Source organism: Paraburkholderia sp. (assembly GCF_036488505.1).
Taxonomy (GTDB): domain Bacteria; phylum Pseudomonadota; class Gammaproteobacteria; order Burkholderiales; family Burkholderiaceae; genus Paraburkholderia.
Window position 1 is genome coordinate 1 of record NZ_DASXHN010000279.1, and the last position, 50,339, is coordinate 50,339.

A 50,339-nucleotide genomic window follows, 5' to 3' on the forward strand; every position below is an offset into this window, starting at 1 on the left:
GAAGCCGTTACCCATCACCATCGTGAACAGCGCCATGCCGATGCAGTACACGGCCACCGCGACGAAGCGGTAATCGAGGCTGATATACGACGTGGTCACGTGCGCGACCGCCTTGCCGACACCCGCGTCGGAGGACACGAGCCCGAGCATGCCGAGCATCTGTGGCAACACCGCCGCCCACGACAGCGCATCGACGAGGCGGCGAGCTTCCTTCATCGACTGCCCGACCGTGTCGCGCGTGATCACGCAGGCGACCGCCAACGCGATCACGCAGCCGATACCGAAGCCGATCAGCGTGACGTTGGCCTTCTCGATCAGCGGCACGCCGCCGAACACGAGGTGGCTCGCCGTGAGCGTGATGATCACGGTGACGACGGGAATCGTCAGCGCGGGCACGAACAGCTTGTTGCGCAGACGCACGGCGCTCGCCTTGCGCGCCTCGAGCGATAGCGTCCTCGCCTTGCCCGCGGTCACGCCGCCGAAGCCCGCGATCACCGCCATCACGATCACCGCGACGCCGACCACCGCGGGCGGCAGACGGTCGCCGATCAGAAAGATCAACGCGTAGAGGATCCAGAAACCGCCCGCGGTCAGCCGGCGCGGATGCTCGCGATCGGTGACGATCATCCCGCCGACGATCAGCAGCACCACGCCGAGCAGCCAGAACAGATAGTTGATCGTGAAAGTCATGCTTCGTCTCCGGTGGCGCGTCGCGCTTGCGGCTGATCGGGCGATGACGCCGGCGTCGGCGTCGGCGACTGCGTCCGCGCCGTGGCATTGCCGCGCAGTTCGCGTTCGAGCTTGCGATCGAGCAGCCAGAGCCGGAAGCCATGCACGATGAACGCGCTGACCGCGGTCGGAATGCCCCACACCGCAACGTGAATCGGTTCGACCACGATGCCGGCTTCTTTCAGGAAGGTCGTCATCAGCACGATCGCGCCGAACGCGACGAACACGTCCTCGCCGAAGAACAGGCCGACGTTGTCGGTCGCCGCCGCAAACGCGCGCAGCCGGAAGCGCACGGCGTCGCTGAGCTTGCCGAAGCGGTTTTCGGCCGCGCCCTCGGTCATCGGCGCGATCAGCGGACGCACCATCTGCGGATGGCCACCGAGCCCGGTCAGACCGACCGCGGCGGTCAGTTCGCGCACCAGCAGATAGACGATCAGCAGACGCCCGGCGGTGGCCGCCTTGATGCTGCTGATCCATGCCTGCGCGCGCTCGCGCAGGCCGTGCCGCTCCAGCAGGCCGATCACGGCGAGCGGCAGCAGAATGATCAGCGGGATATTGCGCGTCTTGATGAAGCCGGTGCCGATCAGCGCGAGGATCTTTTCAGGCGGGAAATGCGCGGCGACTCCGGTGATGATCGCGGCGACGGCCACGATCAGCATCGGATTGAACCGCAATAGAAAGCCGGCGATGATGACGGCCACACCGATGAGTGGCCATAAACTGACGGTGGTCTGCATCAGGACTCTCCAAACGGGGCTTGTTAGCCTCAGGTTTTAACTTCGCCGCGAATGGCGGCTGACGTGAACCGGCGCGCGGTTGGCGCGCCGGCTTGTTATCACGGCTCTGCGGCCGCGTTGGCTGATACTGCTTTTATCCGCACCTTTAAAGCGCGGGTTCTCGGGATGCCGCGAGAGATTTCAAGCCCGTGCGGAACTCGCCGCGTGCACGTCGATGCCGGCCGCTTCGAGCGCACCGCGAATGCGTCGCGCGAACGCGAGCGCATGCGGGCCGTCGCCATGCAGGCAGATGGTCTGCGCGTTCAGCGGCACCCACTGGCCATCGATCGCGCGCACGCGTTGCTCGCGGATCATCGCGAGCGTGCGTTCGAGTACTTCGTCTTCGTCGTCGAGCAGCGCGCCTGGCTGGCTGCGCGGCACGAGCGAGCCGTCGGCGCGATAACCGCGATCGGCGAATACTTCCTCGATCGCGGTCAGGCCCGCGTTGCGCGCGGCGCTCACGAGCCCGCTGCCGGCGAGCGCGAACACGACGACCGACGGATCGAAGTCGTGCACCGCCGACACGATCGCGTCCGCAATCGTGCTGTCGCGCGCGGCCTGGTTGTACAGCGCGCCATGCGGCTTGACGTGCGCGATGCGGCCGCCCTCGGCCTGCGCGATCGCCGACAGCGCGCCGAGCTGGTAGAGCACGCCCGCGTAGATTTCGCCGGCCGGCAAATCCATTTCCTTACGGCCGAAATTGTCGGGATCGTTAAAGCTCGGATGCGCGCCGATCGCGACGCCTTTGCGCACCGCCCAGCGCACGCAGTCGCGCATCACGTTGGCGCCGCCCGCGTGCCAGCCGCACGCGATATTGGCGGAACTGACGAGGTCGAGCAGCGCTTCGTCGGAACCACAGCCTTCGCCGAGGTCGGCGTTCAGATCGATTTCCATGGAGATTCCTCTACTTGGTGTTAGAGCGTCACGAGCGTCGACTGACGCGCGCAGCGCTCCTCATGCATTGCGATCGCGGCATCGATCTGCCGCAGATACACACGTTCTTCCAGCAAAGCCTGGCGCGCCTCGTAGGGCGTCGCCGGGATGAAACGGACGGCCGCGTTCAGGCGCACCTGCGCGAGCTTCCATAGATCCGCCTGGATCACCGCGCCGATCTTCGGATAGCCGCCGGTGGTCTGCGCGTCGCTCATCAGCACGATCGGCTGGCCGTTCGGCGGCACCTGGATCGTGCCCGGCAATACCGCGTGCGACAGCAGATCGGCCTTGTGCGTGCGTTGAAGCTCCGTGCCGGCGAGGCGGTAGCCCATCCGGTTGCTGTTCGGCGTGACGAGCCACTCGTCGGACCAGAACGACTGCTGCGCGGCTTCGGTGAAGGTGTCGTATTCGGGCCCGCGCAGCACCCGGATCGGCACCGCCCACGGCACCCCCGCCGGATGACGGCCGCGCCGCAACGGCTCGTGCACCAGCACGAACTTGCACCAGGCGGGCGCCTTCACGCCGAATTCCGGCGCCTCGGGCGTGAAGCCGAGATGGCCGCGCTGCGGCGGCGCGCCGACCGGCAGGCGATCGCCGTCGACCAGCGCGCGGCCGCCGAGTCCGCCGAAATGGCCGGCGAGGTCCGTGCTGCGAGAGCCGAGCATCGGCAGCACGTCGATGCCGCCGGCGACGCACACGTAGCCGCGCATGCCGCGCTTCGCTGCATTCAGCACCAGTTCCTGGCCGGCTTGCACCGGCAGGCTCCACCATGAATAGACCGGCTTGCCGTCGAGTGTCGCGCCGAATTCGGTGCCGGTGATCGCGACGCGCGTCGCGCGCAGAAAGCGCAGCACGGTCGGACCAAAGGTGATTTCGAGACCGGCCGCGTCGGGCCGGTTGCCCACCAGCCGGTTGCCGACTTCGAGCGACAGGCGATCGAGCGCGCCGCCCATCGCGACGCCGAGATGCCGGTAGCCGTGCCGGCCGAGGTCCTGGATCGTAGTCAGAAGACCCGCGCGGATCACGTCGATCATGAGTGGATCCCCGCGATCGTGAAGCGCACCCGGTCGCCCGGTTGCAGTAGCGTGGGCGGCCGGCGCGCCGGATCGAACAGCGGCACCTCGGCGCGGCCGATCAGTTGCCAGCCACCCGGCGACACTGCCGGATAGATGCCGGTCTGCTCACCGCCGATGCCGACCGAACCGGCCGGCACCTCGAGCCGCGGCGACGCGCGGCGCGGCGTGTGCAACACGGCTTCCAGCCCGCCCATATACGCGAAGCCCGGCTGGAAGCCGAGGAAGAACACCACGTAGTCGCCGTTCGCATGACGCTCGACGACCTCGCGCGTAGTGAGGCCCGTGTGGTCGGCGACCGCCTGCAGATCGGGGCCGAACTCGCCGCCGTACTGCACGGGAATCTGCACCTCGCGGCTCGGAGCGTCGATGCTGGCCGCCGCGTTCCACACCGCGAGCAGTTGCGCGGCGAGCGCGTCGGCGTCGGCTTCGAGCGGATCGAGCACGAGCGTCAGATTGTTCATGCCGGGCACCACCTCGAGCACGTGCGGCCAGTCGCGCGCGGCTTGCGCCGCGGCCCACACGCGCCGCTGGCATTCCAGCGTGGCGGGCGGCGGCGCTTCGCAGACGAGCGCGGCATCGCCGAGCGGAAAAATGCGGGGTTGATTCATAGCTGGACGGCCCTGGTCGAGTCGGAAGGAGAGGCGGACAGCGCGACGTATTGGCCCACGGACGGTACCGGATCGGCAACGATAGAGAGCATGCATTATCAATAAAACGTCGACAATTTATCAATAAGAGTTTTACCTCAGCTCGCCGGGAAAAGCCGGTCGTCGTACACTTTCGACACTTTTCCACCTATTGCCGGAACCCCCCCGTATGGCGCGCCACCCCACCAAGATCGTCTCGTCGGAACATCTCGTCTCGCCGACCAGCGCGGAGCTGTCCGAGCTCGAATACGCGCTGATCATGGCGGGCAATGCGTTCAACCGCTGGATGGTACGCTGCATGTCGGCGGCCGGCGACAAGGACATGACGGCTATCGAGGTGTCGCTGCTGCATCACGTGAGCCACCGCGAGCGCCGCAAAAAGCTAGCCGATATCTGCTTCGTGCTGAACATCGAGGACACGCACGTGGCGACCTACGCGCTGAAGAAGCTGGTAGCTAGAGGGTATGTAAAAAGCGAAAAGACCGGCAAGGAAGTGTTCTTTTCCGCGACCGACGCGGGCCGCGAGCTGTGTCTTAAATACCGCGAGGTGCGCGAGAGCTGCCTGATTATGACGCTCAAGGAAAGCGGGCTCACCAATGAGCAGATCGGCGAGGCCGCGCAGTTGATGCGCAACGCGTCCGGGTTGTACGACACGGCGGCGCGCGCGGCCGCATCGTTGTGATCGTTGGGATTGTGATCAGCGTGATATCGGCGCGATCTCACGATGAATGGCCGGCGCGTGTGACACACGCCGCGCGCTTCACCTTCAGTCCGGCAGCGCCGGATGAAACCCCGCCTCGGTAACGATCAGATCCAACGGAATATCGTGCGCCTCGCGCTCCAGCGCCCGGATGCGGCATGCCTCATACGCGATGCCGACCGTAATCGGCTTTTTCGCCGCTGGCCACGCAGCCAGCGTGCGGTCGTAGTACCCGCCGCCGTAGCCCAGGCGATAGCCGTCATCGTCGAAACCGACGCAGGGCACCAACAGCAGTTCAGGCAGCACGACGCGCCCGGACGTCGGCTCGGCAATCTTGTGATGACCGGTCTTCATCGACGTTTCGGGTGTCCACGCGTGAAACTCCAGTGGTGTGCCGCGCTCCTTGATGATCGGCAAACTCGCCTCGTGACGCGCATCGGCCGCGAGCCAGATCGCGATCGCGCCGCGCGCGTCGTACTCGCCCGCGAGCGGCCAGTAGAACCCCACGCTAGCCATCGCGAAATGCTTGAGCGCATCGAGTACCCGACGCCCGAGCGCGGCATTGCTGGCCGGCTCAGAAGCCGCTTGCAGCCTCGCTTCCAGTAGTCTCTGGCGCAACGCCTTTTTAGTTATTGGGACAGGGTTGCATGCTATGCTTGGGTCCAATTCGCGCTCCAGAAACAACGATGTCAAAACGCCTTTTTCGAGTATATCGCGCGGTCGGTATGGCGCTGGCCGCAGCGGCGCTCGTCGCGTGCAGCACTGCCTCGGCCGTCAAGCCTCTTCCTCTCTCGCAACTCACCAACGACGATCAAATCTTCGTCCAGCTTCGCGAAGCCGCGCGTAGCAACGACGCCGCGCGCGCGGCACAGCTCGCGAGCATGATCCCGAACTATCCGGCGCCGTCGTATCTGGAGTACTTCCAGATCAAGCCGCAACTGTTCGATTCGGGCGGCCATGCGCGGGTCGACGCGCCCGACGCGCCGGTGCTCGCATTCCTGCAGAAGTACGACGGCCAGGCGATCGCCGATCGTCTGCGCAACGACTACCTGACCGTGCTCGGCACGCGTCATGACTGGCGCAACTTCGACCAGCAGTACGCCAAGTTCGTGCTCAACGACGACACCCAGGTCAAGTGCTATGCGCTCGAATCGCGCGCGTCGCGCGGCGAGAACGTCGCCGATGCAGCGCGCGCGCTGCTCGTCGAGCCGAGATGGTACGGCGACGGCTGCGTGGATCTGATCACCGTGCTCGGCGCGAACCGTCAGTTCAGCAGCGACGATATCTGGCAGCAGATCCGTCTCGCGTACGAACAGAACTACACGAGCACCGGCAGCAAGCTCGTCGACGCGCTTGGCGATCAGGCGCCCGATCCGGTGCTGTTCGGCCAGGCGGTGAATACGCCGCCGCTGCTGCTCGCACGCGGCGTCGGTGCCGATGCGCAATCGCATCAACTGGCGCTGCTGGCGATCACGCGGATGGCGCGCAACGATCCGGCGATGGCGGCGGCCACGTTCGCATCGGTCGCGCCGTCGCTGAATTCGCCCGAGCGCGCGATCGGCTGGGGCACGATCGGCTATCAGGCGGCGCTCAAGCAGGTGCCCGGCGCGGTCGACTGGTTCCGGCTGTCGGCGAACGCGCCGTTGTCGAACTCCGCGTATGAATGGCGCACTCGCAGCGCGCTGCTCGCCGGCGACTGGAACATGGTGCGCTGGTCGATCGAGCAGATGCCCGAAGCGCTGCGCAAGCAGCCGTCGTGGGTGTACTGGCATGGGCGCGCGCTGAAGCAGGCGGGCGACACCGCAATGGCCAGCCAGGAATTCGAATCGATTGCACAGAACTTCAATTTCTACGGCCAGCTCGCGGCGGAAGAACTCGGCCAGAAGATCACCGTGCCGCCCAAGACGACGGTCACCGACGCCGAAGTCCAGCAGGCCGCCAACACGCCCGGTTTCGAACTCGCGCAGCGCTTTTACGCGCTGAACCTGCGGCTCGAAGGAAATCGCGAATGGAACTGGCCGTTGCGCAGCATGACCGACCGGCAACTGCTCGCCGCCGCCGAATACGCGCGCCGCATCCAGTTGTACGACCGCACGGTCAACACCGCAGATCGCACGAAGACCGAGCACGATTTTTCGCTGCGCTATTTGTCGCCGTTCCGCGATATCGTCGAGCGCGACGCGCAGTCGAGCGGGCTCGACGTCGAATGGGCTTACGGGCTGATTCGCCAGGAGTCGCGTTTCATCATCAACGCACGCTCTGAAGTCGGCGCCGGTGGGTTGATGCAACTGATGCCGGCCACCGCGCAATTGGTCGCGAAAAAGATCGGCCTCGGGCCGGTATCGCGCGAGCAGATGAACGACATCAACACCAATATCCTGCTCGGCACCAACTACCTGGCGATGATCTACAATCAGTTCGATGCGTCCGCCGTGCTGGCCACCGCTGGCTATAACGCGGGCCCGGGCCGTCCGCGCAACTGGCGGCAGTCGCTGCAACACCCGGTCGAAGGCGCGATCTTCGCCGAGGCGATCCCGTTCCAGGAAACTCGCGACTACGTCAAGAATGTGTTGTCCAACACGGTCTACTACGCGGCATTGTTCGAAGGCCGTCCGCAATCGCTGAAGGCGCGTCTGGGTTACATCGCACCGTAAGCGCCGTGTCGCCGTGATCGCGGGATCTTGGTCCCGCGGCCACGGCGCGCCACGCCAGCTGTTGCCGCGGCTTCCATCAGGGAGTCGAAAATGCGACATCAAGCCATTGCGATCATCGGCGGCTCCGGCTTTATCGGCAGCTATCTCGTCAACGCGCTCGTCGAACTGGGCAAGGACGTGCGCATCGCCACCCGGCGCCGCTACAACGCGCGTCATCTCACGATGCTGCCGATCGATGTGGTCGAAACCGATGTGTTCGATCCGGTCCAGCTCGCGCGCTTCGTCGAAGACGCTGATTGCGTGATCAACCTAGTGGGCATCCTGAACGGCAAACGCGGCAAGCCGTATGGCGAGACGTACGCGCATGCGCATGTCGAACTGCCGACGCGCATCGTCGCCGCGTGCGAAGGCAAGGGCGTGCATCGGCTGATTCATCTGAGCGCGCTCGGCGCCGCGCCCAATGGTCCGAGTATGTACGCGCGGTCGAAGGGCGACGGCGAGAAGGCCGTGCATGCGGCGAGCCTCGCGTGGACGATCTTCCGCCCGTCCGTCGTATTCGGTCCGGCCGACGACTTCCTCAACAAGTTCGCGTTCCTGCAGCGCGTATTTCCGGCCATTCCGCTCGCGATGCCGGATGCGCAGTTCCAGCCGGTCTATGTCGGCGACGTCGCCAAGGCGATCGTCAACGTGCTCGACCTCGACGCCGCCAGCGGCCGCACCTATGAACTCGGCGGACCGACCGTCTACACGCTCGAAGACCTCGTCACGTATTGCGGCGATGTGATCGGCCGGCATGCGCGCATCATCCGTCTGCCGGAAGCGCTTGCGCGCCTGCAGGCACTCAGCTTCGAAATGGCGCCGGGCGAACCGGTGATCTCGCGCGACAATCTCGATTCGATGAAGGTGCCGAACGTGCTGAGCGGGCCGCTCGCGCCCGAACTCGGACTGGAGCCGACCAGCATCGAGGCGATCGCGCCGACCTATCTGACCGGCGCGTCCAGGGGTTCGCGGCTCGACACGTTCCGCGCGAGCGCCGGGCGCTGAAGCTTTTTTCTTCTTCCTTCTTTCTTAGAACGCATGAAGCTGCTTATTGGTGACAAGAACTACTCGTCATGGTCGATGCGCCCATGGTTGTTGCTTACGCATTTCGGCATCCCGTTCGAAGAGGTGTTGATCTGGCTGAACCAACCGGACACCAATGCATCGGTGCGCGCACTTGCGCCGCGCGGTCCGGGCAAGGTCCCCTGCCTGATCGATGACACCGGGCAGGCGATCTGGGATTCGCTCGCGATCGCCGAAACGCTCGCCGAGCGCTTTGCGCAGCACGCACTGTGGCCGCGCGACGCGGCGGCGCGTGCGCACGCGCGCTGCATCAGCGCGGAGATGCATTCGGGCTTCAGCGAGCTGCGCACGAACATGTGGATGAATATCCGCGCGTCATTCGCTGGCAAAAATGCGACGCCGGGTGTGCTCGCCGATATCGCGCGGATCGAGGCGATCTGGGCTGAGTGCCTCGCCGCCCACGGCGGCCCGTTCCTGTTCGGCGAATTCAGCATTGCCGACGCGATGTACGCGCCGGTCGCGATGCGCTTCAACACCTGGAAGCCGGCGTTGTCCGCAACTTCCGCCGCATACGTCGAGCGGCTTACCGCGTTACCCGCGGTCAATGCATGGATCGGCGCCGCGCGCGAGGAAACCCACGCGATCGCGTATCAAGACGAATGCCCATGAATATCTATGCAGTAGGCGGTGCGATCCGCGACGAATTGCTCGGCGTGCCAGTGCAGGACCGCGACTATGTGGTGGTCGGCGCCACGCCCGAGCAGATGGTTGCGCAGGGCTATCGGCCGGTGGGCAAAGATTTCCCGGTGTTCCTCCATCCGCAGACGCACGAGGAATACGCGCTCGCCCGCACCGAGCGCAAGACGGCGGCCGGCTATCACGGCTTTCAGTTTTTCTACGCGCCCGACGTGACGCTCGAGGAGGACCTCGCGCGCCGCGACCTGACCATCAACGCGATGGCGCGCGAACTGCGCCCGGATGGTGAGCTGACAGGCCCGGTGATCGATCCGTTCAACGGTCAGGCCGATCTGCAGGCGCGGCTCTTTCGCCATGTCAGCGATGCGTTTCTCGAAGACCCGGTGCGGATTCTGCGCATCGCGCGCTTTGCGGCGCGCTTCGTCGATTTCACGGTCGCGCCGGAGACGATGGCGCTGATGCGCAAGATGGTCGCGGCTGGCGAAGTCGACGCGCTGGTGGCGGAGCGCGTGTGGCAGGAGGTATCGCGCGGATTGATGGAAAAGAAGCCGTCGCGGATGTTCGAGGTGCTGCGCGACTGCGGCGCGCTCGCGCGGATTCTGCCGGAGATCGACGCGCTATTTGGCGTGCCGCAGCGGGCCGACTATCACCCGGAGGTCGACACGGGTGTCCACGTGATGATGGTGCTCGACCATGCGGCGCAGCAGGGCTACGCGCTGCCGGTGCGTTTCGCCGCGCTGACGCACGATCTCGGCAAGGCGACCACGCCCGAAGACATACTGCCGCGGCATCTCGGTCACGAGGGCCGCAGCGTCGATCTGCTCAAACCGCTGTGCGAGCGGCTACGCGTGCCGAACGAGTGCCGCGACCTCGCGGTGCTGGTCGCACGCGAGCACGGCAATATTCATCGTGTGATGGAGTTTGGGGCGGCCGCGCTGGTGCGGCTGCTCGAGCGCAGCGACGCGATCAGGAAGCCCGCGCGCTTCGCCGAGGCGTTGCAGGCGTGCGAGTCGGATGCGCGCGGGCGGCTGGGCTTCGAGGCACGCGCGTATCCGCAGGCGGAGCGGTTGAGGATTGCGCTGGTGGCCGCACGCGGTGTCGATGCGGGAGCGGTGGCGAAGCGCCTCGCCGATGCGCCGGCCGGTATCAAGGATGCCGTGCATGAAGAGCGGGTGCGCGCGGTGGAGGCGGCCCTCGGTTAGCGGCGCTGGCGGATGGCGCAGTGTTGCAAGCGGAGTTGCAGGTGGAGCGGCAAGTGGAGTCGCGCAGTGGAGTCGCGGGTGGCGCTGAAGTAGAGTTGCGGGCGGTTCGTCCGCCGTCGCGGCGCTAACACCCGCCGGTTACAACATCCGCGCCAGCAACGACAACACCATCGACAGCACCAGCGTCGACATGAACGGAAACGGATACTCGCGCCCGAACAGACGTAGCGTCACGTCGCCGGGCATCCGTCCGATGCCGATCTTCCTTAGCCACGGCCAGCAGGACGACAGCACCGCAACCGCAACGAAGGTGGTTAAAAGCCAGCGGATCATTGCGAGTTCCCGACCGGAAGCAAGTTAAAAGTCACAGCGTATGTGAGCGATCGCCGCTCGAAAACGCGCGCACCGTATCGTCGAGCCCGCGCGAAAACGCGATCACCTTGAAGAGTTCGCCCATCTCCGCCTCGGACAGCAGCTTCTGCACCGCGTTTGCCGCAGGCAGGAAGCGCGGGGTATCGGCGGGATCGATTTCGCCGAGCACATCGGTGATGCCCGCGTTCAGCAAGAAGCGCGCTTGCGACGTGAAGCCGAGCAGGTCCGCGCCGGTCTCGACGCCAGCCTCGGCAATGCCGGTGAATTCGACGTGCGCGGTAATGTCCTGCAATCCGGGGTACAGAAACGGATCGCCGTGCGCACGATGCCGGTAATGGCACATCAGCGTGCCTTGCGCGCGCTGCCCGTGGTAATACTCGCGAGCCGGAAAACCGTAGTCGATCAGGAAAATGGCGCCGCGCGCGAGCATCGTGCAGATGGTGCGCGTAAAGGCGCGCGCGGCTTCGTGCGTCTCGGTCACGTAGTCTTCGCCGGGGGTGTCGCGGGTCGCGTCGATTTCCGACAGCAGCGCGAGGTCGGTAGCGGCGGAGACCGGCCGATCGTCGAACGCGAATGCGCCGTCGCGATACACCACCCCGCGCTCGTACCAGGCGCCGCTGTGATGCGCGAACAGCCGCACCGGCATCGCATCGAGCACTTCATTGCCGATCACCACACCGTCGAAGCGCGCCGGCAGCGCGTCGAGCCAGCGCACTTTCGCAAGCAGCGCAGGCGCGGCAGCCGCAATGGTTTCGCGCTGACGCTCGCGCAGTTCGCCTGACAGATCGACGATCGAATAGCTGTCGAAGCCGGCGCCGAGCGCATCGAGCGCATCGATGACGCCCGCCGCGAGCTTGCCGGTGCCCGCGCCGAATTCCATCACGTCGCGGGTGCCGCTAGCCTGCAACGCTTCGGCGATTGGCCGCGCGAGCGTCGCGGCGAACAGCGGCGACAGTTCCGGCGCGGTGACGAAGTCGCTGCCGTCGTCGCCACGCAGCCCGAATTTGCGCGCACCGCCGCTGTAGTATCCGAGCCCCGGTGCGTACAGTGCGCGCTCCATATAGCGGTCGAACGGCAACCAGCCGCCGGCCGCATCCAGTTGCGCACGGATCTGCGCGATCAGCGCGTCGGACTGTTCGAGTGCGCTCGGGCCGGGAGCAGGTAAACTATCGGGTTGGTGAGCTTTCGGATTCATCCCCGCATTGTAAATGACCGTCTCCCCGGACACCGCTGCCCGCCCGGCCGAAGCGCCGCCTGACGCACGCCGCACCGTACTGGTTACCGGCGGCGCGCGCCGCATCGGGCGAGCGCTCTCGCTGGGCTTTGCCGCGCGCGGCTGGGACGTCGCGGTGCACTACGGCGAATCGCGCGAGCAAGCCGACGAGGTGGTCGCGCAAATCGCCGCAATGGGCCGTCGCGCGGTCGCGCTGCACGCCGAACTCGGCGACGAGGCGCAGGTCGAGCGGCTGCTGCCGGACTGCACCGCGGCGCTGGGCCGGCCGTCGTGCATCGTCAACAACGCGTCGCGCTTCGAGGAAGACACCGCGCGCGACGTCGGCTACGAACTGCTGCTGAAGCTCACCGCGATGAACCTCGGCGCACCGCTGGTGCTCGCGCGCATGCTGTTCGAAGCGACGCCGGACAGTGCGGTGAGCGACGAAAGCCAGCGCGGCGTCGTCATCAACCTGCTAGATCAGAAGCTGTACAACATGAACCCGGACTACTTGTCGTACACGCTGTCGAAGGCGGCGCTGGAGGCCGCGACGGTCGCGCTCGCTCAGGCGCTCGCGCCGAAGCTCCGGGTGGTCGGGCTCGCGCCCGGCCTGACGATGCAATCGGCCGACCAGACCCCGCACGGCTTCGAGGCCGCTCATCGTATGACGCCTCTGGGCCGTGCGTCGCGGCCCGAGGATATCGTCGCCGCCGCGCTGTATCTCGCGGATGCAGCCGGCGTGACCGGCACGACGCTGGTGGTCGACGGCGGGCAGCATCTGGTGCCGCTGCCGCGCGACGTGATGTTTCTGACGGGCGCCTGACGCGCGCGCGGTTTGTCGGGTTGCTTCTGCAGCTGATCGCCCGCGCGTGGAAAGCCCTTTGCGTGCCCCGCACGCCTTTTATCACTGGAACGAACATGTTTGCCGCTCTTTCGCATCCCCGGCTTGCCGATTGCCGCCGGCTCTTTCTGCGCAATTACGAGGTGCACATCAACATCGGCGTGCACGATTTCGAAAAGCGCGGCGAACAGCGCGTCGTGATCAACGTCGAACTGTTCGTGCCGCTCGCGATGTCCACGCCGCAACACGACAAACTGAACGAGGTCGTCGACTACGACTTCATGCGCTCGACGATCGCGCAACGCGTGTCGCAAGGCCATATCCATCTGCAGGAAACGCTGTGCGACGACCTCGTGCGCACGATGCTGCAGCACCCGCAGGTGCGCGCGGCCCGCGTGTCGACCGAGAAGCCGGACGTGTATCCGGATTGCGACGCGGTCGGTGTCGAGGTCTTCCGCATCAAGGAGGATTGAGCGATGCAAGCACCGAAAATGCTCAACGAACAGATGCACGACGCGGGCGCCGCCGCGACCGCTGAAGCCGCTGAAGCCGCCCAAACGGGGCAAGCCAATGCCGCCGGTGCCTCCCGCGCCGCAAAAACCCCGCTCACACGCCGCGAGCAGAAGGAAGCGTACGAGAACAACAAGCTGTTCAAGCGCCTCGCGCGCCAGGTCGGCGAGGCGATCGGCGACTACAACATGATCGAGGACGGCGACAAGGTGATGGTCTGCCTGTCGGGCGGCAAGGATAGCTACGCGATGCTCGACATCCTGATGCGGCTACGCGGGCGCGCGCCGATCAACTTCGAGATCGTCGCGGTGAACCTCGATCAGAAGCAGCCGGGCTTTCCCGAGCATGTGCTGCCTGAGTATCTGAAGCAGCTGGACATCCCGTTCCATATCGAGAACCAGGACACTTACAGCATCGTCAAGCGGCTCGTGCCGGAGGGCAAGACTACCTGCTCGCTGTGCTCGCGGCTGCGTCGCGGCATCCTGTATCGCGTCGCCGGCGAACTGGGCGCGACCAAAATCGCGCTCGGTCATCATCGCGACGACATCCTGCAAACGCTTCTTTTGAACCTGTTCTACGGTGGCAAGCTGAAGGGCATGCCGCCGAAGCTGCAATCGGATGACGGCAAGAACATCGTGATCCGCCCGCTCGCGTACGTGAAGGAGACCGATCTGGAGAAGTACGCGGAGCTGCGCGAGTTCCCGATCATTCCGTGCAACCTGTGCGGCAGCCAGCCGAACCTGAAGCGCGCGGAAATGAAGGCGCTGATCCGCGATTGGGAGAAGCGCTTCCCGGGCCGCATCGAGAACATGTTCAACGCGCTGTCGAACGTGGTGCCGTCGCATCTGATGGATCACCAGCTCTTTCCCTTCGCGCAGCTGCGTGCGAGCGGCGAGGCCGATCCGAACGGCGACATCGCATTCGACGAGCAACCGTGTTCCAGCGGCGCCGACGAAGGCGCGCCGCTCACGGGCTCGGTTGGCGGCACACTTCGCGGCGCGAAGACCATTTCGCTGGTCCAGTTCGACGACCTCTAACGAAAAGGACCCGTTTCGCGGGCATTGCGGCGGCTTCTCGCTCGCGCAACACGGAGATAAGGCCGCATTCGCGGCCTTTTTCGTTCGATGCCGCATGATAAAATCGCCGGCTCCGAACTCGTCTTATTGCCGACGCCATGAACATTGTGATTTTGGCGGCAGGTACCGGCAAGCGCATGCGGTCCGCGCTTCCCAAGGTGCTCCATCCCCTGGCCGGCCGGCCGCTCCTTGCTCATGTCATCGACACAGCTCGCGCGTTGAACCCCGCGCGTCTCGTCGTCGTGATCGGCCATGGCGCCGAAGCCGTGCGCGAAGCCGTCGCGGCCCCCGACATTCAATTCGCGGTGCAGGAGCAGCAGCTCGGCACCGGTCACGCGGTCCAGCAGACGCTGCCGCTGCTGGATCCCGCACTCCCCACGCTGGTGCTGTACGGCGACGTGCCGCTCACGCGCGCGGCCACGCTGCACGCGTTGGCCGAACGCGCGGGTCCGGACGGCTATGGCGTGCTGACCGTCACGCTCGACGATCCGGCCGGTTACGGCCGCATCGTGCGCGATCAGCAAGGCCGCGTGCAGCGCATCGTCGAACAGAAAGACGCGAGCCCCGAGCAACTGCGGATCGCCGAGATCAATACCGGCATCATCGTCGCGCCAACCGCGCGTCTCGCCGGCTGGCTCGCGGCGCTGAAAAACGACAACGCGCAGGGCGAGTTCTATCTGACCGATGCGGTCGAGATGGCGATCGAAGCCGGGCTCGAAGTCGTCACCACGCAGCCGGACGACGAGTGGGAAACGCTCGGCGTGAACAGCAAGCAGCAACTCGCCGAGCTGGAGCGGATCCATCAGCGCAATGTGGCCGACGCGCTGCTGGTGGCGGGCGTGACGCTCGCCGATCCCGCGCGCGTCGACGTGCGTGGCACGCTCGAATGCGGCCGCGACGTGTCGATCGACGTGAACTGCGTGTTCGAAGGCCGCGTAACGCTAGCGGACAACGTGAGCATCGGGCCCAACTGCGTGATCCGTAACGCGCGCATCGGCGCGGGTACGCGCGTCGACGCATTCACCCATATCGAAGGCGCGGAGGTCGGCGCGAACGTCGTGCTGGGGCCTTATGCGCGGCTGCGCCCGGGTGCGTCGCTGCACGATGAATCGCATGTCGGCAACTTCGTCGAAGTGAAAAACGCGGTGCTGGGCCATGGCTCGAAAGCGAATCACCTTACGTATATCGGCGACGCGGATATCGGCGCGCGCGTGAATATCGGCGCAGGTACCATCACCTGCAACTACGACGGCGCGAACAAATTCCGCACCGTGATCGAAGACGACGTGTTCGTCGGGTCCGACACGCAACTGGTCGCGCCGGTGCGCGTGCAGCGCGGCGCGACGATCGCGGCCGGCACGACGGTCTGGAAGGACGTCGACGCCAATACGCTGGTGCTGAACGACAAGACCCAGACGGGCAAGACCGGTTACGTGCGCCCGGTCAAGAAGAAAAGCTGATCGATACGGCGTGCGCACGACGCGCGCCCCCTGAATTCGGCACTGAAAAGGAATAAACCATGTGCGGTATTGTCGGCGCGGTTGCGCAACGTAACATCGTCTCGGTCCTGATCGAAGGACTGCGTCGCCTCGAATATCGCGGCTACGATTCGTGCGGCGTCGCGGTGCTCGGCGCGAACGGACCGAGCCGCGCGCGCAGCGTCGCGCGCGTCGCCGACCTCGAAGGTCAGGTGCGCGACGGCGAACTCGCAGGCGTGACGGGCATCGCGCATACGCGCTGGGCGACGCACGGCGCGCCGGTGACCGACAACGCGCATCCGATCTTCTCGCAAGACGTACTCGCGTTGGTACACAACGGCATAATCGAGAATTATGAAGTACTGCGCGAAGAGCTGCGGGGTAAGGGCTACAAGTTCTTCTCACAGACCGACACCGAGGTTATCGCGCACCTGATCCACAGTCTGTATCGCGGCGATCTGTTTGGGGCGGTGCGCGAGGCGATCGCGCAATTGCACGGTGCGTATGCGATCGCGGTGCTGCACAAGGACCAGCCGCACACGGTGGTCGGCGCGCGCCAGGGTTCGCCGCTCGTGGTCGGCCTCGGCGACGGCGAGAATTTCCTCGCGTCCGATGCGCTGGCGCTCGCGGGCAGCACCGAGCGCTTTATCTTCCTCGAGGAAGGCGACGTTTGCGAGCTATCGCTCGACGGCGTGCGCATCGCCGATCGCGACGGCAACGACGCGCAGCGCGAGGTGCGCCATGTGGCGGCTTACGGCGGCGCGGTCGAACTCGGCCCGTATCGGCACTTCATGCAGAAGGAGATTTTCGAGCAGCCGAGTGCGATTACCGACACCATTCCGCAAACCGATGCATTCGATCCGCGGATTTTCGGCGACGGCGCGGAAATGGCGTTCGCGGACGTCGACAGCCTGCTGATTCTCGCGTGCGGCACCAGCTACTACTCGGGGCTCACCGCGAAGTACTGGCTCGAATCGCTCGCGAAGATTCCGACCCAGGTGGAGATCGCTAGCGAGTACCGCTATCGCGAGTCGGTGCCGAATCCGAAGTCGCTGGTGGTGGTGATTTCACAGTCGGGAGAAACCGCGGATACGCTCGCCGCGCTCAAGCATGCGCAGGCGCTCGGCCATACGCACACGCTCGCGATCTGCAACGTCGCCACCAGCGCGATGGTGAGGCAGACCGAACTGGCGTTCCTCACGCACGCCGGCCGCGAAATCGGCGTCGCGTCGACGAAGGCATTCACCACGCAACTGGTCGCGCTGTTCACGCTGGCGGCAACACTCGCCAAGCTGCGCGGACGCCTGAACGACGAGCAGGAAGCGGGCTATCTGAAGCAGTTGCGCCATCTGCCGGCTGCGTTGAACAGCGTGCTGGCGCTGGAGCCGCAAATCATCGCGTGGTCGGAGGAGTTTTCGCGGAAGGAACATGCGCTGTTCCTCGGCCGCGGGATGCACTATCCGATCGCGCTCGAAGGCGCGCTGAAGCTCAAGGAGATTTCGTATATCCACGCGGAGGCATATCCGGCTGGCGAGTTGAAGCACGGGCCGCTCGCGCTCGTGACCGAAGCGATGCCGGTGGTGACGGTCGCGCCCAACGATGCGCTGCTGGAGAAGCTGAAGTCGAATATCCAGGAAGTTCGCGCGCGCGGCGGCCAGCTTTATGTGTTCGCCGATGCGGATACGAAGATCGTCAACGACGAAGGCCTGCATGTGATCCGGATGCCGGAGCACTACGGCGTGCTGTCGCCGATCCTGCATGTCGTGCCGTTGCAGTTGCTCGCGTATCACACCGCGTGTGCGCGCGGCACGGACGTGGACAAGCCGCGCAATCTCGCGAAGTCGGTCACGGTCGAGTGATCAGGCGGGTTGGGTGCTTGCATCTGGCAAGTTCTAATAGTTTTGCTTAAAACTCACTGCCGAAGTTCTCCTTAAGGCATTCGGACCGCCCGCAAACCTAGGCGGGACGGTGCCTAAGGGAAACTAATAGAACTAGGGCGCGGCACCCAAGAAACGTATCAAAGGCGGGAAAATCGTCCCCTCCGTTGGCCGCGGGCTTCGGTGCCGGGTCTTCCGCAGCCGCACCAGCTCCTCCCGCCGGTTCTGCCTCTCTGCCCTGCATCGCCGCCCCTGCCAGCTTCGCGCCCCCTGATCTGTACGCTCCCGTCGCGCCACGTTCCGCCTGGCAGCCGCGCGCGCAACGAAAGCGTCCCTCAATGTGCGAGCGCTCCTAAGTTAGCGCCGCCACCGCATTCAGAAGATCGTCGCGCGCCGCATCGAGATTGTTGGCGCTGGTCTTGATGGATAGGTTGGCCCGTGCTTTCTCGCCCAAGAAAATGCAACGCGCTCGGCGTTCGCCGTGCTCGGATGCGGGAGCCCATAGAGGGACCCGCTCCTTGCTCAATAGCCTTGCTCGATACAGCTCCGGACTGCCGGCCGCTCAGATGCATCAGCACGGGAGAGCGCGATGGGCAGCGGCTTCCGGTACATCAAGCTGTCCAGCCATTGACGTCAATGACTGCCTTTGCAAAGGCATCCGGAGCCTCTTGAGGAAGGTTATGTCCCACGCCAGACACCACACGATTCTCATAGCGACCAGTGAAGCGCTTCAACTCTGCAAGCCCTGCACCGACCTGTGTGACGCCGTCGGTATCGCCTTCAAGAGTAATTGTGGGCACGTCAATCGATGGCAAAGAGGCCAGACGGCGCTCCATCTCTTCGAACTCAGGGTCACCGGCGACCAGCCCGAACCGATGCCGGTACGAATGAATGACGACCTCCACAAAATCGGGGTTGTCGAACGCAGCTGCGGTCCTGGCATACGTTGCGTCATCGAAGTGCCAGGATGGCGACCACAGTGACCACAGCAGGCGGCATAACTCGCGGCGATTTTGTGTCAGCCCAGCTCTTCCCCGTTCACCGTGAAAATAAAATTGATACCAAAGGCGCCGCTCTTCCTCGGGGTCTGCGGGTTTCATAGCAGCGGCTATGTTCTGGATGGCATAACCATTCGCAGACACCAAGCCTACGGCTCGCTTCGGATAAAGCGCGGCGACGACACACGCTGCTCGTCCGCCCCAGTCGTATCCGGCAAGCAGGGCCCGGTCTATCGTCAGCGCGTCGAGCAAAGCCAGCAGGTCCGCTCCCATCGCCGCCTGCTGGCCGGAGCGCATGGTTGTCAGCGATTGAAAACGGGTCGCGCCGTAACCGCGTAGATAGGGCGTTATGACGCGAGCACCCGCAGCTACCAGGCGTTGACCGACTTGCTCGTAGGCGTGGATATCGTAGGGAAAGCCATGGAGCAATGCTACCGGCCATCCTGACGAGCTGCCTTGCTCGTCGTAAGCGATCGCAAGGTGTTTGGTCAGAACCGTTTTCAGCATGGAGCCTTCCTTAACACGTCGTTGCGGAACAAGCGCTGCCTCATTACCTCAGGATATCCATTGAATCACCAACGACCCAAGCTGAAAGGATGTCGACGATGCGGTCTGAGGTTTACAAGGGCTATGCGGTGCGGACACGCAGTTCCGCGGGATGGGCGCTACGAGGCCAGCGGAACTATCAGGTCCGGCGCGAAGCTGATTGGAGGCTCGGGCGCGCTCGCCACCTGTGAGACCGGGGACGAGGCACGCGCTGTCGGGCCATCTTGGCCCGTGCCTGGGTCGACACTCACGGCTAGCTGGATCCTAAAACGACGCAAGCGTGCTCCCGGGCTAAGGCTGCCAACCGGAACGCGAAAGCGGAAATTGAACGGCAGCGTTGACCGAAATCAACAGTGCTCCCGACCGGTCTGGGCATTGCGCCCCGTGAGAGAAGAACTCGCCGACCGAATCGTCGAGTTCTCCGTCGGCCGCGTTCCGAAAGAGCGGAACGGCTTTAGTCGATTAAACAAGCAGCGGGCCCCGGCGCTGTGACCAGCGGCGGCTGCCCTCTGCTACAACTCCGGCCGCGCCAGATCACTGGCGACGATATGTTCGCCGTACACCTGGGCGGCCGCGATCGCTTCAAGCCGTGTCGAGTGAGGGCCGAATTCCGGCGCGCCGTCGAATGGAAACAGCACGCGGCCGTCGGTCGTGCGCACGACCTTCAACACGCCGTAGAAACGGCGGTAGCCGGCCATTTTCGCGGTCGCTGACACATCAAAGTCGTCCTCCGACGTGCCGGGGATGCTGGGAATAAACGCAGTCTTGCTCATCGTTGAAAACATCGGCTGTTCATTGGACCGGCGAGCGCTCGAAAGAGGGCGTCGCTGCCGGTGCTCGCACAGCGCCATCGCGCGCGGGAAACGCGGATTGTCTCAAATCCACGCGCTATACGCGCGCACCGGTCGGTGAGATAGGACATGCGCTGGCGCACCTCGCGATACCGCCCGATTACCGTGACGCGAGGGCGAGAAGGATCTTTAATGGGGCAACTTCTGGTCATCCTTGATTTTAAAGACAAAAATGGCGACCTGGCGGAGCTTGCCGATGACGCGGGGCTATAATGCGCGAATCATCGCCACCCGACCTTCCGTCATGAGCCGGTTACTTTGCCTGATCGTGCTTTCGCTCGGACTCGCGCAAACCGCCGCGGCCGACGAAAGGACCGACCGAATATCTGCGTACTTGACGCAAAAGTTCGGTTTGGCGAAGGACAAAGCTCAAAAGATCTCCGACGCCGTGCAATCGGCCGCCGCCAAGTACTCTCTCCCCCCCGCGCTGTTGCTGTCCATCATCTCGATCGAATCCCGCTTCAAGGAAAAGGCCCACGGTCCCAACGGCGCGACAGGCCTGATGCAGGTCGTCCCGCAGGCGCATCGCGGGCTGCTGCGCAACGTCAAGGATCTGACCGAGCCGAGTGCGAATATCGAGGCTGGCTCGGCAATTCTTTACGGCTACATGCGCTCGGCCAACGGCGACGTGAACGCCGCGCTAAAGAGTTACGGCGGCTCTGTTGCCTATGCGCGCAAGGTGAGCCTGCGCGTCGAGGACTTCTCGGGGGTCGCCCCCGCGCCGGACGATGCGCAGCATGCGCAGGGGCAGGCGGCATCGTGCGAGGCAGATCGCTGCAGTGGTGCGAACCAGTGGGCCGACGCGTTTAGCGTGCCGGCGGCCGGTCCGCGCGCGGCGAGCGGGGCGGCTGCGTCTTCCGCGGCGGGATCGGCATCAAGCCCGGGGCCGAACCCGGCTTCGGTCACTGGCGCCGCGCGCACTGCATCGAATTGATCTGAGCGACCGCACGCGTATTTGCGTGACTGACGGACGGCTGGCGCGCCGCGCTGTCCGCCGGATTATTTCCGCGCGGTGCACGGTAACAGGTTGTCGCGCGGACGCTGCACGTTTTTTACGCACCTCACGCTGCCCGCACTACAATGCATTCCCGTTCGCGCTCATTCAGCGCTTCTTGCAAGCCATCATGCAGACCCCGTTTTTCCGAACCACCGCCGCGGCCGTCTTCGGCCTGCTGGCGCTCGCCGCATGCAGCAGCACGCCGCAACCCAAACTCACGCAGGAAATGTTCGAAACCGGCGCGAGCCCTTACGCGCGGAACTTCAATTCGAGCACCACCGATAGCTGCGAAGCCGCGCGCCGCGCGCTACTCAGCCAAGGCTATCTGACGACGATGGCGCGCCCCGATACCGTCGACGGCACCAAGAACTTCCAGCCGACTGGCGATACCCATGTGGTCGTCGAATTTCACGTCGTCTGTACGCCGGGTGAAGAGGCGGCCGATACCAGCATCGTCTATGTGAACGCGGTGCAGAACGGCTTCGCGCTGAAGAAAAGCGATACCTCGGCGAGCGTCGGGCTGAGCGTGCTCGGTTCGCTGTCGCTGCCGATCCGCTCGAACAGCGACGCGATGGTGAAGATATCGAGCGAGACGATTCCATCGGGCAAGTTCTACGACCGGTTCTTCGGGCTCGTCGATCATTACTTGCAGACGGTCGTGCGCACGCAGCCCGTCGCGACTAGCGCGATCGAGACGCGGATGCTGCCTGTGCCCGCGCCGACGCCCGCGCTGGTACCTGAACCGATGCCTGAACCGGTGCCGGCGACCGCGCCGGCTGCGTTTCAACAGATGCCGATGCCTGCAGCGGCGCCGTTGACTCTCACGATGTCAGCACCGATTCAGAGGCCGTCTGCTCCGGCTCCAGCGCCCGGTCAGCCAACGACGCCCGCGGCGGTGCAAATACCGACGCCGGCGCTCACACAGGCGCCGGTAGCGATGCCTGCGGCTGCAGTCCTGACGACGCCCACACCCGGCCAGATAACAAGCCCTGCCATGGTTGAGCCAACAACACCGCCGACGGTGGCGCAAGCCACAGCAGCGGCGCCAGTCAACATGACGGCGCCGGCCCCCGTGCAGGTCACCATGTCGACGGCGGCTCCCCGACTGTCCGGGCCAATCGGCCAGGCGGCAGCCATCGAACCCGCGAGCGGCCCCACCCTTGCCCCTTGATGCCTGCGCAGCTTCCGCGGGACTCGGGCTGATCGCAATCTGATCAGCCTTTAATTCAGGCGGTTTCAATTCGCCCGTCGTTATACGTAGCAATAGTTGATAACGGCCAACGCGCTCTGTAGATAAGCGGAAAGGCTCCGCCGCATCGATGTCACAGGAACTCGGAACCGTGCGGACCGTCGCGCTGTCCCGGTAATTCGCGCGATGCGAAGCGCGCGGTCGCGCACATACTCTGGCCCGCCGGACGCGCACATTGAAACCACGGGGCGGAGATTGCCCGTCTTCTTTTTGCAGACGCAACTGTTGCTATTTCGTCGAAACGGTTTTGGCCCAAGACCAAACAGGCATAAAGTTAAAGTGGTTTATAAGGTTCCTGGTGCAGTGCGGGGGAGTTATGAAACGCAGATCAGCACGACAGTTAGTCCGTCTTCTCTCGGACCTTCGGCATTCGGCCCATTGCAGCACGTTGCGCGCCGCCGCGACCAGTCGGGAAATAGCGCTGGCTGCCGCCGAGGCCGACGAGGACGCTAACGCAACCGAGGGCGACAGCCCAGAATCGACGCGCGACCCTTACCAGGACAAGTTGTTCCGGAGCCGCTCATGAGATCGGCGAGCGAACGGTCGTTGCGGTTTCTGGTTGAGAAATGGCTTTCGCCGGCGCCCTGCGAGCCGGTTCACGTGACGGAATTCAGCCGCACGCGCGTGCGCGGGCGGCGTTATGTGCGGGTCGAGACATCATCGGGACAAAGCGGCCGGGCTCTGTTCTTCTTTCGTCACGACGACGGTTGCTGGTGCGTGTTCCCGCCGACCGCCGATACGCCGAATCGGTCTGCGCCACCGCTGGCCGCGTAGCTCACGACGCCTGCCGCACACGCTGTTGCCGGCTGCGTTTCCGTCCGGGCGACGCCTGACACACGATCAAGCCCGCGAGCATCAGCGCGCAACCGAACAGCGCGCGGCCCGTCAGCGTCTCCGCTAGTACGAGCCAGCCCGCGAACGCCGCGAACACGCCTTCCATGCTGAAGATCACGCGCTGCGACTCAGCCGTCGTATCCCAATTCGGCGCGATTGCCGCGCACCGTGCAGCCGTTCCTTCACGCATATCGCGGTCGTGCAGGAGACCGCGCGGGTCGCGATCCTCGATGACCATGACGTCGTATATGACGTCGCAACGACGACTCGGTGTTGTCCCTGGTATGGGATGCCAGATGCGTGAAAGCGTCGCGAAAGCAAGCTGTCTCTCAGAAAATACATATCGGGTTTAGCGCATGACAAACCGCCTACGCTTGGGTAATACTCTCCCGCGGGGAGCGCAAGGTGCCTCGAAGTACTACCTGCTCTACCGAGTAGCGGTTTTCATCTCACATTGATCAGTCGTCAGGTTTGGGGAACAACACATGAAAAAAGTTATCGTCTCGCTCGCAGCTGCTTCTTTCGCGCTGGTTTCCGTTCAGGCTTTCGCACAAGCTTCCGACTCAACTGCGGCGGCAACCGCTGCTAGCGCACCGAAGAAGCATCATCACGTCAAGCAACTGAAGACCCACGGCAAGCGCGCTCCGGTTTCCTCGGCAGCTTCGGCAGCCGGCACCAACGACAAGGGCACAACGAACTAAGTTCGCGGCCGTTAGCCGGGCGCGGCGTACCGGCGTGTTTTATCGTGCCGCTAGCCGGCCGATCTGAACCGGTATGACGAATGGCGTTGCCAGCAAAAAGGCCAGAGCTCGCGCTCTGGCCTTTTTGCGTTGATGCGGGTTGCGCGCGTTTGTTGCGCGTCTTTGCGCAAACGATCAGCCCGCGAGCCCGCGCCGGATGACTTCGTCCAGCAACCCGTTCAGGCCATCCGGATGTGTGGCAGCGCGCGTCTTCAGTTGTTCCACCAGCTCGCCATTGAGCTTGCACGCGAAGGCGACGAGTCCCTGCGCCTGATCGAGTTTGCGCTGTTCGCGCCGGTCGATTTTCGGCTCGACTGCGGCACCCTTGCCGCCGCGGGGCACGGCGGCCTGCTTGAGCGCGTTGTTCAGTTTTAGCGCCTTGTTCTTTTCAAGGTCGGCTTTTTTCATCGTCATATCAAAGGTCTCTGCCAGGTAAACAAGTCCGCATTGTACGCAGCCCGCCGGACCCGCGAGCGCCTGTATTAGCCGCGGCTTTCCGGCGCACCGCCGGACACGCTGTCCATCAACGCACGCATCCGTTGCCAGTGCGTGCCCTCCCAGAAGACCCGCTGACATACATCGCAGGTGACGAAGCGGCTATGCCGTTGCAGTACGCCGTGCGGCACGCGCGGGACCGCGTCCTCGCGAGCGATGCGCCGCAGCGGCGCATTGCACATCAGACATAGACGGAATGGCCGAGCGCTGCCCGCCAGATCCAGCCGATCGAACACTTCGCGCAATTGCTCGCGCGGCCGCAGCGCGCGCACGTAGCAACCGTGCGTAATATTGCGGCGTTTCAGCAGTTCGCGGTCGCGCGTCAGCACGATGCGCTGTTGCGCGGCGGCGAGCGCTTCGATATCGGCATCGGGATAGTGGTTGTCGTAAAGCGTATCGAAGCCGGCCAGCCGCAGCAGCGGCGCAAGCCCGCCGAGGTGCGCGTCGGCGATGAAGCGCATCACGCGCAGCGGCTTCTCGCGCACGCGCAGCAGAGGCTGGATGTCCAGCGCTTCGAACTTCGGATAGACGGCGATGCGCTCGCCGTCCGCGATCGGGTGATTGAAATCGACCGATTCGCCGTTCACGAGAATCAGCTCGACTTCGGTATGCGGGACGCCGAGTACCTCGATCATGTGCTTGGTCGTCGCGCCGCGCGCGCACGCGCAAGCGAACTCGCGCCGGCGCAGAGGCCGGCTGAGAAAGTCGTTCAGCTCCTCGTAGAAGCGGAATGTCGCGGTGACCATGCGGCAGTATCGCACCGGTTTTTGTTGCGGGTTGTCCTGCGCGTGTCGCATGAGTGTGCTTTACTTCGGGTTCTTTGGAAGACGGAGCGATAGATGGACATCGGTTTTATCGGGCTCGGCGAGATGGGTGCCGCGATGGTTGCAAACATTCTGAAAGCCGGGCACCAGGTGCGAGTGTGGAACCGCTCGCCCGAAAAGGCGCAGGCACTGGTCGAGCTGGGCGCGCAGGTCGTCGGGAAGCCGGCCGACGCGTTTGCCGGCGATGCCGTGTTTTCAATGCTCGCCGACGATCACGCGCTGCGCGAGGTCATCACCGCATCGCTGCTCGAGCATGCGCCGCGCGGGCTGATCCACGCGAATATGGCGACCATCTCGGTTGCGCTCGCCGAGGAACTGGCGACCGCGCACGCGTCGCGCGGCGTGCATTACGTCGCCGCGCCGGTGCTAGGCCGGCCCGACGTCGCGGCCGCGGGCAAGCTGACGATCGTCGCGGGCGGACCGGCCGAATCGATCGACCGGATTCGGCCGATTTTCGACGTCATCGGGCAGAAGACCTGGCGCATCGGCTCGCTGCCGCAGCAGGCGAACGTGATCAAGCTCGCCGCCAATTTCATGCTCGGCGCCGCGATCGAGACGCTCGGCGAAGCGTCCGCGCTCGTGACGGGCCACGGGCTCGCGATGCAGGACTTCCTCGACGTGATCACGAGCGGCCTGTTCCCCGGACCGGTGTACTCGGGCTACGGCAAGCTGATCGCCGATCAGCGTTTCGAACCGGCGCTGTTCAAGGCGCGGCTTGGCCTGAAGGACGTGCGTCTCGCGCTCGCCGCCGCCGATGCGGTGACGACGCCGATGCCGGTCGCGAGCGTGGTGCGCGACAGCCTGATGGAAGCGATCGCGCATGGCGACGGCGAGAAGGATTTCGCGGTGCTGGGGCAGGTCGCGGCGCGGCGCGCTGGTCGTTGATCGTCGTCCTCGCGTTGGGCGTTGCTACCGGTTGCGGCTGCGGCGCGCGCTGGCAGTGGTGATGCCGGTGCGGCGTCCGTGGTGCCGGGTGCGTGATGCGTGATGGGCGGTGCCTGGTGCGCGAGCGCGTGTTCGTGGCCGTCGCGCATCCAGGCGGCCGGATCGATTCGCGGCACCGGCGACGGTTCGCGGGCCGCGTGGCCCGATGATGCGTTTTCCCGCGCCGCATACTGCCGCGGCGGATGGGCGAGGCATAATAGCCGCCCGATTTCTCTTCCCTTGTCAATTCCGATGACTCTGCATACCTGGTGGCTGTTCGTCGCCACCGTCTTCGTCGTTTCCGCGATTCCCGGTCCGAACATGCTGCTCGTGATGACGCATGGCGCCCAGCACGGCCTGCGCCGCGCGAGCGCGACCATGGCCGGTTGCCTGTCGGCGCTGGTGCTGATGCTGGCGGTGTCGGCGGCGGGGCTCGGGGTTTTTCTGGCGGCGTGGCCGGCGATGTTCAACGCGCTGCGGATCATCGGCGCGGCCTATCTTGTGTACCTCGGCATCAAGGCGTGGCGCGCGCCGGCTGACGAAGCCGTCGCGCAAAACGTCGACGAACTCGCGCGCAGGCCGGCGCGCTCGCGTTTCGCGCTGTTTCGCAACGGCTTTCTGGTCGCCAGCAGCAATCCGAAGGCGATCCTGTTCGCGGCCGCGCTGCTGCCGCAATTCATCGACGCGACGCAGCCGAAGCTGCCGCAGTTCGGCGTGCTGGTTGCCACGTTTGCGGCGATAGAGGTGAGCTGGTATCTCGTGTACGCGGGTTTCGGCACGCGGATCGGCGCGAAGCTGCGGAGCCGCAGCGTCGCGCGTGCGTTCAATCGGCTGACGGGCGGCGTGTTCGTCGGTTTCGGCGCGATGATGGCGCTGGTGCGTCACTAGACGCTTTTCGGTTCAGCATGGAGGGCAACGTAGAGGCGGATGTGACCGTTGTATTTTCGCAACATCGAGGGTCAACCCTGATTTGTATGTTGCGACGCACCACGGGGTTTGCTAGAATTGTTTTTGTCTCCTCCATGTCTCCTCTGATATGGATTCAGCCCGCCAACTTAGGCGGGCTTTTTTTTGCCTCCAATTTTGCGGGAGCCCTAGTCGCCGTGGGAATCCTCCCCGGCTCGGGCCGTCTCCCTCATGTCCGGCGATGTTGTACGCGAGTCCCGGATCGAACCTAGGCGCCCACGACGGCGACGCTGGTTTCGTCGTGAATCAGGTTCGCGCCCTGCAAACAGAAAAGCCGGTCTGTGCAGACCGGCTTGTCGACGACGAGGACAGTTAAACAGGGGCTCGCAGAGTTCGCGGCGCGCTTCGTTTTAGCTTTTCAAGCCGTAACCTTCATCAGCGCCGATCGCCAGGTTCATACACTGGATCGCCGCGCCCGACGCGCCTTTGCCCAGGTTGTCCAGACGCGCGACAGTCAGGAAGCGCTCTTCGTTGCCGAACACGAACAGGTCGACGCGGTTCGTGTCGTTGTTCGCCTGTACGTCGAAAAAGCCGTTATCGAGATTCGCGTCCGCGTTGAACGGCGCGACGTGCACGAACGCTTCGCCCGCGTAGTAGTCGGCGAACACCGCCCGAACGTCCTGCGGCGTCGCCTTCCTGGCCAACTGGCTCGGCGAGAAATAGGTAGTGACCGCGAGACCCTTGTAGAAATCACCGACGATCGGCGTGAAGATCGGTGCGGACTCGAGCCCCGTATGCGCGGCCATCTCCGGTAGATGCTTGTGCGCGAGGGCGAGCCCATACGGACGCGGGCTCTTCAGCCGGTCGTTGCCGCCGGCCTCGTAGTCGGCAATCATTTTCTTGCCGCCGCCGCTGTAGCCGGTGATCGAGTACGCGTGCGCGTTGAATTCGGGCGCGACGACGCCGGCTTCGACGAGCGGGCGCATCGCGAGCACGAATGCCGATGCGTGACAGCCCGGCACGGCGATGCGTTTGGCGGAGCGCAGACGCTCGCGTTGCGCGCGAGCCAGTTCCGGCAGACCGTAGGCCCAGTCGGCCGCGGTGCGGAACGCGGTGCTGGCGTCGATCAGCACGGTGTGCGCATTTTCGACGAGCGACGCGGATTCGCGCGACGCGACGTCGGGCAGGCACAGGAACGTGACGTCCGAAGCGTTGATGAGACGACGGCGCTCGTCGAGATCCTTGCGCTTCGCTTCTTCGATACGCAGGATTTCCACATCAGCGCGTTGCGACAGGTATTCAAAGATCTTCAGGCCGGTCGTGCCTTCCTGTCCGTCGACAAAAACTTTCGTGCTCATCTCGATCTCACTCGCTGAAAACGGCGGCGCGCCCCGCGCCTGAACCGCACATTTTAAGACCTCACGGCCACGCTCGCGTGATACCGCGCGAAAAAACGACGATGCGCGCCGAAAGTGACACGAGCATGGCTGTTGCGAATGCCACTAGCGCCCGTAGTCGACGACCAGCCGCGCGCTGCCGATCGCGGCCGTGCGGATCTCATGGTCGAACATCAGCGCGGGACGTCCTTGCGCGAGCCGCAGATCGGCCGCGTTCAACGCATAGACGGTGATGATGTAGCGATGCGGTTTGCCAGGCGGCGGGCAAGGGCCGCCGTAGCCGTCGGTATCGAAGTCGTTGCGCGCTTCGACCGCGCCGAGCTTCTTCAGGAAACCGGATGAACTCGCGTTCTCCGGCAGGCTCTGGGTGGTGGGCGGAATGCCCGCGACTGCCCAGTGCCACCACCCGCGCCCCGGCGCGTCCTCGTCGAACATCGTGACCGCGAAGCCGCGCGTGCCGGCCGGCGCGTCGTGCCATGTCAGTTGGGGCGAATGGTTTGCCCCCTTGCAGTCGTTCTGATCGAAAACCTGCGCGTTGGACACCGTGCCGCCCGCGCGCAGGTTCGCGCTCGTCAGCGTGAAGGTGCCGTCGGCGCGCGCGCGAGGGCTGTGCACGACGCCGAGTGCAAGCCCGAGCATCGCGCAGACGGCGAGCGATTGGCGCCGCCACGGTGAAGCCAGCGAAACAACCAGGCAACGCGCGCGCATGTGCCGGTTCTCCTGTCAGCACGCGAGGCGAGGTCCTCGCGAGGGTCGTTGTCCTTGATCGTGCCCCAACTCGAATCAAGTCTAACACCAGCTTTGCGATTGGATCGCTGCGCGCGGCTCGCGGAATTAGCAGATAGGAAATCGGCTATAGTGCGAAGAATTGTCGCAGCGCCCTTGCTGCCTGTTGTTCGTTGGCGGGCGGCATGGCAAAGAGCGTTGCAAGTTTTGAGGCCGGTTTATCCATACGAAGGAGGGCGATGCAATCTTTAGTCAGGATCGTGGTTGCGGATGACCATCCCGTCATTCTGTTCGGCGCTGAACATGCGCTCCTCAAGTTTCCCGGTATGCAGGTGGTGGGGCGCGCGCGGCAGTCCACCGAACTCGTCAGCGTGCTGCAAACCACAGCCTGCGACGTGCTCGTCACCGATCTCGCGATGCCGGGCGGTCGCTACGGCGACGGCCTGCAGCTCATCGACTATCTACGCCGCAATTTTCCGCACTTGCCGATCGTCGTGCTGACGATGCTTGAGAACGCCGCGCTGCTCAAACGGCTCAGCGAACTCGGCGTAACGGCGGTCGTCAACAAATCGGATGACATGAGCCATATCGGCGTCGCAGTCCAGCGCGTTAGCCATAACCTCGAATACATGAGTCCGTCGGTGAAGGCGGCGCTCGATGCGTTGCGGATAAATTCGCGCGGCAAGAAGACAGAGACGATGCTGTCCCCGCGCGAGCTCGAGGTCGTGCGGTTATTCGTCTCCGGTCTGACGATCAAGGAAATTTCCACGCTGTTGAATCGCAGCATCAAGACGATCAGCACGCAGAAAAATACGGCGATGCGCAAGCTCGGCATCGACCGCGATTCCGAACTGTTTCAGTATGCGCAAAGCAATGGCTTGATGAATTCGTTGTCGCATGCGGCGGATGACGCAGCCGGCCAGTCCTGAGTTCGTCCCTGGTCTGTCCGGCTAAGCGGCGCCGACGCAAAAAAGCCGCCTGTCTCGCGACAGGCGGCTTTTTTGTCACTGCGTGAATTACTGCGGCGAGGCGGTGGCGCCGCCGTGCGCGGCCGACCACTCGGCCGGCGCATGCAGGAATTTCTCCACTTCGTCGAGGGTCTTCGAGTCGAAGTAGTTGTTGTCCTTCGCGACGCGCAGCACGTCCCACCACGTGGCGAGCGCGTGCAGATCGACGTCGATGTCCTTCAGCACGGACACGCTTTCTTTGAAGATGTTGTAGTGAAACAGCACGAAGCAGTGGTTCACCGTCGCCCCGGCGGTGCGCAGCGCATTGATGAAGTTGATCTTGCTGCGGCTGTCGGTGGTCAGGTCTTCCACTAGCAGCACGCGCTGGCCTTCGGTCAGCAAACCTTCGATCTGCGCGTTGCGGCCGAAACCCTTCGGCTTCTTGCGCACGTACTGCATCGGCACCATCAGGCGGTCCGACAGCCAGGCCGCGAACGGGATACCGGCGGTTTCGCCGCCGGCGACGGCGTCGATCTGCTCGTAGCCGACGTCGCGCAGAATCGTCGCTTCGGCCATTTCCATCAGGCCGCGGCGCACGCGCGGATACGAGATCAGCTTGCGGCAGTCGATGTACACCGGGCTCGCCCAGCCGGACGTGAAGATGTACGGTTTCTCCGCGTTGAAATGCACTGCTTGCACTTCGAGCAGCATCTTGGCGGTCGTGTCGGAGATCGTCTGGCGATCGAAGCCTGTCATGGGCGGATCCTTCGGAGTGAGCGGGGGAGAAGCGGGCGCGGAGCCCGGTGGCGCAGCAAGCGAGGTATGCCGCGCCATGCTGGGCGGAATCCGCGGCCGGCTCGGGAGCTGACCGGCTTTTGCTGCGCGCGTGGGCGGCTATTTTACCCGAAACGGGTGCGGCCGACGAGGCGCGTCGCGCGCGACGGTGATGCTCAGTCGGCCTTGCCTGCACGCGCGGCGCCGCGCTCGGATGAACGCCCGTGCAGAGCCGCACGACGTGGTTGCGCGGGGCCGCCACCGCATCCGCAAGGCGCCGCATCGATGCCGCATTGCAGCATGCTGAAGCGGCTGTTTCGCCGGTGGCGAGTCCTGTTAACCACTCAGTGCATCAATGCATCCGGGGTGTACACTGATCGACCCGCGAAGCTTCCCACATCGTCCTGTTCTTCGTCGAGGTAAGGCATCGTGCCCAACCGGCGCGAGCGAAAACCGCCTCGGCCGGCTATCTGTCCGGCAGCTCCAGGCGACGCAACGGTGTGGCGCCACGGGCCCAATTACTTACGTCTCGCAGGCCTAGAAATGGACGAACAACTCAAGCAAAGCGCTCTCGCATACCACCAGAATCCGAAACCCGGCAAGATTTCGGTGACGCCCACCAAGCCGCTGTCGAACCAGCTCGATCTGTCGCTGGCGTACTCGCCGGGTGTCGCCGCGGCCTGTATGGCAATCCACGAAACCCCCCTCGACGCGCAGAAATACACGTCGCGCGGCAACCTCGTCGGCGTGATCACGAACGGCACCGCGGTGCTCGGGCTCGGCAACATCGGCCCGCTCGCCGCGAAGCCCGTGATGGAAGGCAAGGGTTGTCTGTTCAAGAAGTTCGCCGGCATCGATGTGTTCGACATCGAGCTCGACGAGTCCGATCCGGACAAACTCGTCGAAGCGATCGCGATGCTCGAGCCAACATTGGGCGGCATCAACCTCGAAGACATCAAGGCGCCGGAGTGCTTCTACATCGAGAAGAAGCTGCGCGAGCGCATGAAGATCCCGGTCTTCCACGACGATCAGCACGGCACGGCGATCATCGCGTCGGCGGCTATCCTGAACGGCCTGAAGGTGGTCGACAAGAAGCTCGACGAAGTGAAGCTCGTCTGCTCGGGCGCCGGTGCGGCGGCCATCGCGTGCCTGGACTTGCTGGTCAATCTCGGTCTGTCGAAACAGAACATTCTGGTCACCGACTCGAAGGGCGTGATCTACGAAGGCCGCGGCAACCTCGATCCGTCGAAGGAGCGCTATGCGGCTAAGACTGAAGCGCGCTCGCTCGCCGATGCGATTCGCGGCGCGGACGTGTTTCTCGGCTGCTCGAGCGCCGGCGTACTCAAGCCGGAGATGGTTGCGGAAATGGGCACCCAGCCGCTGATTCTCGCGCTCGCGAACCCGGAGCCGGAAATCCGCCCGGAAGAAGCGAAGAAGGTGCGCCCGGACGCGATCATAGCGACCGGCCGTTCGGACTATCCGAACCAGGTCAACAACGTGCTGTGCTTCCCGTTCATCTTCCGCGGCGCGCTCGACGTCGGTGCGACCACGATCACCGAAGAAATGAAGCTCGCGTGCGTGCGCGCGATCGCCGAGCTGGCCGAGGAAACCGACCAGGGCGATGAAGTCGCGAAGGCGTACGAGGGCCACTCGCTCGAATTCGGCCCCGAGTACCTGATCCCGAAGCCGTTCGATCCGCGCCTGATCATCAAGATCGCGCCGGCCGTCGCGCAGGCGGCGATGGATTCGGGCGTCGCGACCCGCCCGATCGCGGACATGGACGCGTACCGCGAGGAACTCGGCACGACGGTCTATCGCACCGGCATGGTGATGCGTCCGGTGTTCGCGGCCGCCAAGTCGCAACCCGCGCGCATCGTGTTCGCGGAAGGCGAAGACGAGCGGGTGCTGCGCGCTGCGCAGTTCGTGCTGCTGGAAAAGATCGCCAAGCCGATTCTGGTCGGCCGTCCGTCGGTGATCGAGATGCGGCTGAAGAAGATGGGCTCGAAGCTCAAGTGCGGCGAAGACGTGGAGATCGTCGATCCGGAAGACGATCCGCGCTATCAGAAAAGCTGGCAGGCGTACCACGAACTGGGCGCGCGCCAAGGCGTGACGCCGGACGTCGCGAAAGCCGCGATCCGCAAGTTCAATACGCTGATCGGCGCGATTCTGGTGCGTCTGGGCGAAGCCGACGGCATGATCTGCGGGATGATCGGTCAGTACCACACACACCTGAATTTCATCGAACAGGTGCTCGGCAAGGCCGACGACGTGCAGAACTTCGCCGCGATGAACCTGCTGATGCTGCCGGGCCGCAATCTGTTCATCTGCGACACGTACGTGAACGAAGTGCCGACCGCCGAGCAGCTCGCCGATATGACGATGCTCGCCGCGGGTGAAATCGAGAAGTTCGGCATCACGCCGAAGGTTGCGCTGCTGTCGAATTCGAACTTCGGCAGTGCGCCGTCGTCGTCATCGCAGCGTATGGCGGCGGCGCGCAAGCTGATCGCCGAGCGCGCACCGTCGCTGGAAATCGACGGTGAAATGCACGGCGACGCGGCGTTGTCGGAGGTGGTCCGCAAGGCCGCGTTCCCTGGTACCACGCTGTCGGGTGAAGCGAACCTGCTGATCATGCCGAACGTCGAAGCGGCGAACATCGCGTACAACCTGCTGAAGATGGTCGGCGGTGAGGGCGTGACGGTCGGTCCGTTCCTGCTTGGCGCGGAAAAGCCGGTCCATATCCTGACGCCGGCCGCGACCGTGCGCCGGATCATCAATATGACGGCGGTGGCTTCGGCTAACGCGCGCAAGGCGGTGAACGCGAAGTAATGCGCGGCTCTCTGAGGTCGAAACGGCGGCGCCTGGCGTGCTGCGGTGATGGCCTCGGCGGCCGTGGCGGCTCAAGCGGCTCAAGCGGCTCAAGCGGCTCAAGCGGCTCAAGCGGCCTTGACTAAAACGCTACGGAACTCCGGTTCCGTAGCGTGTTTTTATGGCGAGAAAAAAGGCGACAGTCCGTGAAAACTGTCGCCTTTCTGCTTACAAGCCATACCGGTTTGCCGGGTATCACGCCGATTGACAGACAGTCCGTCAGACCGGCGCGCGCCGGAAAACCACGCTCATCAAGCAGCGTGCTGCGTCTCGCCCGCATCTGACGAACGCCAGCGCGCCAGCAGCTCGTTCCACTTGATTCGGACACCCTTCAGGTTGTTTTCCTTAACGTGCCCATAGCCGCGGATGCCGTCCGGCAGATTCGCAAGCTCGATCGCGAGTTCACGCTTCTGCGCGCTCAGCCCGCCGATCAGCTCACGCACCAGCGCCTCGTATTCGCCGATCAGCGCCCGCTCGGTGCGACGCTCGTCCGTCTTGCCGAACACGTCGAGCGGCGTGCCCCGCAGGAACTTGAGCCTGGCGAGGAGCGGCATCGTGCGGAACATCCACGGACCATACTTCTTCTTCACCAGATGGCCGTGCCCGTCCTTCTTCGACAGCGTCGGCGGCGCGAGATGCAGATGCAGCTTCCAGTCGCCTTCGAACGTCGCCTTCAGCTTTTCGATGAACGCCGGGTCGCTGTATAGACGCGCGACTTCGTATTCATCCTTGTACGCCATCAGCTTGTGCAGGTTCTTCGCGACCGCTTCGGTGAGCGGCAACTGCCCGTCGGCGGCATCCAGCGCTTCTTCCGCGGCCCGCACCTGCGACACCAGCGCGCGATAGCGCTCGGCGTACGCACGGTTCTGCCACGCGGCGAGGTAGTCGGCGCGCCTGTCGATCAGTGTGTCGAGCGCCTTCGGCGTATGCAGCGCGATGATCTTGCCGACAGCGGTGTCCGGCGCGTCGGCGCGCCCTTGCGTTTGCGCGAGCTTGCGTACCGCGGCGAGGTCGTGTGCGGCACGGCGGCCCCATTCGAATGCCGCGAGGTTCTTTTCGACCTGCACGTTGTTCAGCTCGATCGCGCGAATCAACGACTCATGCGTCAGCGGAATCCAGCCGCGCTGCCACGCGTAGCCGAGCACGAACGGGTTCGTGTAGATCGCGTCGCCGAGCAGCGCGACCGCGAAGTGATTTGCGTCGACGCTCGACACGTGATCGTCGCCCGCGGCGGCGCGCACGTCGGCTTCCGTGCTGGTACCTGGGAAGCGCCAGTTCGGGTTCTTGATCAGCTCGGCGGTCGGCGTGTGTGCGCTGTTCAGTACGACGCGCGTGCGGCCTTCCTGCATCCGCGACATGCATTCGTCGCTCGCGGTCACGATCGCATCGCAGCCGATCACGAGGCTCGCTTCGCCCATCGCGATACGGGTCGCGTGGATGTCGGCGGGCTGCTTCGCGATCTGCACGTGGCTCATCACGGCGCCGCCTTCTGCGCGAGGCCCGTCACGTCGAGCACGGTGACACCCTTGCTTTCGAGATGCGCGGCCATGCCCAGCAGCGCGCCGATCGTGACGACACCCGTACCGCCGACGCCGGTCACGAGTACGCCGTACGGCCGGTCGATCGAGGGCAGGTCGGGTGTCGGCACTGGCGGCATCGCGTCGCCCGCGACGCCCGACGCGGCCTTCGGCTTGCGCAACTGGCCGCCTTCAACCGACACGAAGCTCGGGCAGAAGCCGTTCGCGCACGAAAAGTCCTTGTTGCAGGTGGACTGGTTGATCTGGCGCTTGGTGCCGAACTCGGTGTCGAGCGGCTCGACCGACAGGCAGTTCGACTTCACCGAGCAGTCGCCACAGCCTTCACAGACCGCTTCGTTGATCACGACGCGCCGCGCCGGATCCGGATACGCGCCGCGTTTTCTGCGGCGGCGCTTCTCGGTCGCGCAGGTCTGGTCGTAGATCAGGATCGTGGTGCCGGCGACTTCGCGCAACTGGCGCTGCACGTCGTCGAGCTGGTCGCGATGGTGGATGTCGATGCCGGGCGCGAGGCCGACGTTCGCCGAATACTTCTCGGGCTCGTCGGTGACGATCACGATTTTCGCCGCGCCCTCGGCGGCGAGCTGGTGCGTGATCTGCGGCACGGTCAGCACGCCGTCGACCGGCTGGCCGCCCGTCATCGCGACCGCGTCGTTGTACAGCAGCTTGTAGGTGATGTTGGCCTTCGACGCGATCGCCGCGCGAATCGCGAGCAGCCCCGAGTGGAAGTAGGTGCCGTCGCCGAGATTGGCGAACACGTGTTTGTCGTTGCTGAACGGCGCCTGGCCGATCCACGCGACGCCTTCGCCGCCCATCTGGCTGAACGTGCTGGTGCTGCGGTCCATCCAGACCGTCATGTAGTGGCAGCCGATGCCGGCCATCGCGCGGGAGCCTTCCGGCACGTTGGTCGACGTGTTGTGCGGGCAGCCCGAGCAGAACCACGGCTTGCGCTCGACTTCGACGCGCGGGCGCGCGAGCGCCTTTTCCTTCGCGTCGATCACCGCGATGCGCGCGGCGATGCGCGCGCGCACGTCCGACGGCAGGTCGAACTTGTCGAGCCGCGTCGCGATTGCCTTCGCGATGATCGCCGGCGACAGCTCGTAGTGCGCGGGTAACAGCCAGTTGCCCATCGGCACCGACCACTCGCCGCCCGCGCCGTCCTTTTCGTCGAACTTGCCGAACACCCTCGGGCGCTGCGCGTCGGGCCAGTTGTACAGCTCTTCCTTGATCGCGTATTCGAGGATCTGGCGCTTTTCCTCGACCACTAGAATTTCGGCGAGCCCGCGTGCGAACGCCTGCGCGCCCTGCGCTTCGAGCGGCCACACGCAGCCGACCTTGTAAAGCCGGATGCCGATGCGCGCGCAGGTTTCGTCGTCGAGACCGAGGTCGGTCAGCGCCTGACGCACGTCGAGATAAGCCTTGCCGCCGGTCATGATGCCGAAGCGCGCTTGCGGCGAATCGATTTCGACGCGATCGAGTTTGTTCGCGCGCACGTAGGCGAGGGCGGCGTACCACTTGTAGTCGAGCAGACGCGCTTCCTGCACGAGCGGCGGATCGGGCCAGCGGATGTTCAGGCCGCCGTCGGGCATCACGAAGTCTTCCGGCAGGATGATCTGCGTGCGGTGCGGGTCGATATCGACCGACGCGGACGATTCGACCACGTCGGTCACGCACTTCATCGCGGCCCACAGCCCCGAGTAACGGCTCATCGCCCAGCCGTGCAAGCCGAAGTCGAGATATTCCTGCACGTTCGACGGAAACAGCACCGGGAGCCCGCACGCCTTGAAGATGTGCTCGGACTGATGCGCGAGCGTCGAGGATTTGGCAGCATGGTCGTCGCCAGCGAGCACGAGGACGCCGCCGTGGCGCGACGAGCCCGCCGAGTTGCCGTGCTTGAAGACGTCGCCGGAACGGTCGACGCCGGGCCCCTTGCCGTACCACATCGAGAACACGCCGTCGTATTTGGCGCTGGGATACAAATTGACTTGCTGCGACCCCCACACTGCGGTGGCCGCGAGGTCTTCGTTGACGCCGGGCTGGAACACGATCTTGTGGGCGGCGAGATGCTGCTTGGCTTTCCACAGCGAAAGATCGAGTCCGCCGAGCGGCGATCCGCGGTAGCCGGAGATAAAGCCGGCCGTGTTCAGGCCGGCGGCGCGGTCGCGTTCCTGCTGCAGCATCGGCAGGCGCACCAGCGCCTGGATGCCGCTCATGTACGCGCGGCCGCGTTCGAGGGTGTATTTGTCGTCGAGCGTGACGGAAGACAACGCGGCTTCGAGCGAGGCTCGCTGACCAGCGTCTAGCGGGGCATTCATTATGTGTACTCCTCCACTCAGCTTGGGATCACCAAAACTTTTCTGGCCCCGGCATCTTGTGAATGCTGGGGCCGGGGCCGTCATATTGACGGGTTTCAGGCGATGGTAGCACTGGTGGAAACCCGCCGCAGTGGGGTCCGGAACAGCGGGGTCTCACAAGGTCGTCGGGCAGAGCGCCGCGCGTTGCTGGCCGGTTCGACGTAGTTGCGCGGCATTTGGGAGGCAATGCGCTTCTGTTGCGGTTTCGCTTGTAACAAGCTGTAAAGCCTACAGATTTGCGGAACCGCAGTGAAAAGCACTGTCTAAACTCCGACCTGCGAGTAGTGTCCGTGTAACGCCGCGCATTCGGTTCGGCTTCGGGACAGCAGGGCAGTCAGACAAGGAGTACGCATGAACAGTAGAAACATCCAGACTTTCCTGATGGTTTCCGCCGCCTTTTTTGCGATGAGCGGGCCGGCGCGGGCGAACCCGGGCAGCACGAGCGCACTGTCGAACGCGATCAGCCGCACCGCGCGGGTCGCGCCGGCGCGGCTGGCAACGAGCCGGGTCGCGCGCTTAATCCGAACCGATCAGAGCAAGCAGAATTCGTGACGCGTCGCATGGGCGATGCGTCATTTGATAACCGGCCGCTGCCCGGATGAGGCCGGCGGCGCAGATGGAAAGGGCGAGGATCCTGCGATCCTCGCCCTTTTTTCATGTGCCAGCCGTTTTGCGACGGCTCCGCGTGGTCAGTGCTTGTCCTGCACGACACCGCGGCGGATCTGATCGAGCTCGATCGATTCGAACAGCGCCTTGAAGTTGCCCTCGCCGAACCCCTGATTGCCCTTGCGCTGGATGATCTCGAAGAAGATCGGGCCAATCTGGTTTTCCGTGAAGATCTGCAACAGCAGATCGTCCGGCGCACCGTCGATCAGGATCTTGCGCTTGCGCAGTTCATCGAGCGGTTCGCCGTGATCCGGCACGCGGCGGTCGACGAGCTCATAGTAGGTGTCGATCGTGTCGAGCAGTGAGATGTTCGATGCGCGCAGACCGTCGACCGTGCGATAGATGTCGTTGCTGCCGAGCGCAATGTGCTGAATCCCTTCGCCGTGGTACGCGTCCAGATACTCCTGGATCTGGCCCGCGGTGTCGGAGCCTTCCTCGTTGATCGGAATCCGGATCTTGCCGCACGGCGAGGTCATCGCCTTCGACTTCACGCCGGTCACCTTGCCTTCGATGTCGAAATAACGCACTTCGCGGAAGTTGAACAGACGCTCGTAAAACTCCGCCCATTCCTGCATGCGGCCGCGATGCACGTTGTGCGTCAGGTGATCGATATAGGTGAGACCGTGGCCGGCCGGATCCGGGTTCGCGCCGGCAATCGGCTCGAAGTCGACGTCGTAGATGTCGATATCGCCGATGCTGTTCGGCGCCGCGCCGTTCTTGCCGCGCCACCGATCGACGAAATAGATGAGCGAATCACCTATGCCCTTGATCGCGGGAATGTTCAGCTCCATCGGGCCGGTTTTGTTGTCGAAGCCCCATGCGCCTTTTTCGAGCGCCTGGCTATAGGCCTTCGCGGCATCCTGCACGCGAAACGCGATTGCGCAGATCGACGGCCCGTGCAGGCGCGCGAAGCGCTGCGCGAACGCATCCTTTTCAGCGTTGACGACGAAGTTGATGCCGCCCTGGCGATACAGCGTCACGTCTTTGTGCCGATGACGCGCGACGGCGGTGAAGCCCATCTGCTCGAACAGTTGGCCGAGGGCTTTGGGATCCGGCGCGGTGTACTCGATGAATTCGAAGCCGTCGGTACCGACCGGATTTTCCCAAGTTGAAACCTGCATTGTTTGTCTCCTGTTTCCTGTGCCGCCGATCCGAGTGAGCGATTCGCCACTCACTCTGGTCAGTTACGAGGTGTCGGGGGAGCGCTGTTGGCAAGCGCACGAGACGGCCGACTGAACGCGACCGGGTAGAGCAAGTGTAGAACTGCCGGCAAGGCGAAAACTTGCGAACTTGATCGCGCAACAGTACGCTTGAGCAAATAACTAGCGCGGTTAGCAGGTGAGACGGCAGAAAATGGCTAAGTTAGAGATAGATGCAATAGACCGGCGCATTCTGGCCATCCTTCAGGAGAATGGCCGGCTGTCGAACCAGGAGATCGCAGAGCGGATCAATCTGTCGCCGAGTCCATGTCTGCGGCGGATTCGGCGGCTCGAGGAGAGTGGGGCGATTCGCGGCTATGTCGCTTTGCTCGACGCTCAGCGGCTCGGGCTCGACCTGCTTGCGTATGTCAGCGTGCGGCTGGAAAAGGGCGGTGGCCGCGCGTTCAGTCCGCATGGCGAGGCTACGCACGCGGATCTGTTCGGCGCAGCGGTGCAGACGTGGCCGGAAGTGGTCGCGTGCCATGCGATGACCGGCGAAATGGACTATCTGCTTCGTGTTCAGGTCGAAGACATGGCGCATTTCTCGCGCTTCGTACAGGACCAGCTGTTGCGGCACCCGTCGGTAATCGACGTGAAATCGAGCTTCTCGTTGGAGAAGATCAAGGAAACAACGGCGCTGCCTATTCTTTAGGATCGCGGCGCCTGATCGCCAGGTGGCACGTACGGCCCAACTGCCGCGGCGCGAATACAAAAAAGGGCGGCTTGGCGGCCGCCCCTCTCTGATTTCCGTTAGCGTTTATTCAGGCAGCGACAGCCGCCGGCATGAACGACTCGAACAATCGCGATGCCTGGCGCGCGTGGCGCTTCAGTGCGTAGTCGAACACGGCGGCCTGCTCCTGCAGCATTTCGGCGAGGATGCTCGACTGATCGGCCGGCGCCAGTGTCAGATAGGCGTCGGCTTCGCCGTACGCGTATTCGATCTTCATGCCGGCCTTTTTCGCAATGTGCATCATCGTCGAATTACGTGACAGGCAGTGGATATACAGCATCGTTACATGGGTGTTGCGGCTGCGGATCGCAGCGCGCTCGAACAGCTTCGAGCCGATGCCCTGACCGCGCGCGCTTTCGAGCACCGATACCCCGAATTCGGCGGTGCGCTTGTCGCCTTCCGCGGGCAAATACGCTAGGTGGCCGACGCCGCTCAATTCCAGCTTGCTGTTGAACACCCCAAACACGGTTTCCCGTGTGAAGTCGATCGCGCGTACGTAGTTTTCAATCACGCGATTCGGCACGATCTGGCCGAAACGCAACAGACGGTCGTCTTCGCCGAGCGCGAGGAAGTGAGTGAGCAGCCGCTCGCGATCGATCGCGGTGAGTTCACGAACCAGAATCGGCGCACGGCCTCCAGACAGCGATGCACGATCGTTACGAGCGATCGGCTCGGCGGTGCCAGTTGTGAGCGTGTTCATGGTCGGGTTCTCCTTGTTTGATCGGGCGATTGATGCATTGCAACGCCGATTTTAGCGGAAACCCATGGTGATCACTAGGGAAAACCCGTATATAACGCCGAGCCGTCTGTCTAAAGCGCACGCGTTAGCTCGTAAGTCTTTGAAAAATAGAGGGAAATTAGAGTGAAGGCAGCGTTCGTGACACGACGCCGCACCCCGGTGCGCCGGGTGCGGTCGGTATGAATATTGCTGCTGCGCGTCAACCCCGAAAAGTGACTTTGCGCCACCGGGGCGAGTCGGAACCCCGCAGCCTCATTTCTCCGGTGCTGACCCCAAACCATGCTCGACCATGCCCACGACCTGCTCGGCGAATTCGCTGTACCCCATCCGTCCGTCCGGCTTCAGCCATGTGAACGTCCAGTTGATCATGCCGAACACCATCATCGTCAACGCGGTCTGGTTGTCGCGCGTGGCCCGATCGGGGTAAGCACGCGCGAGCTGGCGCGCGAACGCGGCAACCACATCGCGCTGGCGGTTCAGAATGGTCTCGCGCTGCGCGTCGACCAGATACTTGACGTCGTTGAGCAGCGCGACATGCCGGCTGTGCGACGTCTCGTATTCGGACAGAAACGCGCGGATCAGCTCGGCGAAGGTTTCTCGCTCGCTTAGTCCACGCCGCTGGCTCGAACCTTCCACTTCGGCGATGATCAGCATCAGCCGCTTCGTGTAGCGGTCGAGCAGATCGAACAGGATCGCTTCCTTGCTCTCGTAATAGTGATAAAGGCGCGCCTTCGAGGTGCCGCTTGCCGCGGCAAGATCGGCCATCGATGTGCTCGGGTAGCTGGTCTGCGCGAATTTGGCGGCGGCGAGTTCGAGGATCTGCTCGCGCTGAGTTTCGTGATCGGGGGCTCGGGTGCGGGCCATGGTCGTCTGTTGTTATGGATGAGAGCAGAGTTCGAGCGAACGCCACGTGTTCGCGTCGCCGCGCAAGCGCATGCGTCGCACGGCTGCCAGTTCGCGCATGCGCCAAAGCACGATGCTGTCGCTGACGAGGAACCACAGTTCGGCGCTCATCACATCGGCGGCGACGCGCGCGGCGGGCTGCCAGTCGTCAGTTGCCCGTTCGAGGATCAGCGCGTCCAGTTCAGCGAAACTGCTGCTCGTGAATGTATTGTCGCGCCAGCGCCGCGTCTCGCCGTTAGCATGTTTGGCTTCCTGCCATTCGAGCGCGAGCCGGCTGATGCGAAGTACGGGAATCGGCGCGGCGTCCGATAGACGGGCGAGCAGCACGTCCGGTGCGAACATGCCGACCGAGGTCGCGCGGTCCTTGCGGGTATGCGCCCAGGCGAGCGGATCGGTGAGATCGGCAATCGACAGGCGGACCTCGTTCAAACGCTGCGGGCTATTGCGCAGGTAGTAGCAGACGCGGCGCAGCATCAATTGGTCGGACGAGCTTTCGCCGTGCCAGACCACCACATTCGCGCTGCCGTTCGCGAGGCTGTTCAGCAGCGCGGCCTGATCGCGGAACTCCTGCACGAAATCCCGTCGCCGGTCGGCGCTGACGCGCTCCCAGAATCCGGCGCGCAGTCGTGGGCCGTCGTCGGCTCCGCGTAGCGGACCGACGGCCAGATCGTCCCGTAACGCCTGGACACGATCGTCGCGGTCGGCCCGGGCGAGCGCGGCGCGAAGCGATTCGGCGGCGACGTCGCCATTGGTGAGGTGAATCATGCTCATTGGCAAGGGCTAGCTATGACGCTTCCGGCTGTGACAAAAGAGGCCGCTCGTCGACCGCAAACCGATGTTCCGACGCACGAGCGGTCCCTAGTGTAAGCGGATAGCGAAATGGCTGAAAGCGGCGGCGGTCGCCGCGCGGTGGCGCGTCGCGCCAGGCGCGCAGGGCGCCGAGCCACGACGGGTTAACGGCTGGGCTACGGCCGGGCTAGCACGCGCGTGCAACCGGGCCGCCGCTGCCCTCGAATCAACGCTCGTCGTAGCTCACGACCACGCGGTCGCTGACTGGATGGCACTGACAGGTCAGCACGAAGCCGTCGCGGATCTCGTGCTCTTCCAGCGTGTAGTTCTTTTCCATCTTGACCTCGCCTTCGAGCACCTTCGCGCGGCAGGTGCAGCAGACGCCGCCCTTACACGCATATGGCAGCGCGAGCCCCGCACGCAGGCCGACGTCGAGCACGCTTACGCCCTGGTACGGCAGGCGGAGCTTGCGCCGCTTACCGTCGAGCACGATTTCGAGGTCGGCGGCCGGTGTGTCTTCGGTGATTTCGACGGGCGGCACGCCCGCCTGCGGCAACGGCGTGCCGAAGCGCTCGACGTGCACCTTCGCGGGCGGCACGCCGGCCGCTTTCAGCGCGGCCTCGGCGGCATCCATCATCGGCGCTGGGCCGCAGATGAACGCTTCGTCGATCGCGTCAGCCGGCAGCAGGTGCTCGATAAAGGCCGCGCATTTGTCCTGATCGAGCACGCCGTTGAACAGCTCGACGTCCTGCAGATCATCCGACAGCACGTGATACAGCACGAAGCGGTTCATGAAGCGGTTCTTCAGATCCTCGAGTTCTTCCGCGAACATGATCTGGTCGACGCTGCGGTTGCCGTACACGAGCGTGAACGTGCTGCGCGGCTCGACTTCGAGCGTGGACTTGATGATCGCGAGCACCGGCGTGATGCCCGAGCCGCCCGAGAACGCCAGGTACTGCTTGCCCTGGTCGGCGTTCAGGTGGGTGAAGAAGCGGCCATCCGGCGTCATCACGTCGATCGTGTGGCCGGGTTGCAGTGTGTCGAACGCGAACTTAGAGAAGCGCCCGCCGCGCACGCGCTTGATGCCGATGCGCAACTCGCCGTCGCGGTCGTAATCGGTGACACCGACGCAGATCGAATACGAGCGGCGCGTTTCTTCACCGTCGATATGCGTTTTCAGCGTGACGAACTGGCCCTGCGTGAAGCGATACTGGTCGCGCAGCTCGACCGGGACTTCGAACGCGACCGAGACCGCGTCGGCAGTCTCGGGGCGTACTTCGCGGATACGCAGCGGATGAAATTGCGGGGTGGCCATATCAGTACGGTTTGAAGTAGTCGAAGGGTTCCCGGCAGTCCAGGCAGCGGTACAGCGCCTTGCAGGCGGTCGAACCGAATTGCGCGAGCCGCTCGGTACGCACCGAGCGGCAGCGCGGGCAGGCCGGTGCCGGCAGCGCGCGCGGTACGAAGCGCAGCACTTTTTCCCGTGACGTGGACGCCGCAGCGGAGCCGCATTGGCCGGTGGGTGGCGCGATGCCATACGCGCGCAGTTTTTCGCGGGCGTCGGCGGTGATCCAGTCGGTCGTCCACGCGGGCGCAAGCACGGTCGCGACGCGATACGGCGCAAGCTCTGCTGCATGCAGCGCGCGGCCGATGTCCTCGGCAATCTGTGACATCGCCGGACAACCCGAGTAGGTCGGCGTGATCACGACTTCGAGCGCGCCGTCGGCGGCGCGCCGCACGTCGCGCAAAATGCCGAGCTCGCGGATCGATACCACCGGAATTTCCGGGTCCGGCACCGCTTCGAGCACGGCCCACGCTTGGGCGAGCGTGGCGTCGCCCGGGTTGGCCGGGTCGGCTGTGTTGGCTGCGGCGGCGGTGAGCGGGGCGGTCGAGGTCGTCATCGCGTGATTACCAGGTGGCGCCCGGATGCTGACGCGCGAGGCTTTGCATTTCGGCGAGCACGAAACCCATGTGCTCCGAATGCTCGCCGTGCTTGCCGGTCGTTACGTGTTTGACCGGTTCGGGCAGCGTCAGCGTGGCTTCGTCGAGCGTTGCGCGTACGTCGGCGAGCCACACGGCTTCGAGTTCCGACGTGCGCGGGCCGATGCCGGCTGCTGCGATCGTCTCTTCCAGCGCGTCCGCGCTAAAGAACTCGCGTGTGTACGGCATCAGATAGTCGAGCGCGGCCTGCGCGCGGCGATGCGATTCGTCCGTGCCGTCGCCGAAACGGATCAGCCACTCGCTCGCGTGATGGACGTGGTACGTCGTTTCCTTGATCGACTTCGCGGCGATCGCCGCGAGCTGTTCGTCCGCGGACGTCGTGAGCGCGGTCCACAGATGCGCCATCAACGTCGAGTACAGGTAATTGCGCACGATCGTCACCGCGTAGTCTTTCTCGGCCTGCGCGGTGCCGGCCAGCGGACCGTAATGCGGCAATTCGGCGAGCGTGTAGTTCGCAAATTCGCGCTCGCTACGAAAGTACGCATAGTCGTCCTCGGTGCGCGCGTTGCCGGTAAGTTGCTGCTCGAGCGCGGCGGCGTGCGTGTACAGCAACCGCGCCTGACCGATCAGATCGAGACTCATATTCGACAGCGCGATATCTTCTTCGAGGATGGGGCCGTGGCCGCACCACTCGCTGTTGCGCTGACCGAGGATCAGCGCGGTATCCGCGAGGCGCAGCACGTATTGCAGATGTTGGGGCGTGATCGTCATAGCCGCGTTCACATATGGTTGACTTCGTCGGGGAGCGTGTAGAACGTCGGGTGGCGATAGATTTTGTCGCCCGCCGGTTCGAACAGCTCGGCCTTTTGGTCCGGCGCGGAGGCCGTGATCGCTGACGACGGCACCACCCAGATGCTCACGCCTTCCTGGCGGCGCGTGTAGACGTCGCGTGCCATGCGCAGCGCCATTGGCGCGTCGGCGGCATGCAGACTGCCGCAGTGTTTATGGTCGAGTCCCTGCTTGCTACGCACGAACACTTCCCAAATCGGCCATTCCTTGTTCATCGCTGATCTCCTGATTCGTTTGATGCGCAGCGCCATTCATGCGGCGTGCTGTTGCGCGCGCTGACGGTTCTTTTCGGCGTGGGCAAGCGCGGCTTCGCGCACCCAAGCGCCATCTTCGTGGGCTTTGACGCGAGTCGCGAGGCGCTCGCGGTTGCACGGGCCGTCGCCGTTGACGACGCGCCAGAATTCTTCCCAGTCGATGTCGCCGTAGTCGTAGTGGCCGCTCGCTTCGTTCCATTTGAGGTCTGGGTCGGGCAACGTGACGCCTAGCACCTTGGCCTGCTCCACGGTCGCGTCGACGAATTTCTGACGTAGATCGTCGTTGGTGATGCGCTTGATGCCCCATCTCGCCGACTGGTTGCTATGGACCGAATCCTTGTCGCTCGGGCCGAACATCATCAGGACCGGCCACCACCAGCGGTTCACCGCCTGTTGGACCAGCTCGCGCTGCGCATCGGTGCCGGCCATCATCGCCAGCAGAGCGTCGAAGCCCTGGCGCTGATGGAACGACTCTTCCTTGCAGATACGGATCATCGCGCGGGCATACGGGCCATACGTGCAGCGGCACAGCGGGATCTGATTCATGATCGCGGCGCCGTCGACGAGCCAGCCGATCACGCCGACGTCGGCCCAGGTCGGCGTCGGATAATTAAAGATGCTCGAGTATTTGGCCTTGCCCGAATGCAGCGCGGCGATCAGCTGGTCGCGTGACACACCGAGCGTTTCCGCCGCGCTGTATAGATAGAGGCCATGGCCCGCTTCGTCCTGCACCTTGGCGATCAGGATCGCCTTGCGTTTAAGGCTCGGCGCGCGCGTGATCCAGTTGCCCTCCGGCAGCATCCCGACGATTTCCGAGTGCGCGTGCTGCGAGATTTGCCGGACCAGCGTCTTGCGGTACGCGTCGGGCATCCAGTCCTGAGGCTCTACCTTGCCGTCCGCGGTCATGACTGCATCGAACTGCGCTTGCTCGGGCGAGGTCGCGTCCGCGTCGAGCGGTGCGACATTGCTAGGAATATCCAGGGATTGCGTGTACATGGGGACGCTCTCTGCGGAAGTTGGATGTGTCGACGTAGTATAAACCAACCGACCGGTCGGTTAATAATGTTTTCTGCGGATTTCCTGTTGATGGAAAACGCGAGAGCGGCTTGCCCTGTTCGTGTAAAGCTCGCTGAGAACCGCGGCGGACCCCCGTATCAAGGCAACTGCTGCCCCGTCCCCGCACTTACCCGATAAAATCGCGAATTGGCCGTAATTTCCGGCCTTCCGTGCATTCCCGGTACTCATGTTACGTCTAAGCGAAATCAAACTCCCGCTCGATCACTCCGAAAGCGCACTCGAGGCTGCCGTCCGCGCGCGCCTTGCCGAACTGGGCGTGGCTGAGGACGGCCTCGTCCGATACACCGTGTTTCGCCGCGCGCACGATGCGCGCAAACGCGCCGACATCAAGCTCACTTACATCGTCGATGTCGAGGTGAAAGACGAAGCTGCCGCGCTCGAGCGACTCGCCGACGTACCGCACTGCGGCGTGACGCCCGACATGAGCTACAAGTTCGTCGCCCGCGCGCCGGCGCATCTAAGCACGCCGCGTCCGGTCGTGATCGGCATGGGGCCTTGCGGGCTATTCGCCGGGTTGATCCTTGCGCAGATGGGCTTCCGGCCGATCATCCTGGAGCGCGGCAAGGCGGTGCGCGAGCGCACCAAGGATACGTTCGGGCTGTGGCGCAAGTCGGTGCTGAATCCTGAGTCGAACGTGCAGTTCGGTGAGGGCGGCGCGGGCACGTTCTCGGACGGCAAGCTATACAGCCAGATCAAGGACCCGAAGCACTACGGCCGCAAAGTGCTCGACGAATTCGTGCGGGCTGGTGCGCCGGAAGACATCCTGTATCTGAGCCGGCCGCACATCGGCACCTTCCGCCTCGTGAGCATGGTCGAGAAGATGCGCGCGAAGATTCACGAACTGGGTGGCGAAGTGCGTTTCGAGATGCGCGTCGACGATATCGACATCGACGACGGCAAGGTGCGCGGCCTGGAGCTGTCGACCGGCGAGACGCTGCGTTGCCACCACGTCGTGCTGGCGGTCGGTCATAGCGCGCGAGACACGTTCCACATGCTCCACGACCGCGGCGTGTACGTCGAGGCGAAGCCGTTTTCGCTCGGTTTCCGGATCGAGCATCCGCAGGGTCTGATCGATCGCAGCCGTTTCGGCAAATTTGCCGGTCACAAACAACTCGGCGCAGCCGACTATAAGGTCGTGCATCACTGCAGCAACGGGCGCACGGTCTACAGTTTCTGTATGTGTCCGGGCGGTACCGTCGTCGCGGCCACGTCGGAGCCCGGGCGCGTGGTCACGAACGGTATGAGCCAGTACTCACGCGCGGAGCGCAACGCCAACGCTGGCATCGTGGTCGGCATTACGCCGGACGATTACCCGGGCGGTCCGCTTGCCGGCATCGCGTTTCAGCGCAAGTGGGAAGAGCGGGCCTTCGAGCTCGGCGGCGGCAACTATATGGCGCCGGGCCAACTGGTGGGTGACTTCATCGCGGGGCGGCCGTCCACGGCACTGGGTTCGGTCGTGCCGTCCTACAAGCCGGGCGTGCATCCAACCGACCTGGGCACCGCGCTGCCCGACTATGTGATCGAGGCGATCCGCGAGGCGCTGCCGCAGATGGAGAAGAAAATCGCGGGTTTCGCGATGCATGATGCGGTGCTGACGGGCGTTGAGACCAGGACGTCGTCGCCGGTACGCGTGCGTCGCGGCGACGATTACCAAAGCGTGAATGTGCAAGGGCTGTATCCGGCCGGCGAAGGCGCCGGGTACGCCGGCGGCATCTATTCGGCGGCTATCGACGGGATCGAGGTTGGCGAAGCCGTGGCATTGAAGATTATGCGTGAGCAAACTGTATAGCCGGAGCGAGCATCGAGCCGTGGCTCCATCCGCCGCGCCATTGTCTGCGATTAATCTCGCTACCCGCTGCCACCGCGGCGATCGGGCACAATGCGCGTTTCGCCTTGAACCGATGATCCGAATGACTCTTCGTAGCCTGGCTGCCGCATCCGGCGCGGCGTTGCTCGCCCAATGCATCTCTATTGCCGTCTCCTCGAGCGCTGTTGCCGCTGAAACACCCGAGCATTGGGTTGCCGTCTGGGCGACCGCTTTGCAGCCCATCCCTCAGCGGGCTGAATTGCCGCCGCTGTATCGTGCGCCAGAAGTCGCGGGGCGCACGGTCCGCCAGATCGTCTATCCAACGCTGTCAGGAAAGGTCGCGCGGATCCGCCTGAGTAATGTGTACGGCAAGACGCCGCTTGTCATCGACGAACTGCGTATCGCCCGTTCCGCTGGCGGCGCGGCAGCCGCTGACGGTGGTGGAAGTCGCGTGACGTTCGGCGGCAGGGGCGAGGTCAGCATTGCGCCGGGCGGGGAACTGGATAGCGATCCGATCACGATCGGGCTTTCCGCGGGCGCACCATACGCTATCAGTGCGTTCATGGGGCCGGAGCAGCGAATCGTCGCCTGGCATCGCGTTGCAAACCAGGTGAATTACGTGTCGGCGCCCGGCAATCACAGTGCCGACGCTTCGGCCGCGGCGTTTCGCGGACGGTTCACTCAATACGTGTGGGTGACCGGGCTGTCCGTGGAGGCGGCGCAGCCGTCGGCTACAGTCGCCGCGATCGGCGACTCGATTACCGATGGCATGCGCTCCAGCCTGAATCAGAACCGCCGCTGGCCGGACGAACTGGCGCACCGGCTGGCGGCGAGTGGACTGCAGTCGACCGCGATCGTGAACCTCGGCATTAGCGGCAACCGTCTGCTAAACGATTCGCCTTGCTATGGCGATGCGCTCGCAAGCCGGTTCGACCGCGACGTGCTGCGGCGTCCGGGCGTCAAGGCGGTGGTCTTGTTGATCGGCATCAACGACATCAACTTCGCGGCGATGCCACCGCATGGTGGACTCGACTGCGATTTTCCCCATACGCCGGTGAGTGCCGCCGATCTCATTACCGGCTACCAACGGGTGATCGCGGCGGCGCGGCGTGATGGGGTGAAGGTGTTCGGCGCGACGCTGACCCCGGCTTCTCTGCCCCCGGAGCGGGAAAACATCCGGATGACGGTCAATCAGTGGATCCGAACCAGTCACGCGTTCGACGGCGTCGTGGACTTCGACGCGGCGTTGCGTGATCGGGCGCAGCCGGACCGCTTGCAGCGCGCGTTCGATAGCGGCGACCACATCCATCCGAGCGATGCGGGATATGCGGCGATGGCCGATGCTGTCCCTATTGACGCCGTGGTGAGCGCGGCAGGGAAGTGATTCACAGCTTTTTCAGGCGAAACCGAAAACACTATTGACGAAGCGAAGAAGAGTCGCCATAATTCCGCTTCTCTGCTGCAGACGCAGCGACGTGAAACGAAGCGGTACCGGTGGTTGCGGTGCTGCGCGATTTGCGCAACGATCTTTAAAAACTAACAGCCGATAAGTGTGGGCACTTGATGCGGAATGCGGGCCGG

47 protein-coding genes and 2 pseudogenes are annotated in these 50,339 nt (G+C 64.2%); 22 read left to right on the forward strand and 27 right to left on the reverse strand.

Annotation, left to right across the window (positions count from 1 at the left end):
- The 5 genes from VGH68_RS16615 to pxpB all read right to left on the reverse strand — a co-directional run.
- On the reverse strand, positions 1 to 690 hold a 690-nt coding region (locus tag VGH68_RS16615), incomplete at its 3' end, for a 5-oxoproline transporter, DUF979 family subunit (protein WP_331604743.1).
- The gene (locus VGH68_RS16620) at positions 687 to 1,466 is read right to left on the reverse strand and encodes a DUF969 domain-containing protein (RefSeq protein WP_331604745.1); all 780 of its coding nucleotides are present in this window, start codon (positions 1,464 to 1,466) and stop codon (positions 687 to 689) included. The genes VGH68_RS16620 and VGH68_RS16615, both read right to left, overlap by 4 nt.
- 180 nt (positions 1,467 to 1,646) lie before the next feature.
- Positions 1,647 to 2,399 carry a 5-oxoprolinase subunit PxpA gene (gene pxpA, locus VGH68_RS16625; protein WP_331604746.1) on the reverse strand — a complete coding sequence of 251 codons (753 nt, stop codon included), beginning with the start codon at positions 2,397 to 2,399 and terminating at the stop codon, positions 1,647 to 1,649.
- A 20-nt stretch (positions 2,400 to 2,419) separates the two neighbouring features.
- Positions 2,420 to 3,472, reverse strand: coding sequence for a biotin-dependent carboxyltransferase family protein (locus VGH68_RS16630; protein ID WP_331604747.1), 1,053 nt, complete (start codon positions 3,470 to 3,472; stop codon positions 2,420 to 2,422).
- A complete protein-coding gene (pxpB, locus tag VGH68_RS16635; protein ID WP_331604748.1) occupies positions 3,469 to 4,122 on the reverse strand; it encodes a 5-oxoprolinase subunit PxpB in 654 nt (217 codons plus the stop codon). Before pxpB ends, VGH68_RS16630 begins: the two co-directional genes overlap by 4 nt.
- A gap of 208 nt (positions 4,123 to 4,330) precedes the next feature.
- Here pxpB and VGH68_RS16640 point away from each other — a divergent pair, with 208 nt between their 5' ends.
- Positions 4,331 to 4,843, forward strand: coding sequence for a winged helix DNA-binding protein (locus VGH68_RS16640; protein ID WP_331604749.1), 513 nt, complete (start codon positions 4,331 to 4,333; stop codon positions 4,841 to 4,843).
- Positions 4,844 to 4,927: 84 nt separating this feature from the next.
- Here VGH68_RS16640 and VGH68_RS16645 read toward each other — a convergent pair whose 3' ends face one another.
- A complete protein-coding gene (locus VGH68_RS16645) occupies positions 4,928 to 5,527 on the reverse strand; it encodes a 5-formyltetrahydrofolate cyclo-ligase (RefSeq protein WP_331604750.1) in 600 nt (199 codons plus the stop codon).
- Between the two features lie 20 nt (positions 5,528 to 5,547).
- On the opposite strand from VGH68_RS16645, the gene VGH68_RS16650 reads away from it, so the two are divergent.
- The 4 genes from VGH68_RS16650 to VGH68_RS16665 all read left to right on the forward strand — a co-directional run bounded on the left by VGH68_RS16650 (position 5,548) and on the right by VGH68_RS16665 (position 10,475).
- Entirely contained in the window at positions 5,548 to 7,515 is a 1,968-nt protein-coding gene (locus VGH68_RS16650) for a lytic transglycosylase domain-containing protein (RefSeq protein WP_331604751.1), read from the forward strand.
- A 90-nt stretch (positions 7,516 to 7,605) separates the two neighbouring features.
- Positions 7,606 to 8,559, forward strand: coding sequence for a complex I NDUFA9 subunit family protein (locus VGH68_RS16655; RefSeq protein ID WP_331604752.1), 954 nt, complete (start codon positions 7,606 to 7,608; stop codon positions 8,557 to 8,559).
- Positions 8,560 to 8,592: 33 nt separating this feature from the next.
- Positions 8,593 to 9,246 carry a glutathione S-transferase family protein gene (locus VGH68_RS16660; protein ID WP_331604753.1) on the forward strand — a complete coding sequence of 218 codons (654 nt, stop codon included), beginning with the start codon at positions 8,593 to 8,595 and terminating at the stop codon, positions 9,244 to 9,246.
- Positions 9,243 to 10,475, forward strand: coding sequence for a multifunctional CCA addition/repair protein (locus tag VGH68_RS16665; RefSeq protein ID WP_331604754.1), 1,233 nt, complete (start codon positions 9,243 to 9,245; stop codon positions 10,473 to 10,475). The genes VGH68_RS16660 and VGH68_RS16665 overlap by 4 nt, the downstream gene beginning before the upstream one ends.
- 138 nt (positions 10,476 to 10,613) lie before the next feature.
- Here the strand turns inward: VGH68_RS16665 and VGH68_RS16670 are convergent, their stop codons facing one another.
- On the reverse strand, positions 10,614 to 10,808 hold the full coding sequence (locus tag VGH68_RS16670; protein ID WP_331604755.1) for a DUF2905 domain-containing protein: 195 nt from the start codon (positions 10,806 to 10,808) through the stop codon (positions 10,614 to 10,616).
- A 31-nt stretch (positions 10,809 to 10,839) separates the two neighbouring features.
- Positions 10,840 to 12,042, reverse strand: a complete 1,203-nt coding sequence (locus tag VGH68_RS16675; protein WP_331604756.1) for a class I SAM-dependent methyltransferase — start codon at positions 12,040 to 12,042, stop codon at positions 10,840 to 10,842.
- Between the two features lie 13 nt (positions 12,043 to 12,055).
- Between VGH68_RS16675 and VGH68_RS16680 the strand changes: the two genes are divergently transcribed.
- The 5 genes from VGH68_RS16680 to glmS all read left to right on the forward strand — a co-directional run bounded on the left by VGH68_RS16680 (position 12,056) and on the right by glmS (position 17,824).
- Complete coding sequence (locus VGH68_RS16680; protein ID WP_331604757.1) at positions 12,056 to 12,883, forward strand: SDR family oxidoreductase; 828 nt, start codon at positions 12,056 to 12,058, stop codon at positions 12,881 to 12,883.
- 95 nt (positions 12,884 to 12,978) lie between these two features.
- A complete protein-coding gene (locus VGH68_RS16685; RefSeq protein ID WP_331604759.1) occupies positions 12,979 to 13,374 on the forward strand; it encodes a dihydroneopterin aldolase in 396 nt (131 codons plus the stop codon).
- Positions 13,375 to 13,407: 33 nt separating this feature from the next.
- Positions 13,408 to 14,448 (forward strand): tRNA 2-thiocytidine(32) synthetase TtcA, encoded by a 1,041-nt coding sequence (ttcA, locus tag VGH68_RS16690; protein WP_414696954.1) that lies wholly within the window; start codon positions 13,408 to 13,410, stop codon positions 14,446 to 14,448.
- A gap of 137 nt (positions 14,449 to 14,585) precedes the next feature.
- Positions 14,586 to 15,947: a bifunctional UDP-N-acetylglucosamine diphosphorylase/glucosamine-1-phosphate N-acetyltransferase GlmU gene (gene glmU, locus VGH68_RS16695; RefSeq protein WP_331604761.1), complete on the forward strand. Its 1,362-nt coding sequence runs from the start codon at positions 14,586 to 14,588 to the stop codon at positions 15,945 to 15,947.
- A 59-nt stretch (positions 15,948 to 16,006) separates the two neighbouring features.
- Positions 16,007 to 17,824, forward strand: coding sequence for a glutamine--fructose-6-phosphate transaminase (isomerizing) (glmS, locus tag VGH68_RS16700; protein ID WP_331604762.1), 1,818 nt, complete (start codon positions 16,007 to 16,009; stop codon positions 17,822 to 17,824).
- A 629-nt stretch (positions 17,825 to 18,453) separates the two neighbouring features.
- Here glmS and VGH68_RS16705 read toward each other — a convergent pair.
- On the reverse strand, positions 18,454 to 19,347 hold the full coding sequence (locus VGH68_RS16705) for an alpha/beta hydrolase (protein ID WP_331604763.1): 894 nt from the start codon (positions 19,345 to 19,347) through the stop codon (positions 18,454 to 18,456).
- Between the two features lie 551 nt (positions 19,348 to 19,898).
- Positions 19,899 to 20,159: a DUF6723 family protein gene (locus tag VGH68_RS16710; protein ID WP_331604792.1), complete on the reverse strand. Its 261-nt coding sequence runs from the start codon at positions 20,157 to 20,159 to the stop codon at positions 19,899 to 19,901.
- A gap of 322 nt (positions 20,160 to 20,481) precedes the next feature.
- Between VGH68_RS16710 and VGH68_RS16715 the strand changes: the two genes are divergently transcribed.
- From VGH68_RS16715 to VGH68_RS16725, 3 genes are all read left to right on the forward strand, one after another.
- On the forward strand, positions 20,482 to 21,171 hold the full coding sequence (locus VGH68_RS16715; protein ID WP_331604764.1) for a lytic transglycosylase domain-containing protein: 690 nt from the start codon (positions 20,482 to 20,484) through the stop codon (positions 21,169 to 21,171).
- 190 nt (positions 21,172 to 21,361) lie between these two features.
- A complete protein-coding gene (locus VGH68_RS16720; protein ID WP_331604766.1) occupies positions 21,362 to 22,405 on the forward strand; it encodes a DUF2242 domain-containing protein in 1,044 nt (347 codons plus the stop codon).
- A 600-nt stretch (positions 22,406 to 23,005) separates the two neighbouring features.
- On the forward strand, positions 23,006 to 23,257 hold the full coding sequence (locus VGH68_RS16725; protein WP_331604767.1) for a hypothetical protein: 252 nt from the start codon (positions 23,006 to 23,008) through the stop codon (positions 23,255 to 23,257).
- 1 nt (position 23,258) lies between these two features.
- On the opposite strand, the pseudogene VGH68_RS16730 reads toward VGH68_RS16725, so the two are convergent.
- A pseudogene (locus VGH68_RS16730) lies at positions 23,259 to 23,435 on the reverse strand (EamA family transporter); the annotation flags it as partial.
- A gap of 367 nt (positions 23,436 to 23,802) precedes the next feature.
- On the opposite strand from VGH68_RS16730, the gene VGH68_RS16735 reads away from it, so the two are divergent.
- The gene (locus VGH68_RS16735; RefSeq protein ID WP_331604768.1) at positions 23,803 to 24,018 is read left to right on the forward strand and encodes a hypothetical protein; all 216 of its coding nucleotides are present in this window, start codon (positions 23,803 to 23,805) and stop codon (positions 24,016 to 24,018) included.
- Positions 24,019 to 24,192: 174 nt separating this feature from the next.
- Here the strand turns inward: VGH68_RS16735 and VGH68_RS16740 are convergent, their stop codons facing one another.
- Positions 24,193 to 24,471: a hypothetical protein gene (locus tag VGH68_RS16740; RefSeq protein WP_331604769.1), complete on the reverse strand. Its 279-nt coding sequence runs from the start codon at positions 24,469 to 24,471 to the stop codon at positions 24,193 to 24,195.
- A 68-nt stretch (positions 24,472 to 24,539) separates the two neighbouring features.
- On the reverse strand, positions 24,540 to 25,298 hold the full coding sequence (locus VGH68_RS16745) for a Mut7-C RNAse domain-containing protein (protein ID WP_331604770.1): 759 nt from the start codon (positions 25,296 to 25,298) through the stop codon (positions 24,540 to 24,542).
- 93 nt (positions 25,299 to 25,391) lie between these two features.
- On the opposite strand from VGH68_RS16745, the gene VGH68_RS16750 reads away from it, so the two are divergent.
- Complete coding sequence (locus tag VGH68_RS16750) at positions 25,392 to 26,261, forward strand: NAD(P)-dependent oxidoreductase (protein WP_331604771.1); 870 nt, start codon at positions 25,392 to 25,394, stop codon at positions 26,259 to 26,261.
- A gap of 291 nt (positions 26,262 to 26,552) precedes the next feature.
- The gene (locus VGH68_RS16755) at positions 26,553 to 27,188 is read left to right on the forward strand and encodes a LysE family translocator (protein ID WP_331604772.1); all 636 of its coding nucleotides are present in this window, start codon (positions 26,553 to 26,555) and stop codon (positions 27,186 to 27,188) included.
- A 428-nt stretch (positions 27,189 to 27,616) separates the two neighbouring features.
- On the opposite strand, the gene argC is transcribed toward VGH68_RS16755, so the two are convergent.
- Positions 27,617 to 28,564: an N-acetyl-gamma-glutamyl-phosphate reductase gene (gene argC, locus VGH68_RS16760; RefSeq protein ID WP_331604773.1), complete on the reverse strand. Its 948-nt coding sequence runs from the start codon at positions 28,562 to 28,564 to the stop codon at positions 27,617 to 27,619.
- A gap of 144 nt (positions 28,565 to 28,708) precedes the next feature.
- Complete coding sequence (locus VGH68_RS16765) at positions 28,709 to 29,311, reverse strand: YbhB/YbcL family Raf kinase inhibitor-like protein (RefSeq protein ID WP_331604774.1); 603 nt, start codon at positions 29,309 to 29,311, stop codon at positions 28,709 to 28,711.
- Positions 29,312 to 29,568: 257 nt separating this feature from the next.
- Between VGH68_RS16765 and VGH68_RS16770 the strand changes: the two genes are divergently transcribed.
- On the forward strand, positions 29,569 to 30,258 hold the full coding sequence (locus VGH68_RS16770; RefSeq protein ID WP_331604775.1) for a response regulator: 690 nt from the start codon (positions 29,569 to 29,571) through the stop codon (positions 30,256 to 30,258).
- Between the two features lie 87 nt (positions 30,259 to 30,345).
- Here the strand turns inward: VGH68_RS16770 and VGH68_RS16775 are convergent, their stop codons facing one another.
- Positions 30,346 to 31,032 (reverse strand): orotate phosphoribosyltransferase, encoded by a 687-nt coding sequence (locus VGH68_RS16775; RefSeq protein ID WP_331604776.1) that lies wholly within the window; start codon positions 31,030 to 31,032, stop codon positions 30,346 to 30,348.
- Positions 31,033 to 31,593: 561 nt separating this feature from the next.
- On the opposite strand from VGH68_RS16775, the gene VGH68_RS16780 reads away from it, so the two are divergent.
- On the forward strand, positions 31,594 to 33,876 hold the full coding sequence (locus VGH68_RS16780) for an NADP-dependent malic enzyme (protein ID WP_331604777.1): 2,283 nt from the start codon (positions 31,594 to 31,596) through the stop codon (positions 33,874 to 33,876).
- 290 nt (positions 33,877 to 34,166) lie between these two features.
- Here VGH68_RS16780 and VGH68_RS16785 read toward each other — a convergent pair.
- Positions 34,167 to 37,765 (reverse strand): annotated as a pseudogene (locus VGH68_RS16785) (indolepyruvate ferredoxin oxidoreductase family protein).
- A 390-nt stretch (positions 37,766 to 38,155) separates the two neighbouring features.
- On the opposite strand from VGH68_RS16785, the gene VGH68_RS16790 reads away from it, so the two are divergent.
- The gene (locus VGH68_RS16790) at positions 38,156 to 38,356 is read left to right on the forward strand and encodes a hypothetical protein (RefSeq protein ID WP_331604778.1); all 201 of its coding nucleotides are present in this window, start codon (positions 38,156 to 38,158) and stop codon (positions 38,354 to 38,356) included.
- Positions 38,357 to 38,493: 137 nt separating this feature from the next.
- Here VGH68_RS16790 and hppD read toward each other — a convergent pair whose 3' ends face one another.
- A complete protein-coding gene (gene hppD / locus VGH68_RS16795; RefSeq protein WP_331604779.1) occupies positions 38,494 to 39,591 on the reverse strand; it encodes a 4-hydroxyphenylpyruvate dioxygenase in 1,098 nt (365 codons plus the stop codon).
- Between the two features lie 232 nt (positions 39,592 to 39,823).
- Here hppD and VGH68_RS16800 point away from each other — a divergent pair, with 232 nt between their 5' ends.
- A complete protein-coding gene (locus tag VGH68_RS16800) occupies positions 39,824 to 40,321 on the forward strand; it encodes an Lrp/AsnC family transcriptional regulator (RefSeq protein ID WP_331604780.1) in 498 nt (165 codons plus the stop codon).
- Positions 40,322 to 40,430: 109 nt separating this feature from the next.
- Here the strand turns inward: VGH68_RS16800 and VGH68_RS16805 are convergent, their stop codons facing one another.
- From VGH68_RS16805 to paaA, 8 genes are all read right to left on the reverse strand, one after another.
- Positions 40,431 to 41,099: a GNAT family N-acetyltransferase gene (locus tag VGH68_RS16805; RefSeq protein ID WP_331604781.1), complete on the reverse strand. Its 669-nt coding sequence runs from the start codon at positions 41,097 to 41,099 to the stop codon at positions 40,431 to 40,433.
- Between the two features lie 291 nt (positions 41,100 to 41,390).
- Entirely contained in the window at positions 41,391 to 42,002 is a 612-nt protein-coding gene (locus VGH68_RS16810; protein WP_331604782.1) for a TetR/AcrR family transcriptional regulator, read from the reverse strand.
- Positions 42,003 to 42,014: 12 nt separating this feature from the next.
- Positions 42,015 to 42,812 carry a DUF1835 domain-containing protein gene (locus VGH68_RS16815; protein ID WP_331604783.1) on the reverse strand — a complete coding sequence of 266 codons (798 nt, stop codon included), beginning with the start codon at positions 42,810 to 42,812 and terminating at the stop codon, positions 42,015 to 42,017.
- 244 nt (positions 42,813 to 43,056) lie between these two features.
- A complete protein-coding gene (gene paaE / locus VGH68_RS16820; RefSeq protein WP_331604784.1) occupies positions 43,057 to 44,145 on the reverse strand; it encodes a 1,2-phenylacetyl-CoA epoxidase subunit PaaE in 1,089 nt (362 codons plus the stop codon).
- A 1-nt stretch (position 44,146) separates the two neighbouring features.
- Entirely contained in the window at positions 44,147 to 44,731 is a 585-nt protein-coding gene (paaD, locus tag VGH68_RS16825) for a 1,2-phenylacetyl-CoA epoxidase subunit PaaD (protein ID WP_331604785.1), read from the reverse strand.
- Between the two features lie 7 nt (positions 44,732 to 44,738).
- Positions 44,739 to 45,542, reverse strand: a complete 804-nt coding sequence (paaC, locus tag VGH68_RS16830) for a 1,2-phenylacetyl-CoA epoxidase subunit PaaC (protein WP_331604786.1) — start codon at positions 45,540 to 45,542, stop codon at positions 44,739 to 44,741.
- 8 nt (positions 45,543 to 45,550) lie between these two features.
- On the reverse strand, positions 45,551 to 45,871 hold the full coding sequence (gene paaB, locus VGH68_RS16835; protein ID WP_331604787.1) for a 1,2-phenylacetyl-CoA epoxidase subunit PaaB: 321 nt from the start codon (positions 45,869 to 45,871) through the stop codon (positions 45,551 to 45,553).
- Positions 45,872 to 46,870, reverse strand: coding sequence for a 1,2-phenylacetyl-CoA epoxidase subunit PaaA (gene paaA / locus VGH68_RS16840; RefSeq protein ID WP_331604788.1), 999 nt, complete (start codon positions 46,868 to 46,870; stop codon positions 45,872 to 45,874).
- Positions 46,871 to 47,117: 247 nt separating this feature from the next.
- Here paaA and VGH68_RS16845 point away from each other — a divergent pair, with 247 nt between their 5' ends.
- Positions 47,118 to 48,740, forward strand: a complete 1,623-nt coding sequence (locus tag VGH68_RS16845) for an NAD(P)/FAD-dependent oxidoreductase (RefSeq protein WP_331604789.1) — start codon at positions 47,118 to 47,120, stop codon at positions 48,738 to 48,740.
- A gap of 121 nt (positions 48,741 to 48,861) precedes the next feature.
- A complete protein-coding gene (locus VGH68_RS16850; RefSeq protein WP_331604793.1) occupies positions 48,862 to 50,142 on the forward strand; it encodes an SGNH/GDSL hydrolase family protein in 1,281 nt (426 codons plus the stop codon).
- A gap of 12 nt (positions 50,143 to 50,154) precedes the next feature.
- Here the strand turns inward: VGH68_RS16850 and VGH68_RS16855 are convergent.
- A partial coding sequence (locus tag VGH68_RS16855; protein WP_331604790.1) for a hypothetical protein occupies positions 50,155 to 50,339 on the reverse strand: 185 nt, incomplete at its 5' end.

Excerpts from the sequence above, each read along its gene's own strand:
- VGH68_RS16660 (WP_331604753.1), top strand. The coding sequence starts at position 8,593 with ATGAAGCTGCTTATTGGTGACAAGAACTACTCGTCATGGTCGATGCGC.
- VGH68_RS16750 (WP_331604771.1), top strand. The coding sequence starts at position 25,392 with ATGGACATCGGTTTTATCGGGCTCGGCGAGATGGGTGCCGCGATGGTT.
- VGH68_RS16770 (WP_331604775.1), top strand. The coding sequence starts at position 29,569 with ATGCAATCTTTAGTCAGGATCGTGGTTGCGGATGACCATCCCGTCATT.
- VGH68_RS16710 (WP_331604792.1), bottom strand. The coding sequence starts at position 20,159 with ATGAGCAAGACTGCGTTTATTCCCAGCATCCCCGGCACGTCGGAGGAC.
- VGH68_RS16725 (WP_331604767.1), top strand. The coding sequence starts at position 23,006 with ATGAGATCGGCGAGCGAACGGTCGTTGCGGTTTCTGGTTGAGAAATGG.
- ttcA (WP_414696954.1), top strand. The coding sequence starts at position 13,408 with ATGCACGACGCGGGCGCCGCCGCGACCGCTGAAGCCGCTGAAGCCGCC.
- VGH68_RS16845 (WP_331604789.1), top strand. The coding sequence starts at position 47,118 with ATGTTACGTCTAAGCGAAATCAAACTCCCGCTCGATCACTCCGAAAGC.
- paaA (WP_331604788.1), bottom strand. The coding sequence starts at position 46,870 with ATGTACACGCAATCCCTGGATATTCCTAGCAATGTCGCACCGCTCGAC.
- VGH68_RS16715 (WP_331604764.1), top strand. The coding sequence starts at position 20,482 with ATGAGCCGGTTACTTTGCCTGATCGTGCTTTCGCTCGGACTCGCGCAA.
- VGH68_RS16740 (WP_331604769.1), bottom strand. The coding sequence starts at position 24,471 with ATGACGATGAAAAAAGCCGACCTTGAAAAGAACAAGGCGCTAAAACTG.
- VGH68_RS16850 (WP_331604793.1), top strand. The coding sequence starts at position 48,862 with ATGACTCTTCGTAGCCTGGCTGCCGCATCCGGCGCGGCGTTGCTCGCC.
- VGH68_RS16765 (WP_331604774.1), bottom strand. The coding sequence starts at position 29,311 with ATGCGCGCGCGTTGCCTGGTTGTTTCGCTGGCTTCACCGTGGCGGCGC.
- glmU (WP_331604761.1), top strand. The coding sequence starts at position 14,586 with ATGAACATTGTGATTTTGGCGGCAGGTACCGGCAAGCGCATGCGGTCC.
- VGH68_RS16650 (WP_331604751.1), top strand. The coding sequence starts at position 5,548 with ATGTCAAAACGCCTTTTTCGAGTATATCGCGCGGTCGGTATGGCGCTG.
- VGH68_RS16815 (WP_331604783.1), bottom strand. The coding sequence starts at position 42,812 with ATGAGCATGATTCACCTCACCAATGGCGACGTCGCCGCCGAATCGCTT.
- paaE (WP_331604784.1), bottom strand. The coding sequence starts at position 44,145 with ATGGCCACCCCGCAATTTCATCCGCTGCGTATCCGCGAAGTACGCCCC.
- VGH68_RS16775 (WP_331604776.1), bottom strand. The coding sequence starts at position 31,032 with ATGACAGGCTTCGATCGCCAGACGATCTCCGACACGACCGCCAAGATG.
- VGH68_RS16790 (WP_331604778.1), top strand. The coding sequence starts at position 38,156 with ATGAACAGTAGAAACATCCAGACTTTCCTGATGGTTTCCGCCGCCTTT.
- paaD (WP_331604785.1), bottom strand. The coding sequence starts at position 44,731 with ATGACGACCTCGACCGCCCCGCTCACCGCCGCCGCAGCCAACACAGCC.
- VGH68_RS16745 (WP_331604770.1), bottom strand. The coding sequence starts at position 25,298 with ATGGTCACCGCGACATTCCGCTTCTACGAGGAGCTGAACGACTTTCTC.
- VGH68_RS16780 (WP_331604777.1), top strand. The coding sequence starts at position 31,594 with ATGGACGAACAACTCAAGCAAAGCGCTCTCGCATACCACCAGAATCCG.
- VGH68_RS16640 (WP_331604749.1), top strand. The coding sequence starts at position 4,331 with ATGGCGCGCCACCCCACCAAGATCGTCTCGTCGGAACATCTCGTCTCG.
- paaC (WP_331604786.1), bottom strand. The coding sequence starts at position 45,542 with ATGACGATCACGCCCCAACATCTGCAATACGTGCTGCGCCTCGCGGAT.
- VGH68_RS16735 (WP_331604768.1), top strand. The coding sequence starts at position 23,803 with ATGAAAAAAGTTATCGTCTCGCTCGCAGCTGCTTCTTTCGCGCTGGTT.
- VGH68_RS16655 (WP_331604752.1), top strand. The coding sequence starts at position 7,606 with ATGCGACATCAAGCCATTGCGATCATCGGCGGCTCCGGCTTTATCGGC.
- pxpB (WP_331604748.1), bottom strand. The coding sequence starts at position 4,122 with ATGAATCAACCCCGCATTTTTCCGCTCGGCGATGCCGCGCTCGTCTGC.
- pxpA (WP_331604746.1), bottom strand. The coding sequence starts at position 2,399 with ATGGAAATCGATCTGAACGCCGACCTCGGCGAAGGCTGTGGTTCCGAC.
- VGH68_RS16720 (WP_331604766.1), top strand. The coding sequence starts at position 21,362 with ATGCAGACCCCGTTTTTCCGAACCACCGCCGCGGCCGTCTTCGGCCTG.
- VGH68_RS16630 (WP_331604747.1), bottom strand. The coding sequence starts at position 3,472 with ATGATCGACGTGATCCGCGCGGGTCTTCTGACTACGATCCAGGACCTC.
- paaB (WP_331604787.1), bottom strand. The coding sequence starts at position 45,871 with ATGGCGCTGCGCATCAAACGAATCAGGAGATCAGCGATGAACAAGGAA.
- VGH68_RS16805 (WP_331604781.1), bottom strand. The coding sequence starts at position 41,099 with ATGAACACGCTCACAACTGGCACCGCCGAGCCGATCGCTCGTAACGAT.
- VGH68_RS16705 (WP_331604763.1), bottom strand. The coding sequence starts at position 19,347 with ATGCTGAAAACGGTTCTGACCAAACACCTTGCGATCGCTTACGACGAG.
- VGH68_RS16675 (WP_331604756.1), bottom strand. The coding sequence starts at position 12,042 with ATGAATCCGAAAGCTCACCAACCCGATAGTTTACCTGCTCCCGGCCCG.
- VGH68_RS16755 (WP_331604772.1), top strand. The coding sequence starts at position 26,553 with ATGACTCTGCATACCTGGTGGCTGTTCGTCGCCACCGTCTTCGTCGTT.
- VGH68_RS16680 (WP_331604757.1), top strand. The coding sequence starts at position 12,056 with ATGACCGTCTCCCCGGACACCGCTGCCCGCCCGGCCGAAGCGCCGCCT.
- VGH68_RS16670 (WP_331604755.1), bottom strand. The coding sequence starts at position 10,808 with ATGATCCGCTGGCTTTTAACCACCTTCGTTGCGGTTGCGGTGCTGTCG.
- hppD (WP_331604779.1), bottom strand. The coding sequence starts at position 39,591 with ATGCAGGTTTCAACTTGGGAAAATCCGGTCGGTACCGACGGCTTCGAA.
- VGH68_RS16800 (WP_331604780.1), top strand. The coding sequence starts at position 39,824 with ATGGCTAAGTTAGAGATAGATGCAATAGACCGGCGCATTCTGGCCATC.
- VGH68_RS16620 (WP_331604745.1), bottom strand. The coding sequence starts at position 1,466 with ATGCAGACCACCGTCAGTTTATGGCCACTCATCGGTGTGGCCGTCATC.
- glmS (WP_331604762.1), top strand. The coding sequence starts at position 16,007 with ATGTGCGGTATTGTCGGCGCGGTTGCGCAACGTAACATCGTCTCGGTC.
- VGH68_RS16665 (WP_331604754.1), top strand. The coding sequence starts at position 9,243 with ATGAATATCTATGCAGTAGGCGGTGCGATCCGCGACGAATTGCTCGGC.
- VGH68_RS16685 (WP_331604759.1), top strand. The coding sequence starts at position 12,979 with ATGTTTGCCGCTCTTTCGCATCCCCGGCTTGCCGATTGCCGCCGGCTC.
- argC (WP_331604773.1), bottom strand. The coding sequence starts at position 28,564 with ATGAGCACGAAAGTTTTTGTCGACGGACAGGAAGGCACGACCGGCCTG.
- VGH68_RS16810 (WP_331604782.1), bottom strand. The coding sequence starts at position 42,002 with ATGGCCCGCACCCGAGCCCCCGATCACGAAACTCAGCGCGAGCAGATC.